The sequence below is a fragment of the Burkholderia sp. ABCPW 14 genome, assembly GCF_001523835.1.
GTDB classification, from domain to species: domain Bacteria; phylum Pseudomonadota; class Gammaproteobacteria; order Burkholderiales; family Burkholderiaceae; genus Burkholderia; species Burkholderia mayonis.
Window position 1 is genome coordinate 1 of sequence record NZ_LOVS01000053.1, and the last position, 56,515, is coordinate 56,515.

53 protein-coding genes and 1 other RNA gene (1 of these 54 cut by a window edge) are annotated in these 56,515 nt (G+C 67.0%); 17 read left to right on the forward strand and 37 right to left on the reverse strand.

Annotation, left to right across the window (positions count from 1 at the left end):
• Window positions 1–232 precede the first annotated feature (232 nt).
• From WS62_RS06970 to ndk, 16 genes are all read right to left on the reverse strand, one after another.
• Window positions 233–817, reverse strand: a complete 585-nt coding sequence (locus tag WS62_RS06970; RefSeq protein WP_066569422.1) for a phosphoribosyltransferase — start codon at window positions 815–817, stop codon at window positions 233–235.
• A 6-nt stretch (window positions 818–823) separates the two neighbouring features.
• Complete coding sequence (locus tag WS62_RS06975; RefSeq protein ID WP_066493773.1) at window positions 824–2,170, reverse strand: adenylosuccinate synthase; 1,347 nt, start codon at window positions 2,168–2,170, stop codon at window positions 824–826.
• 124 nt (window positions 2,171–2,294) lie between these two features.
• Window positions 2,295–3,443 (reverse strand): ATP phosphoribosyltransferase regulatory subunit, encoded by a 1,149-nt coding sequence (locus tag WS62_RS06980; protein WP_066569428.1) that lies wholly within the window; start codon window positions 3,441–3,443, stop codon window positions 2,295–2,297.
• Between the two features lie 120 nt (window positions 3,444–3,563).
• A complete protein-coding gene (locus WS62_RS06985) occupies window positions 3,564–3,755 on the reverse strand; it encodes a DUF2065 domain-containing protein (RefSeq protein WP_066569429.1) in 192 nt (63 codons plus the stop codon).
• Between the two features lie 24 nt (window positions 3,756–3,779).
• Entirely contained in the window at window positions 3,780–4,679 is a 900-nt protein-coding gene (gene hflC, locus WS62_RS06990; protein WP_066569431.1) for a protease modulator HflC, read from the reverse strand.
• Window positions 4,680–4,694: 15 nt separating this feature from the next.
• Window positions 4,695–6,020 (reverse strand): FtsH protease activity modulator HflK, encoded by a 1,326-nt coding sequence (gene hflK / locus WS62_RS06995; RefSeq protein WP_066569432.1) that lies wholly within the window; start codon window positions 6,018–6,020, stop codon window positions 4,695–4,697.
• An 81-nt stretch (window positions 6,021–6,101) separates the two neighbouring features.
• Window positions 6,102–7,265 (reverse strand): GTPase HflX, encoded by a 1,164-nt coding sequence (gene hflX / locus WS62_RS07000; protein ID WP_197422781.1) that lies wholly within the window; start codon window positions 7,263–7,265, stop codon window positions 6,102–6,104.
• A gap of 71 nt (window positions 7,266–7,336) precedes the next feature.
• Window positions 7,337–7,576 (reverse strand): RNA chaperone Hfq, encoded by a 240-nt coding sequence (gene hfq, locus WS62_RS07005; RefSeq protein ID WP_004192796.1) that lies wholly within the window; start codon window positions 7,574–7,576, stop codon window positions 7,337–7,339.
• A 133-nt stretch (window positions 7,577–7,709) separates the two neighbouring features.
• Window positions 7,710–9,047: a ribosome biogenesis GTPase Der gene (gene der / locus WS62_RS07010; protein ID WP_066569436.1), complete on the reverse strand. Its 1,338-nt coding sequence runs from the start codon at window positions 9,045–9,047 to the stop codon at window positions 7,710–7,712.
• 274 nt (window positions 9,048–9,321) lie between these two features.
• Entirely contained in the window at window positions 9,322–10,467 is a 1,146-nt protein-coding gene (gene bamB, locus WS62_RS07020; RefSeq protein ID WP_066569439.1) for an outer membrane protein assembly factor BamB, read from the reverse strand.
• A 43-nt stretch (window positions 10,468–10,510) separates the two neighbouring features.
• Complete coding sequence (locus tag WS62_RS07025; RefSeq protein WP_066493765.1) at window positions 10,511–11,140, reverse strand: tetratricopeptide repeat protein; 630 nt, start codon at window positions 11,138–11,140, stop codon at window positions 10,511–10,513.
• A 51-nt stretch (window positions 11,141–11,191) separates the two neighbouring features.
• Entirely contained in the window at window positions 11,192–12,532 is a 1,341-nt protein-coding gene (hisS, locus tag WS62_RS07030) for a histidine--tRNA ligase (RefSeq protein ID WP_059598647.1), read from the reverse strand.
• A 19-nt stretch (window positions 12,533–12,551) separates the two neighbouring features.
• Window positions 12,552–13,856: a flavodoxin-dependent (E)-4-hydroxy-3-methylbut-2-enyl-diphosphate synthase gene (gene ispG, locus WS62_RS07035; RefSeq protein WP_066493824.1), complete on the reverse strand. Its 1,305-nt coding sequence runs from the start codon at window positions 13,854–13,856 to the stop codon at window positions 12,552–12,554.
• A gap of 88 nt (window positions 13,857–13,944) precedes the next feature.
• A complete protein-coding gene (locus WS62_RS07040; protein ID WP_066569441.1) occupies window positions 13,945–15,018 on the reverse strand; it encodes a RodZ domain-containing protein in 1,074 nt (357 codons plus the stop codon).
• Between the two features lie 147 nt (window positions 15,019–15,165).
• Window positions 15,166–16,302: a 23S rRNA (adenine(2503)-C(2))-methyltransferase RlmN gene (gene rlmN / locus WS62_RS07045; protein WP_066569444.1), complete on the reverse strand. Its 1,137-nt coding sequence runs from the start codon at window positions 16,300–16,302 to the stop codon at window positions 15,166–15,168.
• A gap of 42 nt (window positions 16,303–16,344) precedes the next feature.
• Window positions 16,345–16,770, reverse strand: coding sequence for a nucleoside-diphosphate kinase (gene ndk, locus WS62_RS07050; RefSeq protein WP_066569446.1), 426 nt, complete (start codon window positions 16,768–16,770; stop codon window positions 16,345–16,347).
• A 247-nt stretch (window positions 16,771–17,017) separates the two neighbouring features.
• Between ndk and WS62_RS07055 the strand changes: the two genes are divergently transcribed.
• A complete protein-coding gene (locus WS62_RS07055; protein WP_066569448.1) occupies window positions 17,018–17,713 on the forward strand; it encodes a Bax inhibitor-1/YccA family protein in 696 nt (231 codons plus the stop codon).
• 85 nt (window positions 17,714–17,798) lie between these two features.
• Here WS62_RS07055 and rlmD read toward each other — a convergent pair whose 3' ends face one another.
• Window positions 17,799–19,196, reverse strand: coding sequence for a 23S rRNA (uracil(1939)-C(5))-methyltransferase RlmD (rlmD, locus tag WS62_RS07060; protein WP_066569461.1), 1,398 nt, complete (start codon window positions 19,194–19,196; stop codon window positions 17,799–17,801).
• Window positions 19,197–19,272: 76 nt separating this feature from the next.
• Between rlmD and WS62_RS07065 the strand changes: the two genes are divergently transcribed.
• Complete coding sequence (locus WS62_RS07065) at window positions 19,273–20,133, forward strand: endonuclease/exonuclease/phosphatase family protein (protein ID WP_066569462.1); 861 nt, start codon at window positions 19,273–19,275, stop codon at window positions 20,131–20,133.
• 78 nt (window positions 20,134–20,211) lie between these two features.
• On the opposite strand, the gene WS62_RS07070 is transcribed toward WS62_RS07065, so the two are convergent.
• The 10 genes from WS62_RS07070 to ffs form a co-directional block, all read right to left on the reverse strand.
• Entirely contained in the window at window positions 20,212–20,988 is a 777-nt protein-coding gene (locus WS62_RS07070) for a 3'-5' exonuclease (protein ID WP_066569464.1), read from the reverse strand.
• A gap of 7 nt (window positions 20,989–20,995) precedes the next feature.
• Complete coding sequence (gene rpoS / locus WS62_RS07075; protein ID WP_066493756.1) at window positions 20,996–22,084, reverse strand: RNA polymerase sigma factor RpoS; 1,089 nt, start codon at window positions 22,082–22,084, stop codon at window positions 20,996–20,998.
• Window positions 22,085–22,095: 11 nt separating this feature from the next.
• Window positions 22,096–22,965, reverse strand: a complete 870-nt coding sequence (locus tag WS62_RS07080) for a peptidoglycan DD-metalloendopeptidase family protein (RefSeq protein ID WP_059598645.1) — start codon at window positions 22,963–22,965, stop codon at window positions 22,096–22,098.
• 11 nt (window positions 22,966–22,976) lie between these two features.
• Entirely contained in the window at window positions 22,977–23,975 is a 999-nt protein-coding gene (locus WS62_RS07085) for a protein-L-isoaspartate(D-aspartate) O-methyltransferase (protein WP_066569583.1), read from the reverse strand.
• Complete coding sequence (gene surE, locus WS62_RS07090) at window positions 23,972–24,733, reverse strand: 5'/3'-nucleotidase SurE (RefSeq protein ID WP_066493754.1); 762 nt, start codon at window positions 24,731–24,733, stop codon at window positions 23,972–23,974. The genes WS62_RS07085 and surE overlap by 4 nt, the downstream gene beginning before the upstream one ends.
• Before the next feature lie 105 nt (window positions 24,734–24,838).
• A complete protein-coding gene (locus WS62_RS07095; protein WP_066569466.1) occupies window positions 24,839–26,044 on the reverse strand; it encodes a CaiB/BaiF CoA transferase family protein in 1,206 nt (401 codons plus the stop codon).
• A 63-nt stretch (window positions 26,045–26,107) separates the two neighbouring features.
• Complete coding sequence (gene recR / locus WS62_RS07100) at window positions 26,108–26,710, reverse strand: recombination mediator RecR (RefSeq protein ID WP_082720775.1); 603 nt, start codon at window positions 26,708–26,710, stop codon at window positions 26,108–26,110.
• A gap of 31 nt (window positions 26,711–26,741) precedes the next feature.
• The gene (locus tag WS62_RS07105; RefSeq protein ID WP_059469738.1) at window positions 26,742–27,068 is read right to left on the reverse strand and encodes a YbaB/EbfC family nucleoid-associated protein; all 327 of its coding nucleotides are present in this window, start codon (window positions 27,066–27,068) and stop codon (window positions 26,742–26,744) included.
• 94 nt (window positions 27,069–27,162) lie between these two features.
• Window positions 27,163–29,625, reverse strand: coding sequence for a DNA polymerase III subunit gamma/tau (locus WS62_RS07110; protein ID WP_066569468.1), 2,463 nt, complete (start codon window positions 29,623–29,625; stop codon window positions 27,163–27,165).
• A gap of 134 nt (window positions 29,626–29,759) precedes the next feature.
• Window positions 29,760–29,858, reverse strand: an RNA gene (gene ffs / locus WS62_RS07115) — signal recognition particle sRNA small type.
• Between the two features lie 392 nt (window positions 29,859–30,250).
• Here ffs and trxA point away from each other — a divergent pair.
• From trxA to WS62_RS07155, 8 genes are all read left to right on the forward strand, one after another.
• Complete coding sequence (gene trxA, locus WS62_RS07120) at window positions 30,251–30,577, forward strand: thioredoxin TrxA (protein ID WP_009890789.1); 327 nt, start codon at window positions 30,251–30,253, stop codon at window positions 30,575–30,577.
• A gap of 194 nt (window positions 30,578–30,771) precedes the next feature.
• Window positions 30,772–32,034 carry a transcription termination factor Rho gene (rho, locus tag WS62_RS07125; RefSeq protein ID WP_066493751.1) on the forward strand — a complete coding sequence of 421 codons (1,263 nt, stop codon included), beginning with the start codon at window positions 30,772–30,774 and terminating at the stop codon, window positions 32,032–32,034.
• Window positions 32,035–32,172: 138 nt separating this feature from the next.
• The gene (locus WS62_RS07130; RefSeq protein WP_066569470.1) at window positions 32,173–32,688 is read left to right on the forward strand and encodes a MerR family transcriptional regulator; all 516 of its coding nucleotides are present in this window, start codon (window positions 32,173–32,175) and stop codon (window positions 32,686–32,688) included.
• Window positions 32,685–34,241 (forward strand): MFS transporter, encoded by a 1,557-nt coding sequence (locus WS62_RS07135; RefSeq protein WP_066569472.1) that lies wholly within the window; start codon window positions 32,685–32,687, stop codon window positions 34,239–34,241. Before WS62_RS07130 ends, WS62_RS07135 begins: the two co-directional genes overlap by 4 nt.
• A 41-nt stretch (window positions 34,242–34,282) precedes the next feature.
• The gene (locus WS62_RS07140) at window positions 34,283–35,128 is read left to right on the forward strand and encodes a zinc-dependent peptidase (RefSeq protein ID WP_066569474.1); all 846 of its coding nucleotides are present in this window, start codon (window positions 34,283–34,285) and stop codon (window positions 35,126–35,128) included.
• A 211-nt stretch (window positions 35,129–35,339) separates the two neighbouring features.
• Window positions 35,340–35,603, forward strand: a complete 264-nt coding sequence (locus WS62_RS07145) for a type B 50S ribosomal protein L31 (RefSeq protein WP_066493822.1) — start codon at window positions 35,340–35,342, stop codon at window positions 35,601–35,603.
• 225 nt (window positions 35,604–35,828) lie between these two features.
• Complete coding sequence (locus WS62_RS07150; RefSeq protein ID WP_066569586.1) at window positions 35,829–37,577, forward strand: ArnT family glycosyltransferase; 1,749 nt, start codon at window positions 35,829–35,831, stop codon at window positions 37,575–37,577.
• 3 nt (window positions 37,578–37,580) lie between these two features.
• Window positions 37,581–38,936, forward strand: a complete 1,356-nt coding sequence (locus WS62_RS07155) for an MATE family efflux transporter (protein ID WP_066569477.1) — start codon at window positions 37,581–37,583, stop codon at window positions 38,934–38,936.
• A gap of 303 nt (window positions 38,937–39,239) precedes the next feature.
• Here WS62_RS07155 and WS62_RS07160 read toward each other — a convergent pair whose 3' ends face one another.
• Together WS62_RS07160 and WS62_RS07165 are read right to left on the reverse strand one after the other, a co-directional pair.
• Complete coding sequence (locus WS62_RS07160; RefSeq protein WP_066569480.1) at window positions 39,240–39,650, reverse strand: carboxymuconolactone decarboxylase family protein; 411 nt, start codon at window positions 39,648–39,650, stop codon at window positions 39,240–39,242.
• On the reverse strand, window positions 39,632–40,084 hold the full coding sequence (locus tag WS62_RS07165; protein WP_066569484.1) for a MerR family transcriptional regulator: 453 nt from the start codon (window positions 40,082–40,084) through the stop codon (window positions 39,632–39,634). Before WS62_RS07165 ends, WS62_RS07160 begins: the two co-directional genes overlap by 19 nt.
• Before the next feature lie 757 nt (window positions 40,085–40,841).
• On the opposite strand from WS62_RS07165, the gene WS62_RS07170 reads away from it, so the two are divergent.
• On the forward strand, window positions 40,842–41,450 hold the full coding sequence (locus WS62_RS07170) for a ComEA family DNA-binding protein (protein WP_066569486.1): 609 nt from the start codon (window positions 40,842–40,844) through the stop codon (window positions 41,448–41,450).
• A gap of 80 nt (window positions 41,451–41,530) precedes the next feature.
• Window positions 41,531–41,953, forward strand: a complete 423-nt coding sequence (locus WS62_RS07175) for a YidB family protein (protein WP_066493742.1) — start codon at window positions 41,531–41,533, stop codon at window positions 41,951–41,953.
• 165 nt (window positions 41,954–42,118) lie between these two features.
• Here the strand turns inward: WS62_RS07175 and clpB are convergent, their stop codons facing one another.
• Together clpB and WS62_RS07185 are read right to left on the reverse strand one after the other, a co-directional pair.
• Window positions 42,119–44,716 carry an ATP-dependent chaperone ClpB gene (clpB, locus tag WS62_RS07180; RefSeq protein ID WP_066569488.1) on the reverse strand — a complete coding sequence of 866 codons (2,598 nt, stop codon included), beginning with the start codon at window positions 44,714–44,716 and terminating at the stop codon, window positions 42,119–42,121.
• A gap of 182 nt (window positions 44,717–44,898) precedes the next feature.
• Window positions 44,899–45,396 carry an Rrf2 family transcriptional regulator gene (locus tag WS62_RS07185; RefSeq protein ID WP_066493741.1) on the reverse strand — a complete coding sequence of 166 codons (498 nt, stop codon included), beginning with the start codon at window positions 45,394–45,396 and terminating at the stop codon, window positions 44,899–44,901.
• A gap of 184 nt (window positions 45,397–45,580) precedes the next feature.
• Between WS62_RS07185 and WS62_RS07190 the strand changes: the two genes are divergently transcribed.
• Window positions 45,581–46,135 carry a group III truncated hemoglobin gene (locus tag WS62_RS07190; protein ID WP_066569490.1) on the forward strand — a complete coding sequence of 185 codons (555 nt, stop codon included), beginning with the start codon at window positions 45,581–45,583 and terminating at the stop codon, window positions 46,133–46,135.
• Between the two features lie 303 nt (window positions 46,136–46,438).
• Here the strand turns inward: WS62_RS07190 and moaE are convergent, their stop codons facing one another.
• From moaE to WS62_RS07220, 6 genes are all read right to left on the reverse strand, one after another.
• Entirely contained in the window at window positions 46,439–46,912 is a 474-nt protein-coding gene (gene moaE / locus WS62_RS07195) for a molybdopterin synthase catalytic subunit MoaE (RefSeq protein ID WP_066569493.1), read from the reverse strand.
• A gap of 59 nt (window positions 46,913–46,971) precedes the next feature.
• The gene (gene moaD / locus WS62_RS07200; RefSeq protein ID WP_059597067.1) at window positions 46,972–47,229 is read right to left on the reverse strand and encodes a molybdopterin converting factor subunit 1; all 258 of its coding nucleotides are present in this window, start codon (window positions 47,227–47,229) and stop codon (window positions 46,972–46,974) included.
• Between the two features lie 20 nt (window positions 47,230–47,249).
• On the reverse strand, window positions 47,250–48,524 hold the full coding sequence (locus WS62_RS07205) for a molybdopterin molybdotransferase MoeA (RefSeq protein ID WP_442855068.1): 1,275 nt from the start codon (window positions 48,522–48,524) through the stop codon (window positions 47,250–47,252).
• A gap of 565 nt (window positions 48,525–49,089) precedes the next feature.
• A complete protein-coding gene (gene thrC, locus WS62_RS07210; protein WP_066569495.1) occupies window positions 49,090–50,541 on the reverse strand; it encodes a threonine synthase in 1,452 nt (483 codons plus the stop codon).
• A 7-nt stretch (window positions 50,542–50,548) separates the two neighbouring features.
• Window positions 50,549–51,877: a homoserine dehydrogenase gene (locus WS62_RS07215; protein ID WP_066569496.1), complete on the reverse strand. Its 1,329-nt coding sequence runs from the start codon at window positions 51,875–51,877 to the stop codon at window positions 50,549–50,551.
• 43 nt (window positions 51,878–51,920) lie between these two features.
• Window positions 51,921–53,159, reverse strand: a complete 1,239-nt coding sequence (locus tag WS62_RS07220; RefSeq protein ID WP_066569589.1) for a pyridoxal phosphate-dependent aminotransferase — start codon at window positions 53,157–53,159, stop codon at window positions 51,921–51,923.
• Window positions 53,160–53,499: 340 nt separating this feature from the next.
• Between WS62_RS07220 and WS62_RS07225 the strand changes: the two genes are divergently transcribed.
• From WS62_RS07225 to WS62_RS07240, 4 genes are all read left to right on the forward strand, one after another.
• A complete protein-coding gene (locus tag WS62_RS07225; protein ID WP_066493736.1) occupies window positions 53,500–53,874 on the forward strand; it encodes an Mth938-like domain-containing protein in 375 nt (124 codons plus the stop codon).
• 129 nt (window positions 53,875–54,003) lie between these two features.
• On the forward strand, window positions 54,004–55,710 hold the full coding sequence (locus WS62_RS07230; protein ID WP_066569499.1) for a glycosyltransferase family 39 protein: 1,707 nt from the start codon (window positions 54,004–54,006) through the stop codon (window positions 55,708–55,710).
• Window positions 55,711–55,729: 19 nt separating this feature from the next.
• Entirely contained in the window at window positions 55,730–56,101 is a 372-nt protein-coding gene (locus WS62_RS07235) for an SMR family transporter (RefSeq protein WP_004192320.1), read from the forward strand.
• Between the two features lie 139 nt (window positions 56,102–56,240).
• Window positions 56,241–56,515, forward strand: partial view of a DegT/DnrJ/EryC1/StrS family aminotransferase gene (locus WS62_RS07240; protein ID WP_066569501.1) — the 5' portion only. It continues 877 nt past the right edge of the window; 275 of the gene's 1,152 nt are visible here — the first part of the coding sequence; it begins with the start codon at window positions 56,241–56,243; its stop codon lies beyond the right edge, outside the window.

Genomic DNA, 56,515 nt, shown 5'->3' on the forward strand with positions numbered 1-56,515 from the left:
CACCTTACCCAGTCGCCACGCCTCGTATCCGCTTCCTGTTCGTCAGGCCAGCGCTTTGCCATCCGGCTTCCTTCAGACTCCCAGTCACCCGGGAAACCCTTGCCTTCGGCTAACTCTTCCCCTTGCCCGGCGAGTAGAGGATTTTCACCTCCGAGTGAATGCGCCCTGCCGGGCGCACCCCCAAAAAAACGGCGCCGTCAGGGCGCCGTTTTCGATGCAGCATTGGCCGCGCTCACGCGCCGTCGCGCTGCGCGTTGCCGCGCTTGATCCATGCCGCGAGATTGTGCGGACGCACCGTATCCCATTCTTCGAACGGCTGATGAATCCACGGATTCGTCGGCAGGTACTGGACATGGTAGTCGGGCTTCACCTTCGAGCAGCCCTTGTACCAGAGCACCGCCGAACGCACGGCCGTCACGGCCGGATAACGCTCCTTCAGATGCTGCTGGACGCGTGCGAGCGTCACGCCCGAATCGACGAGATCATCGACGAGCAGCACGTTGCCCGACAGATCGCCGCGCGTCATCGTGATGTACTGCGCGATGTCGAGATCGCCCTGTTGCATGCCCGCCGCCTCGCGATACGAACTCGTCGCGAGAATCGCGAGCGGCAGGTCGTAGATGCGCGACAGCTGATCGCCGACGCGCAGACCGCCGCGCGCAAGACACAGGATCTTGTCGAACTTCCACCCCGAATCGTGCACCGCGAGCGCGAGCATCTCGATCAGCCGGTGGTATTCGTCCCAGCCGACCCAGAGATTCTTGTCGTCGTTGCGCGGGTCGGACATTGTGAACGTCGCCATGAGATTCTGCGTCATCGGCGCTTACACCTTGAACGGATGACGCAGCAGGATCGTCTCGTCGCGATCCGGTCCCGTGGACACCATGTCGATCGGCACGCCGGCCACTTCCTGCACGCGCGTCAGATACGCACGCGCGTTCGCGGGCAGCGCGTCCCACGACTTGATGCCGACCGTGCTTTCCTTCCAGCCGCCGAACGTCTCGTAGACGGGCTCGCAGCGCGCGACCTCGGCCGCGCCGCGCGGCAGCAGATCGACGTCCTCGCCGTCGATCTTGTAGCCGACGCACAGCCTCACTTCCTCGAGGCCGTCGAGCACGTCGAGCTTCGTCATGCAGAGGCCCGACACGCCGTTGATCTGGATCGAGCGGCGCAGCGCGGCCGCGTCGAGCCAGCCGGTGCGGCGCGGACGGCCCGTGACGGAGCCGAATTCCTTGCCGACGTTCGCGAGCGTGACGCCGATCTGGTCCTGGCGGCTCGGATTGTCCGCGTCGTACAGCTCGCTCGGGAACGGGCCCGAACCGACGCGCGTGCAATACGCCTTGGTGATGCCGAGGATGTAGTTGAGCTTCTGCGGACCGACGCCCGCGCCCGCCGCCGCCGCGCCCGCGACGCAGTTACTCGACGTGACGAACGGATAGGTGCCGTGATCGATGTCGAGCAGCGTGCCTTGCGCACCTTCGAACAGCAGGTTGCGGCCCGCGTGATTCTCTTCGTACAGACGGCGCGACACATCGGCGACCATCGGCTTCAGACGGTCCGCGTAGCCGAGCATCGTGTCGAGCGTCGCCTGGAAATCGACGGCCGCGCCACCGAGATACTGAGTCAGCACGAAGTTGTGGAAGTCGAGATTCTCGCGCAAGCGGTCGGCGAACGTTCTCGCGTCGAACAGATCCTGCACGCGCAGCGCACGGCGGCCGACCTTGTCTTCGTACGCGGGGCCGATGCCGCGGCCCGTCGTGCCGATCTTGCCCGCGCCGCGGCGCGCTTCGCGCGCCTGGTCGATCGCGATGTGGTACGGCAGGATCAGCGTCGCGGCTTCGGAGATGAACAGGCGCTCGCGAACGTTCAGCCCTGCCTCTTCCAGCTCGCCGATTTCCTTGAAGAGCGCCTCGGGCGACAGCACGACGCCGTTGCCGATGTAGCAGGCGACGCCTTCACGCATGATGCCCGACGGGATGAGGCGCAAGATGGTCTTCTTGCCGCCGATGATGAGGGTGTGGCCGGCGTTGTGGCCGCCCTGGAAACGCACGACGCCCTGAGCGTGGTCCGTCAGCCAGTCGACGATCTTGCCTTTGCCTTCATCACCCCATTGAGTCCCCACGACGACGACATTGCGCCCGGGAGTCGCGTTCACTGCGCTGGCAGACATGTTGATTCGTTAGCTGGTTAAAAACGTATTCTACCTAGGTTCGCCGCCGGTTCCGAATTTTTCCGTTTCGCTTCAACGACATTGCACGCTAGAAGCGCGTCGGAAGCCCGGCGGCGCGACACGTTCAGCGGGGCTCGACCACCCACGCGCCGCCCTGCTCGACGAGCGTGCGGTCGCACGCGAACTCGTCGAGCACGTGATCGTGCCCCGGCAGCGCCTGGATCACGACTTCGCCCGCGTCGCGCAGCGCGCCGACCGCCGCGCGCAGCGCGTCGTCCTGGTTCCACGGCGCCAGAATCGCAGCGCCGCGCGCCTCGATCGGCGAAATCCGCGCAATTTCGCGCAGGTCGAGCGAGAAGCCGGTCGCCGGGCGCGCGCGGCCGTACGCCTGGCCGACATGGTCGTAGCGGCCGCCGTGCGCGACCGCGTTCGGCACGCCGTCGACGTACGCGGCGAACATCGCGCCGCTGTGATACGCGTAGCCGCGCAAATCAGCGAGATCGATCGCGACCTCGGCGTCCTTCACCTGCGCGGCGAGATGCGCGAGGTCGTCGAGCGCTCGCGCGATTTCGGGCAGCGCCGGCAGCTGGCGGCGCGCCTCGTCGAGCACCGACGCGTCGCCGTACAGGCGCGGCAGCGCGCGAAGCGCGGCGCGCGTATCGGCGCCGAGATCGTCTGTCAATTCGTTCAGGCGCGGCACGTCCTTGCCGGCGAGCGCGTCGTAGAGCGCCTCGCCTCGCTCGGCCGCGACCGCGTCGCGCGCGAAGATCGCCGACAGCACGCCCGCGTGGCACAGGTCGAGCCGGATTTTCTTCAGACCAGTCAGGTGCAGCGCGTCGAGCATCAACTGCTGGATCTCCTGATCGGCCTCGAGGCCCGCATGTCCGTAGATTTCCGCGCCGACCTGGAGCTGCTCTCGGCTCGCGTGCAGCCCTCGCGGCCGCGTGTGCAGCACGGGGCCCGCGTAGCAGAGGCGCGTCACGCCCTGACGGTTCAGCAGGTGCGCGTCGATCCGCGCGACCTGCGGCGTCATGTCCGCGCGCAAGCCGAGCGTGCGGCCCGACACCTGATCGACGAGCTTGAACGTGCGCAGCCGCAACTCGTTGCCGCCGCTCGTCAGCAGCGACTCCAGATACTCGAGGAGCGGCGGCATGACCATCTCGTAGCCGTACGAACGAAATCGGTCGAGCAGCCTGCGACGCAGTTCCTCGATCTTGCGCGCCTCCGACGGCAGCACGTCGGCAATATTCTCGGGAAGTAACCAGGTCGACATCGTTGCGATCCTACGACAGGAAACACGGCGCGCGCGACGCGCGCCTCGGATTGAAATCGGGTCGGCGCCCGGCGTCCCGGCGGATGGCCGGGAAGCGCCGAGCGGACGCGCACGGCCGGGTCAGGTGACGAGCAGGAGCAGCGCAAGCCCGATCGCCATCACGATGAACCCGCCGATCCGGATATGGTGCGCAGGCCGCTCCGCTATTCTACGGAACGTGCCGCGCCACGCGCTCGGAAACACGAACGGAAAGGCGCCCTCAATGATGAGCATCAGCGCGAGAGCAAGCAGTAACGAACCAGCGAAATCCATGCGGACGACGACGCCCCTTGCACATCAACGGTTGCGGGGAGCGGCAGCCGGCGCGGCGGCGCCGCCCGTCGGGCCGCGCATGAAACGGAAGAACTCGCTGTCCGGATCGACGACGATGACGTCGTTCGGCTTGAAGCTGTTCCGATACGCCTGCAGGCTCGCGTAGAACTGGTAGAACTGCGGATCGCGGCCGAACGCGTCGGCAGCGATCGACGCGGCCTTCGCGTCGCCCTCGCCCTTGATCGACTGCGCGGCCTTGTAGCCTTCCGCGAGAATCGTCTGCTGCTGCCGGGCCGCGTCCGCCTTGATCTCTTCCGCCTGCGCCGCGCCTTCCGCGCGCTCGCGCTCGGCCTGACGCTGCAACTCGGCCGTCATCCGCTGGTACGCGCCGTCCGCCTGCGCGGCGGGCAGATCGACGCGCATGAGCTGCACGTCGACGATGTCGATGCCGAGCGGCGTCGCATCGGCCTGCAGCGCGCGCTTCGCCTCGTCGGCGATCGCACGCTGGCTGCCGAGCGCGTCGTCGAGCTCGCGCTTCGCGAACGCGCCGCCGAGTGCGCCCTTGACGGCCGCCGACAGGCGATCGACCTCGCCGCGCGGCGCGCCGCCCGTTTCCTTGTAGTACTTGAGCACGTCGGCGACCCGATACTTGACGACGGGGCTCACGAGCACGTCGCTCTTATCCTTCGTCGCCAGGTTTTGCGGATCGGCCGAGTCGAGCGTCTGGATGCGGACGTCGACGAGCGTCGCCGCCTGCAGCGGCTGCGGCAGCTTGAAATGAAGGCCGGGGCCGGCGAGCCTCGGCGCGTCGCCGTCGCGCGACGACAGCACGGCTGCATGGCGCGGATCGACGACGAGCACCGTCGACGAAGCTGCCAGCGCGACGATGACGATCGCTACGACGAGCGCGATGATTCGGTTCATGTAATGCGCTCCTCGTTACTGCAGATCGTCGGCGCGCGAGCGGCTGCGAAACGCCTCGCGCGAGCGCAGCGGATCGCTGCCGGACGCAGGACTCGCCGCGGCGGGCGCGGACGCGCGAGGCACGCTCGCGGCAGCCGCGCCCGACGCTGGCGCGGAGAGCGCAGGTGTCTGTGCTCCGCTCGCGGGCGCGGCAGCGGCGGCGCTCGCCGCATCGGCCGCGCGCTGGCGGCCCGCTTCGACGATTTTGTCGAGCGGCAGATACAGCACGCTGTTGCCCGCCTTGTTGCCGACGTACACCTTCGTTGTGTTCGAATAGATCTCCTGCATCGTCTCGAGGTACATCCGCTCGCGGATCACCGCGGGCGCCTTCGAGTACTGCGCATAGACCTGCTTGAAGCGCTCAGCGTCGCCTTCCGCCTGCGCGACGACGCGCTCCGCGTACGACTTCGCGTCGTCGACCATCTTCGCCGCGTCGCCCTGCGCACGCGGCAGCAATTCGCTCGCGTACGCCTGCGCGGCGTTCTTCGCGGCTTCGCCGTCCTGACGCGCCTTCGCGATGTCGTCGACGGCCGCCTGCACCTGCTCGGGCGGCGTGACGCTCTGCACGGTCACGCCGGTGACGACGAGCCCCGTCCGGTAACGGTCAAGGTCGTGCTGAATCGCCTTCGCGAGCACATCGCGCAGCGCGTCGCGATCTTGCGCGAGCACGTCGTCCGCGCTCTTCGCGCCGACGATCTCGCGCACCGCCGCCTGCGCCGCCTGCGACACGCTGCGCTCGGGATCGGCGGCACGGAACAGGTAGTCGGTCGCAGACCCGATCCGATATTGAACGGCAAAGCGCACGTCGACGATGTCGGCGTCGCGCGTCAGCATCGACGCGTCCTTCACGTTCGCGAGCCGCACGACGTTGTTGCGGCCGATCTCGATCGACCGTACTTGCGCGGTATCGACGATCTCGTGCGATTCGAACGGATACGGCAGGCGCCAGTGGACGCCGTCGCCGACCGAGCCCTTGTACTCGCCGAAGCGCAGCACAATGCCCGTCTGGCCGTCCTGAACGATGAAAATGCCGCTGCCGAGATAGATTGCGATCAGCACGCCCGCGACGATGCCGACGCCGACACGCGCTGCGCGCCCGTTGTCCGGACGAAAGCCGTTGTTGCCGCCGCCCTTGCCGCCGAACCAGCCGCTCAGGCGACGGTTGAAGCTCCGCCACATCTCATCGAGGTCCGGGGGGCCGTCGTCGCGTCCGTTCGGGCGCTTCGATTCGTTCGCTCGCGGCTTGTCGCCGTTGCCGCCGCGTCCCCAGCGGGGATCGTTGATCGACAGCAAGGCGCGCATCCGCCGCCAGGTACTCCGCTCGTTGTAATCGTTCACCAGTGTTTGTTCACCAGATTGGAGCAACTTGACCGGCCGCAGCCGTCAGCGCCCATGTTCGGAAACCGGGTGGTCTTCGTGTGGTTGCGCCGACGCGCCGTCGAGCGGCACGGTGCCGACAAGATGTTCCGCGGTAGCGATCTCGGCGATGGCGGCACGCAGCGAGTCCAGACCCTGGCCCGTGCGCGCGCTCAAAAAGACGCGCGAGATATTACCATACTCATCCCGCTCGACTGCATCCCCGCGGGCCTCGAGCTCGGGCACGGCATCGATCTTGTTGAACACGAGAATCTGGCGGATCGAGTCCGCCCCGATTTCGTGCAGCACCTCGTTGACCTGCTCGATCTGCTCGAGCCGCACCGCGCTCGACGCATCGACGACGTGCAGCAGCAGATCCGCGTGGATCGTCTCTTCGAGCGTCGCGCGGAACGCCGCGACCAATTGGTGCGGCAGCTCGCGGATGAAGCCGACGGTATCGGACACGACGATCTGTCCGACCTCGGCGCCGAGGTACACGCGCCGCGACGTCGTGTCGAGCGTCGCGAACAATTGATCCGCCGCGTATGCCTGTGCTTTCGTCAGTGCATTGAAGAGCGTCGATTTGCCCGCATTCGTATAGCCGACGAGCGACACCGACATCGTGCCGCTGCGCGCACGCTGCCGACGCTGCGTGTGATGCTGGCGGCGCAGCTTGTCGAGCCGGGTCTTCAGCATCTTGATGCGCTCGCCAATCAGGCGCCGGTCGGTTTCGAGCTGCGTTTCGCCAGGGCCGCGCAGGCCGATACCACCCTTTTGGCGCTCAAGGTGGGTCCAGGCTCGAATCAGCCGGGTCGCAACGTATTGGAGCTGCGCGAGCTCGACCTGCAACTTGCCTTCGTGACTGCGCGCGCGCTGCGCGAAGATGTCGAGGATGAGGCTCGTGCGGTCGACGACGCGCCGATTAAGCATGCGCTCCAGATTGCGTTGCTGGGCGGGGGCGAGCGCGTGATTGAAGATGACGATTTCGACGTCGTTCGCCTCGCAGGCAAGCCGCAGTTCCTCGGCTTTGCCGCTGCCGACGAACATGGCGGCGTCGGGACTTGAACGGCGGCCCGTCAGCGTGACGGCGGGATGGGCGCCCGCACTGGAGGCGAGCAGACTGAGTTCTTCGAGACTGGCTTCGAAATCGGTCTTGCCGAAATCGATGCCCACTAACGCTGCGTTGATCAAATTATCGGATGTCAAGATAAGGCGGCTGGCATCGGAAGCCGACGGCGACGCGAGCCAGCCGCGGCAATGGGTTAGGACGCTGCTTCCGCATCCGGGTGGAAGTTCACCGGACGCGCCGGCACGACCGTCGAAATGGCGTGCTTGTAGACCATCTGTGTAACCGTGTTCCTGAGCAACACGACGTACTGGTCGAACGATTCGATGTTCCCTTGAAGCTTGATGCCGTTGACGAGATAGATCGAAACCGGCACGTGCTCTTTACGCAGTGCGTTCAAAAACGGGTCTTGTAACAATTGCCCTTTGTTGCTCATGGCTTACTCCATCTTTTTTGCAGGTTGACTAGATTGGGGCGAAGAAAAAGAGATCCGCCGCCAATCGCTACACTATAGCCGATTTTGTCCGCCCCGCCCGGCTCTGCCGTCCGGCCGACGCGGCGCGCCTCGCTCACTCCTTATCGGCGTAAGGGTTCGTCGACGAGCGAAACTCTATGCGCAATGGAGTGCCCGTCAGCGAGAAAGTTTCTCGGAATCGATTCTCGAGATAGCGTTTGTACGTCTCGGTCACGGCGTCGAGCGCGTTGCCGTGAATGACGATGATGGGCGGGTTCTGTCCGCCTTGGTGCGCATAGCGCAGCTTCGGCCGCACCGGGCCGCGGCGGCGCGGCTGCTGGAACTCGACCGCGTCGATCAGCGCGCGCGTGAGCTTCGGCGTCGGCAGCTTCTTCATCGCGGCCACATACGCGTCGTCGACCGAGCGCATCAGCGGGCCGATGCCCGTCTTCTCCGCCGCCGAGATGAAGTGGGACTTCGCGAAATCGAGGAACTTGAGCTTGCGTGCGAGATCGGCCTTCGCGCGCTCGCGCACGTGCGGATCGAGGCCGTCCCACTTGTTCACGCCGACGACGAGCGCGCGCCCCTGCTCGACGACGAAGCCCGCGATATGCGCATCCTGATCGGAGATGTCCTGCCGCGCATCGAGCAGAAGAATGACGACGTTCGCGTCGGAGATCGACTGCAGCGTCTTCACGACCGAGAATTTCTCGATCGCCTCGAACACCTTGCCGCGGCGGCGCAGGCCCGCCGTGTCGATCAGCGTGTACTGCTTGCCGTTGCGTTCGAAGTCGACGTAGATCGAATCGCGCGTCGTGCCCGGCATGTCGAATGCGATCACGCGGTCTTCGCCGATCAGCGTGTTGACGAGCGTCGACTTGCCGACGTTCGGCCGGCCGACGATCGCGATCTTGATGCCGCGCGCGGCGGCGGCGTCTTCGCTCTCTTCCGGCTGGCCCGCGTACGCGACCTCGAGCGCCTCGTTGATCATGTCGGTCACGCCGTCGCCGTGCGCGGCCGAGATCGCGCGCGGATCTCCCAGGCCGAGCTCGTAGAAATCCGACGCGACCGCCGTGTATTTCATCCCCTCGGCCTTGTTGACGACGAGGAAGATCGGCCGTCCGGTCTTGCGCAGATAATCGGCGATCGACTTGTCCTGCGGCGCGAGGCCGTTGCGGCCGTCGACGATGAACACGACGACGTCCGCCTCCTCGACCGCCTGGCGCGTCTGTCGCGCCATCTCGTGCAGGATGCCGTCCTTCGCGACGGGCTCGAAGCCGCCCGTGTCGACGACGAGATACGGCCGCGCGCCGACTCGCCCCTCGCCGTAATGGCGATCGCGCGTCAGGCCGGGCAGATCGGCGACCAGCGCATCGCGCGAGCGCGTGAGCCGGTTGAACAGCGTGGATTTCCCCACATTGGGGCGCCCAACGAGGGCAATGACCGGTTTCATCTGATGATGTCGTCTACGTGAAACGCAGCGGCGGTGAGCCCGCATGCCGCAGGCGGCTGCGCTTGATGGAAATTAGCACGAATTCGCGCCGCGTCGGCGCGCAGGCGGCGGCATACGTGTCGCGCCGCTCATTTTTTTCGATTCGCTCCCAGCACCCGCGGATCGCGTCATGCCGCGCCGCCGGGCCGCGCCCGCCCGGCAACGGCCGGACGCACGCGCAAAAAATACGACGCGCGGCCGGCGAAGCGCGCGGCCGCGCGGTTGCGTCGCGCGCTTAGCGCGGACGGAAACCGTACACGCCGCCATCCTGCGTCTGGATGACGAGCGTGTTGCCGGCGAGCACGGGCGCCGCGTTGATCGCGCTGCCGTCCGTCTTCATCCGCGCGACGAACGTGCCGTCGTCGCGCGACAGAAAGTGCACGAAGCCCTTGTAGTCGCCGAACACGACCGCGCGGCCGAGCAGGTACGGCACACCGACGTCGCGACTCTTCAGCTTGTCGTTGCGCCAGAGCTCCTTGCCCGTCGCGACGTCGTACGCCGACACGACCGACCAGTCGTCGCCGCCTGCGACCACCGTATCGTCCTGCGCGACGCCGCTGCGGCTCGAGAACGTCTTCTCCCACAGCGGGCGGCCCGAGTTCGCGTCAAAGCAGCCGAGCTGGCCCTGGAACGTCACCGCGCACGTCTCGGCGCCGACGAGCGTCGGCGCGCCCGTCACGTCGTTGATCCGCTCGACTTCGGTCACGCCCTTCGGGAACGACACGGGCGTCTGCCAGAACGGCTCGCCCGTCTGCAGGTTCAGCGCCACGAGACCGCCGCCCGGGAAGCCCGCGAGCACCGCCGCATCGCCGGCGAACGTCATGCCGGCCGACACGCGCAGATTGAGCGGCACTGCGCGATTGCGGTAGCTCCACTTCTGCTCGCCCGTCTGCGCGTTGAACGCGATCACCTGGCCGTCGATCGTGCGCACGATCACAAGGCCGTTGCCGACGAGCGGCGGAGAAAAGACCTCGCCCTGCACGGTCGTCTTCCACAGCAGCTTGCCGTCCGGGCCGAGCACGAACACGCCGCCCTTCAGCGCGCCGACCGCGGTCAGGTTGCCGTCGCTGCCGACGCCCGCCGACAGATCGGAGCCCACCTTCGCGCGCCAGATTTCCTGGCCCGTCTTCGCGTCGATCTTCTCGACCGAACCGTTCGCGCCAGCGACGTACACCGCGTCACCCACCGCGACGGGCGAGAACGCGTAGCGGCCGCCCTTGCCGACGCTCGCCTTCCACACCTGCTGCACGTCGAGCACGGGTTTGAACTCGGTGAGCGGCGTCGGCACGCGGCGCGCGTCCTTCGTTGACGAACAGGCCGCGAGAACCAGGACGGCCGCCGCGCAGGCAACGGGTGCAGCGTAACGTTTCAGCAGATTCATCGATAGCGAAGCAAAGTTAAGTTGTAAAACGGAGCGTGGGCGCTCAACCGCCGAGCGCGTCCAGCTTGAACTGCACGAGTTGGCGCGCAGACGTGTCGTCCTTCGACAGCGAATCGAGCGCGAGCTTGTACGCGGCGCGCGCGTCGTCGCTCTTGCCCTGCGCGGCGAGCAGATCGCCGCGGCGATCGGCGACGATGCCCTTGAACGCGTCCGACGGCGTGCCCGACAGCAGCGCGAGGCCGGCGTCGTACGCCTTCTCGTCGAGCAGCAGCGATGCGAGGCGCAGCTTCGCGATCTGCTTGTACTCGTCGTCCTTCGCGTGATCGGCGGCCCACTGCAACTGCGCCTTCGCACCCGCCGCGTCGCCCGCGCCGTACAGCGCCTTCGCCGCTTCGAGCGCCGTCATCTGCGCATATGCGGTGCCGCCGAACTTGTCTTCCATGTCCGACGCGACGCGCGCGACCTTCGCCTTGTCGTTCGACTGGACCGCCTGCTGCACCTGCTCGTACAGCACGGCCGCCTGCGCGGCCTGGCGCCGTTGCCAGTAATTCCAGCCGTTCCAGGCGGCAGCGGCGGCGAGGACGGCAATCGCGATCCAGGTCGTCAGATTGCCCCATCGAGCCCACCACGCCTTCAGGCTTTCAATCGATTCTTGTTCGTCGTGATAACTCATCGCCTAGCGATTCCTTCCTGTACACGCTTTTGTCGAGCGGATGCGCCGCGATCAGTCGTCGCCGTCTTCGGCGGTTGCAACCATCGCATTGATTAGAAAATCGGTCAAGCTTTCGACCGGCACGGACTGCTGAACGTTCTTGTCGCCTTCGGCGCCCGTGCCGCGCAGCGGCTTCACGCTCGCCGTGCCGTTCGCGATCTCGTCTTCGCCGAAAATCACCGCGAATGCCGCGCCGCTCGCGTCCGCGCGCTTCATCTGCGACTTGAAGCTCGCGCCCGCGCCGTCCGCGCTGCAGTGGAGAACCACGTCGAGGCCCGTGTCGCGCAGACGCTCCGCGACAACGAACGCCTGCTCGCGCGCCGCATCGCCCTGGTGGACGACGTACACGTCGACGCCCTCCTGCTCGGGCACGAGGTTCTCTTCCTTCAGAAGCTCGAGAATGCGCTCGACGCCCATCGCCCACCCGCACGCGGCGGTCGGCTTGCCGCCCAGTTGCTCGATCAGCGGATCGTAGCGGCCTCCCGCGGCGACCGTGCCTTGCGCGCCGAGCTTGTCGGTCACCCACTCGAACACGGTCAGATTGTAGTAGTCGAGCCCGCGCACGAGACGCGGGTTGATCGTAAACGGCAGGTTGTTCGCCTTCAGCAGCTTCTGCAGGCCTTCGAAGTGCGCGCGCGACGCGTCGCCGAGGAAGTCGATCAGCTTCGGCGCATTCTGCACGATCTCCTGCAGCGCGGGATTCTTCGTGTCGAGCACGCGCAGCGGATTCGTGTAAAGGCGGCGCTGCGCGTCGTCGTCGAGTTGCTCGGCGTGCTGCTCAAGATACTGAATGAGCTCGACGCGGTGCGCGGCGCGCTCTTCGGCAAGGCCGAGCGAGTTGATCTCGAGCTTGATGCCCGTCAGGCCGAGATCGTCCCACAGGCGCTGGCACATCATGATGATTTCCGCATCCGCGTCCGGGCCCGCGAAGCCGAGCGCCTCGACGCCGACCTGGTGGAACTGGCGATAGCGGCCGCGCTGCGGACGCTCGTGACGGAACATCGGGCCGACGTACCACAGGCGCTTCGGTCCGTCGTACAGCATGTTGTGCTCGATCGCCGCGCGCACGACGGCGGCGGTGTTCTCGGGACGCAACGTGAGGTTCTCGCCGTTCAGCGCGTCGACGAAGCTGTACATCTCCTTCTCGACGATGTCGGTCACTTCGCCGATACCGCGCGTGAAGAGCTGCGTGTGCTCGACGATCGGCGTACGGATGTTCTGATAGCCGTACGCGCGCAGCAGCGACTTCACGGTCGCCTCGAAGAATTCCCACAAGCCGGCATCCTGCGGGAGGATGTCGTTCATGCCCTTCACGCCCGTCAGCTTCTCGAGCTTTCGCTTTTGTTCTGTCATCTGAAATACAGTGGACGAATTAATTCTGGACCGCAGCGCGGCCGTAGGTGTGCGCGACGTAGTCGCTCACGATCTGCTGGAATTCTTCCGCGATGCGCTCGCCGCGCAGCGTCTTCACTTTCTGGCCGTCGACGAACACGGGCGCGGCCGGATTCTCGCCCGAGCCCGGCAGACTGATGCCGATGTTCGCGTGCTTCGACTCGCCCGGGCCGTTGACGATGCAGCCCATCACCGCGACGTTCATCTTCTCGACGCCCGGATACGCCTTGCGCCACTCGGGCATCTGCTCGCGCAGATACGTCTGGATCTGCAGCGCGAGCTCCTGGAACAGCGTGCTCGTAGTGCGGCCGCACCCCGGGCACGCGACCACCATCGGCGCGAACGAGCGCAGCCCCATCGTCTGCAGGATCTCCTGGCCGACGATCACTTCGCCCGTGCGCGGCGCGCCGGGTTCCGGCGTGAGCGAGATGCGGATCGTGTCGCCGATCCCTTCCTGCAGCAACGCGCCGATCGCGGCCGTCGACGCGACGATGCCCTTCGAGCCCATGCCCGCCTCGGTGAGGCCGAGGTGCAGCGCGAAGCCGCAGCGGCGAGCGAGCTCGCGGTAGACGGCAATCAGATCCTGCACGCCGCTCACCTTGCACGACAGCACGATCTTGTCGCGGCCGAGGCCGAGTTCGACCGCACGCTCGGCGGAGCCGATCGCCGACTGGATCAGCGCCTCGTACATCACGCTCTGCGCTTCCCACGGCTCGGCGCGCGCGCCGTTCTCGTCCATCATCCGCGCGAGCAGATCCTGATCGAGGCTGCCCCAGTTCACGCCGATCCGCACCGGCTTGTCGTACTTGATCGCGGCTTCGATCATCTGCGCGAACTGCGAATCGCGCTTCGCGCCCTGGCCGACGTTGCCCGGATTGATTCGGTACTTCGACAGCGCTTCCGCACAGCCGGGATAGTCGCGCAGCAGCAGGTGGCCGTTGTAGTGGAAATCGCCGACGAGCGGCACGGACACGCCCATCCGGTCGAGCTGCTCGCGGATCGCCGGCACGGCGGCGGCGGCCTCCGGCGTATTCACGGTAATGCGCACGAGTTCGGAGCCCGCGTTCGCGAGGTCCTTCACCTGGATCGCGGTGCCGATCGCGTCGGCCGTGTCGGTATTGGTCATCGACTGCACGCGCACGGGCGCAGCGCCGCCGATCGTCACGAGCGTTCCACCCCAGCGGACGTCGACCGCATGCGACACGCGCCGCGGCGCATGCCCGCCGAACACCGGCTCGGTTGAACAAATCTGACTGCTACGTGGGGATTGAGCTTCGGATTGCATCGATAGATCCAATTTACGCCAAACGCGCCGCCGTCGGCCGCGCGCGAAAGAGAAAAGCGCCGTGCCCCGTCGGCCACGGCGCTTGCCGTCAGGGCAATGCGAAACGCGCGACGTTGCCCCGAGCCGTCGAGTATTTTGCCGGATCGACGGGTTTGCCGTCGAAAGCGATCGATTCGAGCCCGGCCTTGTTGCCGATCGTGACCTTGAGCGGCGCGTCACCCGCGACCTGCTTGGTCTCGCCGGCGCGCACGAGCGACGAGAACAGCTCCTTGCCGTTCTTGTCCCGCACGCTGAACCAGCAGTCCTGCACAACCTTCAGTGCGACGACCGACTGGCCGGGCGCGACCGTCACGGCTGCGTTCGCGCCGTCGGCCGCCGACAGGGCCGGCTGAACCGCCGCCGCAGGCGCAACCGCAGTCGACGCGGGCGGCGCGGTCACGGCACTCGCGACCGCCGGCGCGGAACCCGCGGCCGGCGCGCTCGCCGTAGCCGCGTCGCCGACCGATGCGCCGCCGACGGGCTGCGCCGTTGGCGCCGCGACGGCTCCCGTCTGCGTCACCGTGCCCGACACGGCCGTGCTCGCGGGCAGATCGGACGCGGCACCTTCCGGCTGCTGCGCATGCGCGGCCGATGCGGCTTCGTCCGCGCCGCTCGACTTGAAGCGCGCAAGCCAGTTCGACGATTCGCCGCCCGTGTGCCACATCACCGCGGCGACAAGCGCGACGACGACCGCCGCGACCGCCCACAGCCATGGCCGGCCGCGCGACGAGCCGCCGAGCGGAATCGATACCCGGCCGCGCGGCAGATCGGTGCCGGCCGACGCGGGCATCGACAGATCGACCTCGGGCACGCCCTTCTCATGGCGCAGCGCCTGCGCGAACGGCTCCGGATCGACGCCGAGCATCTTCGCGTAGCTGCGCACGAGGCCAAGCGCGAAGGTCGTGCCCGGCAGCTGGCTCGTATCGCCCGCCTCGAGCGCCCGCAGCTTCGGCGCCGCGACCTTCAGCCGCGCGGACACGTCTTCGACCGACCATCCCCTCGCCTCGCGCAACTCCGCGAGCCGCGCGCCCACTGCCGCGACCGACGCAATGCCGGCACCGGCCGCAGCCGGTTTCTCGCCTGCGTTCGTCTCTGGGCTCTTTGACGGCTGCGGTTCGCTCATCCTCTTCCTCGCGTCGATTCTTCTTGCCTGCACGCCCGTGCCGGCTCCGGCCGGGCTCGCAACATCACCGTTGTCACACACTGCGCGGCGCCGCGCGCCGCCCCCGATCGCTTTACGCGTAATTCACTGCCGGCCCGGGCATTCCCGTCAAACCGCCCGGACCTCGATTATCTTTGCGGCGCCCGTCCGCTCCGCGAGACGCGTGCGGTCCTTGACCGCGCCCGCCAACTGACCGCAGGCGGCGTCGATGTCGTCGCCGCGCGTCTTGCGGATCGTCGTCACGACGCCCGCGTCGATCAGGATCTGCGCGAATCGCTTGATCTGCTCCGGCTTCGAGCGCACGAGCCCCGACTCCGGGAACGGATTGAACGGGATCAGATTGAATTTGCACGGGACGTCGCGCGTCAGCGCGAGCAGCTCGCGCGCATGCGCTTCGGTATCGTTGACGCCGTCGAGCATGCAGTATTCGAACGTGATGAAATCGCGCGGCGCAACCTTCAGATAGCGCTGGCACGCGGCCATCAGATCGCGCAGCGGATGCTTCTTGTTGAGCGGCACGAGCTCGTCGCGCAGCGCGTCGTTCGGCGCGTGCAGCGACACCGCGAGTGCCACGGGCAGCTCGGCGCCGAGCTTGTCCATCATCGGCACGACGCCCGACGTCGACAGCGTCACGCGCCGGCGCGACAGGCCGTATGCGTTGTCGTCGAGCATCAGCCGCATCGCGGGCACGACCGCCGAATAATTGAGGAGCGGTTCGCCCATGCCCATCATCACGACGTTCGTGATGACGCGTTCGGCCTTGCCGTTCGGGCCGGGCTCGCGTCCGAGCGACGCGCGAAGCGCGAATTCCGCCATCCGCAGTTGTCCGACGATCTCGCCCGTCGACAGATTGCGGGAAAAACCTTGCTTGCCGGTCGAACAGAAGCGGCAATTGACCGCGCACCCCGCCTGCGACGACACGCACAGCGTGCCGCGCGTCTCTTCGGGGATGAACACCGTCTCGACCGCGTTGCCGCTGCCGACGTTGATGAGCCACTTGCGCGTGCCGTCGGCCGACACGTGATCGCTCAGGATGTCGGGCGTGCCGATGACGGCGCGCCCCTTCAGCTTCTCGCGCAGCGATTTCGCGAGATCGGTCATCCCGTCGAAATCGGCTGCATTGTATTGATGGATCCAGCGCTGCAGTTGCTTAGCGCGAAACGCCTTCTCGCCGAGGCTGCCGCAGTACGCGACGAGACCCTCGGCGTCGAGGTCGAGTAGATTGACGATGGTTTCGCTCGCCATGATGCCCTGCCTTGCCGCCAAACGCGCCGGACCCCGACCCGCTTAACGCGAGTAAACGTTCATTTCCGGGAAAAAGAACGCGATTTCGACGCACGCCGTTTCCTGCGCGTCCGAGCCGTGCACCGCGTTCGCGTCGATGCTGTCCGCGAAGTCGGCGCGGATCGTGCCCTTTTCCGCCTTCTTCGGATCCGTCGCGCCCATCAGGTCGCGGTTCGTGAGGATCGCGTTCTCGCCTTCCAGAACCTGGATTACCACCGGGCCCGAGATCATGAATTCGACGAGGTCCTTGAAGAACGGACGCTCGGCGTGCACGGCGTAGAATTTCTCCGCTTCGGCGCGCGACAGGTGCGCCATGCGCGCCGCCACGATCTTCAGGCCGGCGTTTTCGAAACGGCTGTAGATCTGGCCGATCACGTTCTTCGCCACCGCATCCGGCTTGATGATCGACAGGGTGCGCTCGATTGCCATAAAAACTCCAAGAAATTAAGAGGTTACAGTTTCAAATGAATCCGTTATTGTAACACGTTCCCGTGTATCATTGCGATTGAACCCTTACACGGACGAAAGGTTCTAATACATCGTGTTTCACGGCGCCGAGGCGTTGAAACCTCCGCCCTCGAAACCAATCTTAGGGGTAGCGGCCTCACGGTTTTTTGCGGCGCAACAAGCGCGCCGCCCGCCGGCGGCGCCGCCACGTTCCATGTTAGGAGAAACCATGAACGACTCGTACAACTTCGGCCGCAGCGGCGCGATCAGCACGGCCGAGACTCGCAACCGCGTGCTGCGCAACACCTACTGGCTCCTCGCGCTGTCGATGGTGCCGACCGTGCTCGGCGCGTGGATCGGCGTCGCAACGGGTTTCTCGCTGTTCGCCGCGACGAGCCCGATGATGAGCCTCCTCGCGTTCTTCGCGATCGCGTTCGGCTTCATGTTCGCGATCGAGCGCACGAAGAACAGCCCGGCCGGCGTGTTCGTGCTGTTCGGCTTCACGTTCTTCATGGGCCTGATGCTGTCGCGCCTGCTGAGCTTCATTCTCGGCTTCTCGAACGGCCCGTCGCTCATCATGCTCGCGTTCGGCGGCACCGGCGTGATCTTCGCCGCGATGGCGACGGTCGCGACCGTCAGCAAGCGCGATTTCTCGGGCCTCGGCAAGTGGCTCTTCGTCGGCGTGATCGTGCTCCTGCTCGCGATGGTCGCGAACATGTTCCTGCAGTTGCCGGCGCTGATGCTAACCGTGTCGGTACTCGCGATCGTGATTTTCTCGGCGTACATGCTGTTCGACGTCCAGCGCGTCGTGAACGGCGGCGAAACCAACTACATCAGCGCGACGCTCGCGATCTATCTCGATCTGTACAACGTGTTCACGAACCTGCTCGCGCTGCTCGGCATCTTCGGCGGCAATCGCAACTAAGCCTGAGCGACACCTCGTCGCGCGTCACGATAAACCGGCCCTCGGGCCGGTTTTTTCTTGCGTGTGCACCGCGCGGGCGCCAGCGTCACGCGCGCTCGAAGAGCGCGATCGACTCGACGTGCGACGTGTGCGGGAACATGTTGACGACGCCCGCGCCCTTCAGGCGATAGCCGGCCTCGTGCACGAGGAGACCCGCGTCCCGCGCGAGCGTCGACGGATTGCACGACACGTAGACGATCCGCGCAGGCAGCGGCCCGACGCCGCTCTGCACGATATCCGCGAGCGCCTTCGACACCGCGAGCGCGCCTTCACGCGGCGGATCGATCAGGAACTTGTCGAACGCGCCGAGTGCGCGCAGATCGTCGGCCGTGACCTCGAACAGGTTGCGGCATGCAAACGACGTATGGCTGTCGACGCCGTTTTCCTTCGCATTCTCGAGCGCGCGCGACGTCAGCGTTTCGCTGCCCTCGATCCCGACCACCTCGCGCGCGAGCCGCGCGAGCGGCAGCGTGAAGTTGCCGATCCCGCAGAACAGATCGAGCACGCGATCGTCGCGCGAGGGCGCGAGAAGGCGCAGCGCGCGGCCGACGAGCACGCGGTTGATCTGATGATTGACCTGCGTGAAGTCGGTCGGCTTGAACGGCATCCGGATTCCGTATTCGGGCAGCGTGTAGTCGAGCTGCACGTCGAGCGGATAGAACGGCGCGACCGTATCCGGCCCCTTCGGCTGCAGCCAGAACTGTACGCGGTGCGCGTCGGCGAATTCGCGCAACAGCGCCTCGTCGGCCGCATTGATCGGCTCGAGCACGCGCAGCACGAGCGCCGTCACCTGCGAGCCGACCGCGAGCTCGATCTGCGGCATGCGGTCGCGGATCGACAGTTGCTCGACGAGCCGACGCAGCGGCACGAGCATCGCCGACACATGCGGCGGCAGCACTTCGCAGCTCGTCATGTCGGCGACGTAGCTGCTCTTCTTCTCGTGGAAGCCGACGAGCACGCCGCCCTTCTTCGCGACGTGGCGCACGGTGAGGCGCGCCCGATACCGGTAGCCCCACGACGGACCGTGAATCGGCGCGAACATCGCCTCCGCGCGCAGCTTCGCGAGATGCCACAGATTGTCCTCGAGCACGCGCTGCTTGATCGCGACCTGCGCGCGCATGTCGAGATGCTGCATCGAGCAGCCGCCGCAGGTGCCGAAAAACGCGCATTTCGGCTGCGTGCGCATCACGCTCGGGCGCAGAATATCGACGACCTGCGCCTGCTCGTAGGTCGGCTTCCTGCGGAAGCTCGAATACGTGACGCGCTCGCCGGGCAACGCGCCCTCGACGAAGATCACCTTGCCGGGCTCGCCGTTTTCGTCGACGACGCGGCCGACGCCGCGCGCTTCCATGTCGAGCGAATCGATATCGAGAACCGGGGCGCGATCGGGGGCGGCGGGCGCATTCGACGCGCGGCGCGAGGAGAGAGGGACGGCTTCTGACACCAGCTTTTCCTGACGAACGATTGTGGGGAAAGGCGAGATTGTAGACGAACGGCCGTCACACAATGGAGATTCGACGATGCGACTCATCAGTTGGAACATCCAATGGGGACGGCACGCCGACGGCACGGTCGACCTCGCTCGCACTGTCGACGCCGCCCGGCGGCTCGGCGACTTCGACGTGCTGTGCATGCAGGAAGTCACGCGCGGCTTTCGCGCGCTGCCGGGCGGCCCGTCCGACGATCAGTATGCCGAACTGGCCGCGCTATTGCCAGGCTACGTCGTGTTCGACGCGATCGGCGTCGATCTGCCGCCGCTCGAGCCGGGCGCGTCGCGCCGGCAATTCGGCAACGCGCTCGCGACACGGCTGCCCGTCGAGCGCGTGATGCGCCACGCGCTGCCGTGGCCCGCGAGCGCGGCCGCGCCATCGATGCCGCGCTGCGCGCTCGAAGTCACGCTGCGCGCGCCGCTCGGTGCGCTGCGCGTCGTCGTCACGCATCTCGAGTACTACTCGGCCGAGCAGCGGCTCGCACAGATCGACGCGCTGCGACGCCTGCATCGCGAGGCAGCCGCGCATACGCGTGCGAGCGCGCCGCCGGAGACGCCGACCGGCCCGTTCGCACCGTCGGCGCGCGCGGCCGACGCGATCGTCTGCGGCGACTTCAACAGCGCGTACCGCAGTGACGCATACCGGCGCTTTCTCGCGCCGTTTCCGGACGCGCCGCGCTTCGTCGACGCTTGGCTCGCGCGCCATCCGGGCGAGACGCCGCCGATGACGGCGGGCGTCTATGACACCGAGCAATGGAAGGAAGGGCCGCTCACGTGCGATTTCGTGTTCGTCACCGATACGCTCGTCGGCCGTCTGTCGCGCTGCGAGATCGACGGCGCAGTGCGCGCGTCCGATCATCAGCCGATCGCGCTCGAATTGAGCGACACGTAAGCACCGAAGCGCCGGTCGGCCGGCAGGCGGATGGAGGCGAACGGGAAGTGCGACGTCCGCCGCGCGGCGGACGTCCGGTCACGCGTCGAACGCGGCGAGGTATTCGGCCCAGTGCGGCGCGGGCTCCTGCACGAGCGAGTTCTTCACGAGCGCGATTTCTTCGGTGTATTCGGCGGGCGACAGGCCGCCGCGCATCTGCTGGAACCGGCAATACAGCAAGTACGTGTTCACGACGTCGGTTTCGCAGTAGTTGCGGATCTCTTCGATCCGCCCTTCCTGGAACGCCGTCCATACCTGGCTGCCATCCATCCCGAGCTTGCCCGGAAAGCCGCACAGCTTCGCGAGCGCGTCGAGCGGCGCGCTCGCGCGCGGCTGATAGAGCGCGAGCAGATCCATCAGGTCGAGGTGTCGCGTGTGATAGCGCGACAGGTAGTTGTTCCACTTGAACTCGCGATCATCCTCGCCCATGTCCCAGTAGCGCGGCGCCGCGACGCCGTGCACGAGTCCGCGGTAATGCAGCACCGGCAGATCGAAGCCGCCGCCGTTCCACGACACGAGCTGCGGCGTGTATTTCTCGATCACGCGGTAGAACGACTGGATCAGCGTCGCCTCCGGGTCGCCGGGCGTGCCGAGCGAACGCACGCGAAAGCCGGTATTGTCGCGAAACACGCACGAGATCGCCGCGATCCGTTGCAGATGATGCGGCAGGAAATCGCCGCCCGTCTTCTCGCGGCGCGCGGCGAACGCGTGCTCGGCCACGTCGGCGTCGGCGAGGTCGGCGGGCAGATCTTCAAGACGGCGAATGCCGTCGACATCGGGAATCGTCTCGATGTCAAAAACCAGAATCGGTGTCATTGATCAGTTACAGAACGGCGTCCTTGCGTACGCCGTTGGATGCGAAAAACCGCTTGAGCCGCACGAGCGCTTCCTGCTGGATCTGGCGGACCCGCTCGCGGGTCAGCCCCATCTCGTCGGCAAGCTCCTCGAGCGTCGCGGGTTCGATGTGATTGAGGCCGAAGCGCCGCTCGATCACGTGGCGGTGCTTGTCGGACAGGCGCGACAGCCACGCGCGCGTCAGCGTCTCCAGCTCGCGGTGCTGAACCTCCGCATCGGGCGACTGGCTCTGGTCGTCGGGCAGCAGATCGAGCAGGCTGCTCGCCGGATCGAGATCGAGCGGCGCGTCGAGCGACGCGGTGTGCTCGTTCAGCGCGAGGATGTCCGTGACCTCCTCGGCCGTCTTGCCGGTCAGATACGCGATGTCGTCGATGCTCGCCTCGCGGCGTTCGGCCGCCTCGCCCGTCGACATCGAGTTCTTCTCCAGGTGGCGCTTCGCGCGCAGCACCTGGTTCAGCTCGCGGATCACGTGCACCGGCAGCCGCACCGTGCGCGCCTGATTCATGATCGCGCGCTCGATGCTCTGGCGGATCCACCAGGTCGCGTACGTCGAGAAGCGGAAGCCGCGCGTGGGATCGAATTTCTCGATCGCATGCATGAGCCCGAGGTTGCCCTCTTCGATCAGATCGAGCAGCGGCACGCCGCGATTCAGATAGCCTTTCGCGATGCTGACGACGAGCCGCAGGTTCCGCTCGATCATCACTTGCCGCGCGTCGAATTCGCCCGCCTTCGCGAGCCGCGAATAGCGTTGCTCTTCCTCGACCGTCAGAAGCGGCTTCACGCTGATGCGGTTCAGGTAGTGCTGAATCGTGTCGGCGGTGAGCTCCGCCTGCAGAAGCGCCCGGAAGTCGTCGATATCGGGCGCCGCGTCGGCTGTGCCGCCGCGCTCTTCGCCCGAGTCGTCCGAATCCGCTTCTCGCGACTCGTAGTCGCGTTCGTTGTCGGCGACGTCTTCTTCCTCGTCCGTCGAAGCACCAGCACGCTCCACCGATGCTTGCGTGGCTCGACTGATTTTCTCAGACTCGGCTTGCGGCTCGTGGCGCTTCGATTTCGGCATGGTCGTCTCGTTTATTGAGGCGGCAAATACTTCAGCGGATCGACAGGTTTACCCTGCCGGCGAACCTCGAAATGCAGCATCACGCGGTCGGAATCGTTGCTACCCATCTCGGCGATCTTCTGGCCTTTCGTCACCGCGTCCCCCTCTTTTACCATCAAAGCGCGATTGTGTGCATATGCCGTGAGATAAGTTGCGTCGTGCTTGATGATAATGAGGTTGCCGTAGCCGCGCAGCCCGTTCCCCGCATAGACCACACGGCCGTCCGCGGCGGCCTTCACGGCCTCGCCGGCCGAACCGCCGATGTCGATTCCCTTGTTCTTCGAATCGTCGAACGTGTTCAACAGCGCGCCGCGCACCGGCCACGCGAACGACACGTTGCTGCTCGCGGCAGGTGCGCTCGTGTCGCTCGGCGCAGGCGCAGCAGGCGCGGAGCTCGCGCTGGAACCGGAGCCATAGATCGGAGGCACCGCGGCCGGGCCGCTGGAGAGCGGCGGCGTCGCCGCGCCGCCCGCGATCGGTGCGGCCGTCGTCGCGCCGCCTGCCGGCGGCGCGACGCGCAGCAACTGATCGACTTCGATCTGGTTCGGGTTCGTGAGGTTGTTCCACGCGGCGATGTCGCGATAATTCTGACCGTTCTCGAGCGCGATCCGATAAAGCGTGTCGCCTGGTTTCACCCGGTAAAAGCCCGGTGGCGGCGGCGGCAGCGGCGCGGCCGGCTGCGCCGCTGCCGTCGTGCCGAGCGAACCGGAACGGTCGACGACGGGCGCCTGGTCGAGCCGCGTCGCGCACGCGCCGAGCAGCGTGAAAGCCGCCACGCAAATCGCGCGCTGAGCGAGCGAGAGCGGAACCTTCGAACGATTGTTTTGCATCGCGCGCAGCATACTCATCGGTATCAAATCACTCCGGATTTTAAAGGGACAAAGAAAACGCGATCAAGCCGCGACTCGCGCCACTGCGCGGGTGCGACGCGCTCCACGAGCGTCAGCACCTGCTCGCCCGCCTGCTCGCCGACAGGCGCGACGAGCCTACCGCCGATCGCCAATTGTTCCAGCAGCGCCCGCGGTACGTCGAGCCCCGCCGCCGCGATCACGATCGCGTCGAACGGCGCCGCAGCGGGCAGGCCCACGCGTCCGTCGCCATAATGCAGGCGGATGTTCGGCACGCGCAGCGGCCGCAAATTCAGTTTCGCGCGCTCGTAGAGCGGCTTCACGCGTTCGATCGAATACACGTCGCGCGCGACGCGGCTCAGCACCGCGGCCTGATAGCCGCAGCCCGTGCCGATTTCGAGCACGCGCTCGAGCGTGCGGCCCGCCGCGGCAAGCTCGATCATTCGCGCGACGACCGACGGCTTCGAGATCGTCTGCTGATGGCCGATCGGCAGCGCCGCATCTTCATACGCCTGGGCCGCGAGCCCCGGATCGACGAACATGTGGCGCGGCACGGCCGCCATCGCGGCGAGCACACGCGGATCGGTCACGCCGTTCGCCTGCAGCCGTTCGACCATGCGCTCGCGCACCCGTTCCGAAGTGAGCGCGAGCGCGCCCGTCAGCGCGACGTTCGGCGCGGCGCTCTTGTCGCCGCTCTTCGCAGATGCGGGCGGCGCGCCCTTCGCGCCGCCGGGCGCACCCGACGCATGCTTCTTCGCGTGCGTAGCCTTCGCCTTCGGAACGGACGCGCCAGCGGCCCCCGTCGCACCGGCCGCGCGATACGTGCGCCGATCGGGCGTGAGCGCGGATGCCGCGGCGGGCGCCGCAGCCGCCGCGGCGGTGAGGCGCTGGCGGGCGGCGTCGCCCGTCGCCTGGCGCTCGGCCGCGCGCCCTTCGGGCTTGCGCGGCTCGCGCTTCAGGTCCTCGAGCGCGAGCGGAAACCGCTTCGCGCGCTCGCCGCTCATGAAGCGCCGCTCCCAGCCCGCGCCCAATCGCGCGTGGCTGCCAGCATCTGCGTGTGCGTGAGATCGAGCTGCAGCGGCGTGATCGACACGTAGCCCGCCTCGGTCGCGTGGAAATCGGTGCCTTCGCTCGCGTCGAGCGCCTCGCCCGACGCCCCGATCCAGTAGATCGGCTCGCCGCGCGGATTGGTTTGGCGAATCACCGGCTGCGATGGATGGCGCTTACCGAGCCGGGTCACGCGCCAGCCCTTCAGCTCGTCGTAAGGCAGGTTCGGAATGTTGACGTTCAGGAGCGGCTGGCCCGGCAGCGGATTGTCGAGATAGTGGCGAACGACCTCGGCCGCGACGCGCGCCGCATCCGCGAGATGCGCCCAGTCCTTGTGAACGAGCGAGAACGCGATCGCCGGCATGCCGAACATGATGCCTTCGGTGGCGGCGGCGACCGTGCCGGAATACAGCGTATCGTCGCCCATGTTCTGGCCGTTGTTGATCCCGGACACGACGAGGTCCGGCTTCGCGTCGAGCATGCCCGTCAGCGCGATGTGCACCGAATCGGTCGGCGTGCCGTTCACGTAGTAGAAACCCGTGGTCGCCGAGCGCGACACCGAGAGCGGACGCGACAGTGTCAGGGAATTCGACGCGCCGCTGCAATTCTGCTCGGGCGCCATCACCATGACCTCGGCGATCGGGCGCAGCGCTTCGTACAGCGCGGCGATGCCGGGCGCGAGGTATCCGTCGTCGTTGCTGAGTAGTATTCGCATCCGGCGATTGTAACCGAGGAAAGATTGCGCGAGAGCGACAGCCCGGCCGCCTCGCACGCAGCGGGCAACGGTGCGCGCGAGGCGCGCCGCGCGCGGCCTCGACGCTCAGATCGCGCGCTTCTCGCGCAGCGCGGCGATCGCCTGCGCGTCGTAGCCGAGCGCGCCGAGCACCTCGTCCGTGTGCTCGCCGAGCTCGGGGCCGAGCCAGCGCGTTTCGCCCGGCGTATCGGACAGCTTCGGCGTCACGTTCGGCAGCGGGATCTCCGCGCCGCCCGCGAGTTTGAAACGCTGGATCATCTGGCGCGCGACGAATTGCGGATCGGTGAACATGTCGGCGACGCTGTAGATCCGCGACGCCGGCACGTCGGCCGCGTTCAGCACCGCGAGCGCATCGTCGATCGTGCGCTCGGCGAGCCATGCGCCGATCGCCGCGTCGATCTCCCGCGTGCGCGGCACGCGGCCGTCGTTGCGCGCGAGCGCCGGGTCGGCCGCGAGATCGTCGCGGCCGATCGCCGTCATCAGGCGCTTGAAGATCGGATCGCTGTTGCCGCCGATCACGATGCTGCCGTCGCGGCACGGATACGTGTTCGACGGCACGATGCCCGGCAGCGACGCGCCCGTGCGCTCGCGCACGAGCCCGTAGACGCCGTATTCGGGCACGACGCTCTCCATCATGTTGAAGACGGCCTCGTACAGCGCGACGTCGACGACCTGCCCCGCGCCGCCGTTCGCGTTGCGATGATGCAGCGCCATCAGCGCGCCGATCACGCCGTGCAGCGCCGCGATCGAATCGCCGATCGAGATGCCGATGCGCGGCGGCGGCAGTTCCGGGTAGCCCGTGATGTGTCGCAGCCCGCCCATCGATTCGGCGATCGCGCCGAATCCGGGACGATCGCGGTACGGGCCGGTCTGCCCGTAGCCGGAAAGGCGCACCATCACGAGGCCCGGATTTTCCGCGGAGAGCACGTCGTAGCCGAGCCCGAGCTTTTCGAGCAGACCCGGGCGGAAGTTCTCGACGACGATGTCGGCTTCGCGCGCGAGGCGGCGCACGATCTCCTTGCCCTCGTCGGACTTCAGGTTGATCGTCACCGATTTCTTGTTGCGCGCCTGCACCGACCACCACAGCGACGTGCCGCCCGCCTCCGGATACAGCTTGCGCCACTTGCGCAGCGGGTCGCCGCCATCCGGATCTTCGATCTTGATGACTTCCGCGCCGAACTCGGCGAAGAGGCGCGCGGCGAACGGGCCCGCGATCAGCGTGCCGAGTTCGAGCACCTTGACGCCCGCGAGCGGGCCGTGGGTTGCGCTCATGTCGCTTCCTTGGATCGTTGAACGAAGCGCGGCGTTCGGCCGCGCGGTGCCGGCGTGCGCCGCCTAGATGGTGCGCCTGTCGAGCATCGCACGGGCGATCGTGCCGGCGTCGACATATTCGAGCTCGCCGCCCACCGGCACGCCGCGCGCGAGCCGCGTGACGGCTAGGCCGCGCGCCTTCAACGTCTGGCCGAGGTAGTGCGCGGTCGCCTCGCCTTCGTTCGTGAAGTTCGTCGCGAGCACGACTTCCTTCACGACGCCGTCCGATGCGCGGCGCACGAGCCGGTCGAAATGGATCTCCTTCGGACCGATGCCGTCGAGCGGACTCAGGCGGCCCATCAGCACGAAGTACAGCCCGCGGTAAGTCATCGTCTGCTCGAGCATGATCTGATCGGCCGGCGTCTCGACGACGCACAGCAGCGTCGGATCGCGCTCCGGATCGCTGCAGACCTCGCAGATCTGCGCCTCCGTGAACGTGTTGCACTTCTCGCAGTGCCTCAGATGCTCGGTCGCGAACAGGAGCGACCGTCCGAGCCGCTGCGCGCCCTCCCGATCGTGCTGCATCAGGTGGTACGCGATGCGCTGCGCGGACTTCGGTCCGACGCCCGGCAGCGCGCGCAGCGCTTCGACGAGCCCGGACAGCGCGGAAGGCGGCTTGATGCTCATGCGCAAACGGCGTCGACCAAACGGTTCATCGTCAGAACGGCAGCTTGAAGCCGGGCGGCAGCGGCAAGCCCGCCGTCATGCCGCTCATCTTCTCCTGCGACGTCGCCTCGGCCTTGCGCACCGCATCGTTGAACGCGGCGGCGACGAGGTCCTCGAGCATGTCCTTGTCGTCGGCGAGCAAGCTCGGATCGATCGACACGCGGCGCACTTCGTTGCGGCAGGTCATCGTCACCTTGACGAGCCCCGCGCCCGACTGGCCCTCCACTTCGACAAGGGCCAGTTGCTCCTGCATCTTCTTCATGTTTTCCTGCATCTGCTGGGCCTGCTTCATCAGCCCGGCGAGTTGGCCTTTCATCATGGACTTGCTCCTTCGTAATCGATTGCGAACGGGCGCGATCTTAGCGCCGGTTCATGAATATGGGAATCGGACGCGGGGAAGCGTCCGATTCGCGTCAATGCAGCGTCGGCGCGGCGCCGTCCGCAGCGCCCGCTTCCGGGCCGACGGGTCGGATCGAACCCTCGACGATGCTCGCGCCGAATTCGCGCAGCAACTGCTGGACGAACGGATCGCCGCTCATTTCCTGCTCGGCCTCGCGCTGCCGCTTCGCGCGCCCGGCGGCGGCGATCGCGGCCGCGGTGCGGCGCGCCGGCCCGACTTCGACCGAGACGTCGACCGGCTTGCCGAGCGCATCCGCGAGCGCCGCCTTCAGCTTCGAGACTTGCGCGGCATCCGCGTATTGCGGCACCGGCACGGCGAGCTTGAGCACGCCGCCGTCGACCGACGTCAGTTCGCTGTTGAACGCAAGCTGATAAGCGACGCCCTTGAGCGGCAGGCTGGCAGCGAGCGTCGGCCATTCGCCGTCGTAGCCGATCGCGTCGAGCGGAATTGCCTCCGGCAGCGGACGCGCGTCGACGGGCGGTGCGGGCGCCGGCTTCGGCGCGACCCGGACGTCGTCGGGACCGCTGTCGAATACCGGAACGAATCCGTCGTCGGGCGGGATGAAGCCGTCGTCCATCGAAAACGGCGCGTAGTCGTCAGGTGGGATGTCCTCCCACGGCGGCGGCGCGTTGCGCGACTCGGATCGCGCGTCCGCGCGCGCAGCGCCGTTCGGCGCCGCATCGCCTTGCGCCGAACGGGCGCGCGGCGTCGGCACCGGCACGCGCGGCGCGGACTTCGCCGCGGGTGCGGCAGCCGGCTCGGCCGAGCGGGCGGCGCCGGCGCCACGGCCGCGATCGGACGACACGCGCATGCCCGCGTTGCGCAGCACGTCGAGCGCCGCGGCCGCACCGGTCGCACGCGACGCGGATGCGGAAGCCGGCGCAGCGGGTGCGGCCGGTGCCGGCGCTTGCTCGGCTGCGGCAAGTGCCGGCTCCGCAGCGGTTTCAGCCGTCGATGCGGCGGCGGCAGGCGTGGCCGCGGCGATCGTCGCGACGGATGTCTGTTCGGGCGAAGCGGTCACGCGTGCGGCGGATTCGGATGCAACGCTCGGCTGCGAGTTCTCCGGCGCGCTCGACTCGGCGCGCGGCGCAGCGGAACGCGGCTGCGCGTCATCCGATCGAGCGCCGGCCGGGACATCCGCGTTCGCGGACGCGTCGTTCGTGGGCGCGTCGCCACTTCGCTCTGCGGCTGCCGGCTCAGCTTGCGCAGGCGGCAAGTCGGAGCGAGCCGCCGCCGCGCGAGCGCCAGCCGCCTTCGGCGCCTGCGCCGCAGCGGCGGTCGCGGCCAGCGCCGGCGATGCGCTGAGCGCCGCAGCCGCGCGCGCGTTCGACTTCGTCGCCGCGCCGCTCGCCTGAGCCGGCAAGCCGCCGCCTGGCGCGCCGCCGCCCGTCGTCGCGGGTTCGAACGCGAGCATCCGCAGCAGCGTCATCGTGAAGCCCGCGTATTCATCGGGCGCGAGACCGAGCTCGCCGCGCCCGATCGTCGCGATCTGATAATAGAGTTGCACCTGCTCAGGACTCATCAGTTCGGCGAAGCGGCGCAGATCGGCCGCTTCCGGCCATTCGTCGAGCACCGACGCCGGCGCGAACTGCGCCCATGCGATCCGGTGCAGCAGGCTCGCGAGATCCTGCAGCGCGGCCGAGAACGACAGGCTGCGCAGCGCCATCTCGTCGGCGACGGCAAGGATCTGCGGACCGTCGGCCGCGGCGAGCGCATCGAGGAGGCGCACCATGTAAGTCTGGTCGAGCGTGCCGAGCATGCCGGACACGGCGGTTTCCGTCACTTCGTTCGCCGAATACGCGATCGCCTGGTCGGTCAGCGACAGCGCGTCGCGCATGCTGCCTTGCGCGGCGCGCGCGAGAAGACGCAGCGCCTGCGGCTCGAACGCGATTGCTTCTTCGCCGAGAATCCGTTCGAGATGCGACACGATGTGCCCGGCCGGCATCTGCTTCAGATTGAACTGCAGGCAGCGCGACAGCACGGTGACGGGGATCTTTTGCGGATCGGTGGTCGCGAGGATGAACTTGACGTGCGGCGGCGGCTCCTCGAGCGTCTTCAGCATCGCGTTGAACGCGTGGTTCGTCAGCATGTGCACTTCGTCGATCATGTAGACCTTGAAGCGCGCATCGACGGGCGCGTACACCGCGCGCTCGAGCAGCGCGGCCATTTCGTCGACGCCGCGATTGCTCGCCGCGTCCATTTCGACATAGTCGACGAAGCGCCCTTCATCGATTTCGCGGCACGCGCGGCACACGCCGCACGGCTGCGACGTGACGCCCGTCTCGCAATTGAGCGCCTTCGCGAAGATGCGCGACAGCGTGGTCTTGCCGACGCCGCGCGTGCCTGTAAATAGATAGGCGTGATGCAAACGCCCGCCGTCGAGCGCGTGCGTGAGCGCCCTGACGACGTGCTCCTGGCCGACGAGCGAAGCGAAATCCTTCGGACGCCACTTGCGTGCGAGAACTTGATAGGTCATCGGGAAATTGTATCAGCAACGCTGCGCCGCGCCGACAGGTTGAACGCCGCAAAGCACGCGCACATCGGGGCCGGTTGGGAAGCGAAAGGAAAGGGAGGAAAACGGAAGAACGCAAGCGGGAAATACAAGCGAAAGGTGACGAGCCCGACCCTCGGCACTGGCGGAAAACGGCTGTGGCTGCTTCGTTCCCGACCTGACCAGGTTGACCGCCCCACCATGCGAGGAGGCCCGTCACGGCGCATTCTAGCATCGCTTCGCGCGCGGCGCGACCGTTATTCGCATACGAGACGGCAAACCGCGCCATTGCCGACGTCGATCCGCGCTTTCCCGAACGCGCCGCCGCCCGATCCTTGCCCGCCTCTTGCAATTCGCCGCGCCGCGCCCATTTGATGCACACGCGGGCGGCGAGCCGGATGCGCATCCCCCCTATTCGCGCAGCGGCTACTATCGCCGTCAACAGCGGATAGCAATTTAGGCTAATATGACGCCCGAATGACCCGCGAGCCGCGGCATGCAGCGCTCACGCTCTTCTTTTCGCAAGAGCGTAGCTTCCTGCCCCGGCGACCGGCAAAGCCCGAGGGCAGCCGGCGCAGGCAGTCCCCGAACCGAAAGAGGTATTGACCCAATGAGCGAACAGATCAAACACATCAGCGACGCATCGTTCGAGCAGGACGTCGTCAAGTCCGACAAGCCGGTCCTGCTGGACTTCTGGGCCGAGTGGTGCGGTCCGTGCAAGATGATCGCCCCGATCCTCGACGAAGTCGCGAAGGACTACGGCGACAAGCTGCAGATCGCGAAGATCAACGTCGACGACAACCAGGCGACGCCCGCGAAGTTCGGCGTGCGCGGCATCCCGACGCTGATCCTCTTCAAGAACGGCGCGGTCGCCGCGCAGAAGGTCGGCGCGCTGTCGAAGTCGCAACTTACCGCGTTCCTGGACAGCCATCTCTAAACGGATACACTGCGGCGCATGTGTTGTCAGCCGACAACACATGCGCCGCGAAATCCGCCGATCGGTCGCTCAAGCCCGAATCGGCCTATGCTAGAATTAAAAACGTCGACAAGACGCACATAAGTCTCTGAGCGCTTCCGCTCGCCCTCCTCCCTATATCTTTCGTCGCATCTCCTCCCTGGCGGGATCTCCGTATGCATTTATCCGAGCTCAAGTCTCTGCACGTCTCCGAATTGATCGAAATGGCCAATGGCCTGGAGATCGAAAACGCGAACCGCCTGCGCAAGCAGGAGTTGATGTTCGCCATTCTCAAAAAGCGCGCCAAGACGGGAGAAACGATCTTCGGCGACGGCACGCTCGAAGTGCTGCCGGACGGTTTCGGCTTCCTGCGCTCGCCGGAAATGTCGTACCTCGCGAGCACCGACGACATCTACATCAGCCCGTCGCAGATCCGCCGCTTCAACCTGCACACCGGCGACACGATCGAAGGCGAAGTCCGCACGCCGAAGGACGGCGAGCGCTACTTCGCGCTGGTGAAGGTCGACAAAGTCAACGGGCAGCCGCCCGAGGCCTCGAAACACAAGATCATGTTCGAGAACCTCACGCCGCTGCATCCGAACAAGCCGCTGTGGCTCGAACGCGAAATGCGCGGCGAGGAAAACGTCACGGGCCGCATCATCGACATGATCGCGCCGATCGGCAAGGGCCAGCGCGGCCTGCTCGTCGCGTCGCCGAAGTCGGGCAAGACCGTGATGCTCCAGCACATCGCGCACGCGATCAAGCAGAACCACCCGGACGTGATCCTGTTCGTGCTGCTGATCGACGAGCGTCCTGAAGAAGTGACCGAAATGCAGCGCTCGGTCGCGGGCGAAGTGATCGCGTCGACGTTCGACGAACCGGCCACGCGTCACGTGCAGGTCGCCGAAATGGTGATCGAGAAGGCCAAGCGCCTCGTCGAAATGAAGCACGACGTCGTGATCCTGCTCGACTCGATCACGCGTCTCGCCCGCGCGTACAACACCGTGATCCCGGCATCGGGCAAGGTGCTGACGGGCGGTGTCGACGCGAACGCGCTGCAGCGTCCGAAGCGCTTCTTCGGCGCGGCGCGCAACATCGAGGAAGGCGGCTCGCTGACCATCATCGGCACCGCGCTGATCGAAACCGGCAGCCGCATGGACGACGTGATCTACGAAGAGTTCAAGGGCACCGGCAACATGGAAGTGCACCTCGAGCGCCGCCTCGCGGAAAAGCGCGTGTATCCGTCGATCAACCTGAACAAGTCCGGCACGCGTCGCGAGGAAATGCTGATCAAGCCCGAGATCCTGCAAAAGGTCTGGGTGCTGCGCAAGTTCATCCACGACATGGACGAAGTCGAAGCGATGGAATTCCTGCTCGACAAGATCCGCCAGACGAAGGGCAACGCAGAATTCTTCGATCTGATGCGCCGCGGGGGCTGACGCCCGCTCGCTCGCATGCCGCAGCGAAGAACCGCCCGTTCGCCGGGCGGTTTTTTTATAGATCAACATGTACGTGAACGTACACGTTGATCTATAATCGCGGACATCGATCCTTCGTCGTCCGGAGATTTCCTCGCCATGAGCGACACCCCGTCCACCCTGCTCCTGACCGTACGCGACGCCGCCGCGCGGCTCGGCGTGACGCCGCGCACGCTCAAGTACTACGAGGAGCGCGGGCTCGTCACGCCGTCGCGCAGCGAAGGCCGCTACCGGCTGTACGACGCCGCGGATCTCGAGCGCTTCGAGCGCATCCTGCGGCTGCGCGCGCTCGGCTTCTCGCTGCACGGCATCACCGAGATGCTGAAGCGCCCCCTCGAAGCGACGGGCGACGGACGACGGCGCTACTCGGACGCGTCGCTGCGCGACATTCACGCGGACCTGTCGCAGCAGATCGCGACGCTCGATGCGCGCATCGCCGCCGCGCAGCGTGAATTGAAGGAGGTGCGCGCGCTGAAGAAGGAATTGCTGCACGACATCGATTATGTCGAGCGCCGGCTCGCCGGCGAAAACCCCGACGAGCTGATCGCCCAGCGCCGGGCCGCGGTGCACGGCCGCCAATCGAGCAGCCGCAAGACGGGCGGGACCGACGCATGAGCGCGACGCCGGATCGGCCGCCGCTCTGGAGCGTCGCGAACCTGCGCGGCGATTTCTTTCCATGGGTGCTCGCGATCGTCACCGGCCTCGACTACTTCGACAACGCGGCGTTCTCGTTTTTCGCGAGCTACATCGCGGGCGGAATCAATGCGTCGCCGGACGAGCTCGTGTGGGCATCGAGCACGTATGCGGTGACCGCGGTGCTCGGCATCCTGCAGCAGCAATGGTGGGTCGACCGGCTCGGGCATCGCCGCTACGTCGCCGGCTGCATGCTGATGTTCTCGCTCGGCGCAGCCGCCGCGGCGCTCGCGGACACGTCGCTGCAGCTCGCATTCGCACGCGGCTTCCAGGGCTATTTCATCGGCCCGATGATGGGCGCGTGCCGGATCCTGATCCAGACCAGCTTCGCGCCGAAAGACCGCCCGCCCGCGACGCGCGCGTTCCTCATCATGCTGCTGCTCGGCAGCTCGCTCGCGCCGATCGCGGGCGGCCTGCTCGTCGCGCATTTCACATGGCGCGCCCTGTTCGCGTGCACGGTGCCGACGGGCATCCTGTTCGCCGCGCTCGCGTTCGTCGCGCTGCCGGATTCCGGCCATACGCCGCCCGACGAGCGCGGCAGCGCGCACTTCTGGCCGTACGTGATCTTCGCGCTCGCGCAGGCCGCGCTGCAGATCGTGATGCAGCAGGTGCGCTTCCAGCTCTTCGCCGGCTCGCCGCAGCTCGTGCTGCTGACAGCGGGCGGCCTCGCCGCGCTCGCGTGGTTCGGCCATCACCAGTGGCACCATCCGGCGCCGCTCGTGCGGCTGTACGCGTTTCGCGAGCGCACGTTCCAGGTCGGCCTGCTGCTCTACATGTTCTATTACTACGAGACGACGGGCTACAGCTACCTGATCTCCCGCTTTCTCGAAACCGGGCTCGGCTATCCGGTCGAGAACGCCGGGCGGCTCGTCGGCACGATGTCGCTGATCTCCGCGAGCGCGCTCTTCGTCTATCTGCGCTATGCGAAGCGCCTCACGCACAAGAAATGGATCATCGTGCCGGGCTTCGCGATGGCCGCGTTCGCCGCACTGTGGATGACGCGGATGGCGCCCGACGTCGGCCAGGCCGCGCTCGTCGTGCCGCTCCTGATGCGCGGGCTGCTGCTCCTCTTCATCGTGCTGCCCGTCGCGAATCTGACGTTCCGCGTGTTCGCGATCGAAGAGTATTCGCACGGCTACCGGCTGAAGAACATCGTTCGACAACTGACGATCTCGTTCTCGACTGCGTCCGTCATCATCGTCGAGCAGCACCGGCTCGCCGTGCATCAGACGCGGCTCGTCGAGCAGGCGAACGTCTACAACCCGCTGTTCCAGCAGACCATCGATACGCTGACGCGCAGCTTCGCCGAGGCGGGCCACGCGCTGAACGAGGCGCACGCGCTCGCGCTCGTCACCGTGAGCCGGACGATCGCGCAGCAGGCGTCGTTCCTGTCGTCGCTCGACGGCTTCTATTTCCTCGCGGGCGTCGCGGTCTGCGGCGGCATCTTCGCCGCCTGGCAAAAAGAGATCGATTGAGGTACGTTTAGCGCCTGTCGTTTCACGCCCTCTCCATCCCGATGTTTTCCAAACTCACCCAGTGGTTCGACGCGCGCCGCCGCGACCGCGCGCTGCGCGCGCATCCGATTCCGGATGCGCTGTGGCGCGACACGCTCGAGCGCCTGCCGTTTCTGTCGTATCTGTCGAACGAAGACCGGGAGCGGCTGCGCGAGACGACGAGCCTCTTTCTCGCGCAGAAGTCGTTCTCGACCGCGCACGGGCTGGAGATCACCGATGCGATCGTCGTCGGCATCGCCGTGCAAGCGTGCGTGCCCGTGCTGAACCTCGGCCTCGACCTGTATCGCGGCTGGGTCGGCATCGTCGTCTATCCGGGCGAGTTCGTGATCCGCAAGACGGTCGAGGACGAGGACGGCGTCGTTCACGAGGTCGAGCACGACGCGAGCGGCGAAGCGTGGGAAGGCGGCCCGGTGATCCTGTCGTGGGAGGACGTGCAGATGTCGGACGGCTCGGACGCGTACAACGTCGTGATCCACGAATTCGCGCACAAGATCGACATGATGAGCGGCCCGGCCGACGGTCATCCGCCCCTTTTTCGCCGCTGGCACGCGCCGGATCTCGACGCCGAACGCTGGGCCGACGTGTTCGACCATGCGTACGACCAATTCTGCGACCGCGTCGACGCGGTGCCGGACCGCGCGTGGGCGCGCTTCGAGCGCGATTCGCTGATCGATCCGTATGCGGCCGACCACCCGTCGGAATTCTTCGCGGTCTGCAGCGAGGCGCTCTTCGTGAAGCCCCGGGCCTTCGAGGCCGAATTTCCGGAGCTTTACCGGCTGCTCGCCCGCTATTACCGGCAGGATCCCGCGCAAACGGGTGTCCTCGCGCGGCCCGCCGCGCGCGCTTGACGAAAAATTCGCCAAGCGTCTGATTTTCAGGCATAATCGCGAGCTTTCGACCTTAGGCAAGTGGCTCGCGCCGGGCTTTCGCACCGCGCAGCGCCGACCGGCGTCGATTCACGGTGCGCCCAGCACGCATGTCCGGCTGTCCGGACATGCTGCAAACCGCACCGCGATGCGCAAGCGGCGGGCTGGCTACCGCTCTTACACTGGAAAAACCATGAAACAAGGCATTCACCCGAATTACCGCGAAGTCGTCTTCCAAGACATGTCGAACGGCTTCAAGTTCATCACGCGCTCGACGATCCAGACGCGCGAAACCGTCGAGCTCGACGGCAAGACCTACCCGCTCGCGAAGATCGAAGTGTCGTCGGAGTCGCACTCGTTCTACACCGGCCAGCAAAAGATCATGGATACGGCGGGCCGCGTCGAGAAGTTCAAGAACAAGTTCGGCGCACGCGCCAGCGGCAAGGCGGCGAAGTAAGCTTCGCGCCCACGTCGGCACCGGCCTCGCGCCGAACCGGCTCCGCAAAGAAGGCAGCCCAGGCTGCCTTTTTTTGTCCCCGCTCATCCCGCACGGCCGCCGAGCGCCGCGCGGGCCATCCGGTTCGCTGACGCGCGTCGTCCAGCGCGTCTACAATGCCGGATGCTCGAAATGGCCCGCCGCGCCCGCGTCGGGCATGTCGCCCATCCTCTGCCGCCCATCTGCATGAAGCCTGTCGTTCGCCTTACCGCTTCCGCCACCCGCGCACTGCCGCGCTGGCTGCTGCTCACGCTCTGCATCGTCTATGCGGCGTTCGGGCTGTTCGGCCGCGATCCGTGGAAAAACGAGGACGCGGCGGGCTTCGGCGTGATGTGGACGATGGCGCAAGGCGGGCTGCACGACTGGCTGCTGCCGAATCTCGTCGGCAAGTTCATCACGTCCGACGGGCCGCTCGGCTACTGGCTCGGCAGCCTCGCGATCCGCGCGCTGCCGTGGATCGACGCGAGCAACGCGTCGCGCGTCTATTCGGGTGTGTTGTTCTGCGTCGCGTCCGCGTTCGTCTGGTACGCCGCGTACCTGCTCGGCCGGCGCGCCGAAATCCAGCCGTTCAAGTATGCGTTCGGCGGCGAGCCCGAGCCGCGCGACTATGGCCGCACGCTCGCCGACGGCGCGCTCCTCGTCCTGCTCGCCTGTTTCGGCCTCGCCGAGCGCGGCCACGAAACCACGCCGCAACTCGCGCAGTTCGCATGGATCGCGATGTTGGTCTACGGGCTCGTGCGCGCGATCGACAAGCCCGCGCAAGGCGCGCTCTGGTGGGGCATCGCGCTCGGCCTCGTCGCGCTGTCGGGCAATCCGGTACTCGTCGCCGCGCTCGCGGTCGGCACGCTCGCGCTCTATCTCGTCACGCCCGAGATCCGCTGCGTGCAGTTGCCCGCGATCGGGCTGCCGCTCGCCGTCGCGGTGTTCGCGATCTGGCCGTTCGCCGCGCTCGCCGCTTTCCCGGATGACGCGAGCTGGTTCTTCAATCAATGGCTGCACGGCAGCCTGATGCGCTTCTCCGGCCCGCCGACGACGGTGCTCGCGTACGCGGCGAAGAACCTGCCGCTCTTCACGTGGCCCGCGTGGCCGCTCGCGATCTGGGCATGGACGAGCTGGTCGGGCCTGCGCCGCCGGCCGCATATCGCAATTCCGCTGTCGGTCGTCATGCCGCTCGTCGCGCTCGTGATCCTGCAAAGCCAGCAGACGAACCGGATGTACATGCTGCTGCTGCCGCCCCTCGCCGTCGTCGCGACGTTCGCGCTGCCGACGCTCAAGCGCGGCGCGATCAATGCGATCGACTGGTTCGCGGTGCTGAGCTTCACCATCCTCGGCACGTTCGTGTGGCTCGTGTGGCTCGCGTCGCTGACAGGCTTCCCGCATCCGCTCGCGCGCAATCTCGGCCGCCTCGTGCCGGGCTACGAGCCGCACTTCAAGGTGCTGTCGTTCGTCTGCGCGGTCGCGGCGACCGCGTGCTGGCTGATGCTCGTGCGCTGGCGCATCTCGCGGCAGCCGAAGGTGCTGTGGCGCAGCGTCGTGCTGTCGAGCGCGGGCACGACGCTGATGTGGGTGCTGCTGATGACGCTGTGGCTGCCGATCGTCAACTACAGCCGGACCTATCGCGACGTCGCGCAGCAGATCGCCGCGCACCTGCCGTCCGACTACGAGTGCATCTCGCCCGTGCGTCTCGGCGACGCGCAGATCGCGACGTTCGCGTATTTCGGCGACATGCACTTCTCGTTCACCGAGGACTGCGACGTGATCCTGCGCCAGGACCGCGCGGACTTCGGCGAGCCGAGCTCGATGTCGCAGTATGTGTGGCGCCTCGTGTGGGAAGGCCGCCGCGCCGCCGACCGCGACGAGCGCTTCCGCCTGTACGAACGGATCGAACGCCCGAAAACGCCCGTCAAGCGCCGCCCGCCGCACAAGGCCCGCTGACCGATGCTCGGCGACATCCGCAAGATTGCCGGTCTCGCATGGCCGGTGCTCGTCGGCCAGCTCGCGATCATCGCGTTCGGCGTGATCGACACCGCAATGGTCGGCCGCTTCTCCGCGCTCGATCTCGCGGCGCTCGGGCTCGGCACGTCGATCTACATCTCCGTGTTCATCGGGCTGACCGGAATCCTGTCCGCGCTGCAGCCGATCACGGGACAACTGTACGGCGCACGACGCTACGCCGAGATCGGCGAGGAAGCGCGCCAGGCGATGTGGCTCGCCGTGCTGCTCGCGATCCCCGGCTTCCTGCTGCTGCATTTTCCGCAACCGCTGCTGCGGATCGCGCACGCGCCCGCCGAATTGCATGAGCGCACGGTCGCCTATCTGCGCATCCTGTCGTTCGGGCTGCCCGCGAGCCTCCTCTTTCGGATCTACAACGCGCTGACGAACGCGGCAGGCAGGCCGCGGCTCGCGATGATCCTGCAGCTCGGCGCGCTCGTCGTCAAAGTGCCACTCAACATCTGGTTCATTTTCGGCGGCCTCGGCGTGCCCGCGCTCGGCGGCCCCGGCTGCGGGCTCGCGAGCACGCTGATCAACTGGGCGCTCGCGATCGTCGGCTTCACGCTGCTCGCGAAGCTCGACGTGTTCGAGCCGCTCGCGATCTTCTCGCGCTTCACGCGGCCCGTCTGGCAGCGACAGAAGGCGCTCCTCATGCTCGGCGTGCCGATGGGGCTCTCGTATCTGATCGAGGTCACGTCGTACACGTTCATGGCGCTCTTCATCGCGCAGTTCGGCACGACGACGCTCGCCGGCCATCAGATCGCGAGCAACGTCGGCGCGGTGCTGTACATGACACCGCTTTCCATCGGCGTCGCGTCGTCGACGCTCGTCGCGCGCGCGCTCGGCGCGAAGCGGCTCGACGAAGCGCGCGCGCTCGGCCGGCACGGGATCGCGCTTGCATGCGCGGCCGCGTGCGTGTACGGGATCGTTGTGTTCGCGCTGCGGCCGCTGATCGTGTCGGGCTACACGCCGAATCCGGCCGTCGCCGCGGCTGCGATGCCGCTCATCGCGATCGTGACGTTCTATCACTTCTTCGACGCGCTGCAGATCACGACCGCGTTCGTGCTGCGCGCGCACAAGGTCGCCGTCGTGCCGACTGCGATCTATGCGATCGCGCTGTGGGGCGTCGGGCTCGGCGGCGGCTATCTGCTCGGCTTCGACGTCGGCGGCGTCGTGCCGGCGTCGCTCACTGGCGCGCGCGGCTTCTGGACCGCCAACACGGCGAGCCTGATCCTCGCGGGCGGCGGGCTCGCGCTCTATCTGCGACGCATCGGACGGCGAAAGCTGAGCGCCGGGAGCTGAGCGCCGGGCGGTGACGGGCGGTGACGGGCGGCAGGTGCGGCCCGCTTCCCGCCCTTGCGCTTTTCGATGCGCGCCTTCCGCCTTCCGCCTTCCGCCTTCCGCCTTCCGCCTTCCGCCTTCCGCCTTCTGTCTTCTGTCTTCTGTCTTCTGTCTTCTGCCTTCCGGCGCTCGGCTTCTCGCTCCTATGTCGTGCCTGCACGTCAGCGCCCACGCGCCAGTTCCCCCGAGTGGCGTATCGCCAAGTACGGCATCGTCGCGCCGCACCGCGCGTGAGTGCGGCGGCGTCGGCCGCCGCCGCGGTCGTCACGCATGCGCGCGCGCGTCGGCGGCATCACGTTGTTCGAACACGTCGCGCGCGGCGAACAGCGCGTTGAGCGCGGCCGGGAAGCCCGCGTACACGGCCATCTGCATGAACACCTCGACGATCTCGTCGCGCGTGCAGCCGACGTTCAGCGCCGCCTCGATGTGCACCTTCAGTTGCGGCTGCGCGTGACCCAGCGTCGCGAGCGACGCGATCGTCGCGATCTCGCGCCACCTCAGATCGAGCTGCGGCCGGCTATAGATGTCGCCGAAGCCGAACTCGACGAGCAACCGCCCGAAGTCGGGCGCGATCGGCGCGAGCGCCTCGACCACGCGCTCGCCGACGTCGCCGTCGATTTCCTTCAGCTTGTTCCAGCCTCGCGTATAGCGGTCTTCTACGGTGTGTTGCTCCATCGTTCGTCCTTGTCCGGTTGAGGTTGATTCGCCTGTCGAATCGCGTCGCGCTCGGCCCGCTCGTAGTACGCGATCTTGTCGACGATCGCGTCGAGGTTCGTCTGCAGCGTGTCGATCTGCGCGCGCACCCTGTCGCGATGCGCGGCGAGAAGCGCACGCCGCTCGCCGAGCGTCGCGTCGCCCAGCGCGCGAAGCTCGGCGAACGCGTGCATCCCGGCGATCGGCATCCCGGTCGCCTTCAGGCGCATGACGAAGCGCAGCCAATCGAGATCGGCGGGCGCGTACAGCCGGTGCCCCGACTGCGTGCGCGAGATCGACCGCAGCAGGCCGGCCTGCTCGTAGTAGCGCAGCGTGTGCGTCGACACGCCGACGAGCGCGGCGACCTGGCCGATCGTCAACGCGCGCGGGGACGTTTGCTTCGATGCGTTCGACATGACGTTCTCAAGGTTAGGACTTAGAGTGCACTCTAAGTCAAGCGGCGCGTGATGGCCAGTGGTGGCATGGTTAGAATCGCCTCGCGGCGACGGAAATCGGGCTGCCGGCGAGAACGGGCGTCGACGAATAAGCCGGCGGAGGCCCGGGCGACCCGGCGAGCTGCAGCCGATATCCGGGGCCCGGGATCTGCGGATCTCGGTCGGCAGGGTTCGTGATTGCGGATTGCCCCCGGATACGTCGCGTTCGGTTTCCTGTGAGCGGCTGCGCCACGGCTTTGGATGCGTCGCTTCCGTTTTTGGGCTTGCGGTCTTCGGCTTGCCGTTTTCCGTTTTCGGCGATCGGCTTGCGACTTGCGACTTGCGACTTGCGACTTGCGGCTTGCGGCTTGCGGCTTGCGACTTGCGGCTTGCGGCTTGCGGCTTGCACACGATGCCCGACAAACGGACGACCGCCAACGATACGCGCCCGTTCGTGATGCCAAGCAACGACCACCGCTGCCAGCCCATCAACGCTTCGATACGCGCCACACCGCCCGCTCGCCTCCGTCCGGCCCGATTTCCGTCAAAGATGGTAAAAACCCGCCCACATGCCCCGCCGCAGCCTTTACAGTGTCGCCATCGATGCGCAACATTGCCCCCGCTGTCTTAAAAAGGGCACGCATTTGTCCTATGCTTGAACGCAACGCCCGGCCCGCGCCACGCGCCCGCGTCCGTTCCGACACCCATTCATCCGTTTCGTCACAAGGGAGTCCCCGCCATGCTGAAAAAGCTGCTGATGCTGATCGTCGCACTGTCGCTTTCGCTGACCGCAGCGTTCGCCGCCGCGGTCGAAGTCAATACCGCCGATCAGGCGGCGCTCGAATCGGTGAAGGGCCTCGGACCGGTGAAGTCGAAGGCGATCATCGACGAGCGCGCGAACCACGGCCCGTTCAAGGACGCCGACGATCTCGCGAGCCGCGTGAAGGGTCTCGGCACGAAGTCCGTCGCCAATCTCGAGGCGGCAGGCTTGACGATCGGCGGCTCGTCCACGCCGCCGGCGGGCGCGAAGGCGAAGACCAGCACGGCGAAGCCGGCCGCGACCACGACGACCGCCGCACCCGCGCAGACGCCGGCCACGACGACCGCAACGCCCGCACCGTCCGCGACGACTCCGTCGCCTGCCGCGAGCACGCCGGCGACGGCGGCGAGCACGCCGGCCGCGAAGAAGACGCGCGCGTCGAAGAAGAAGGAAAAAGCCGCAGCCGCGGCGAGCGCCTCGACCGACGCGAGCGCGCCGGCCGCCGCGTCGTCGACGAAAGCGAAGGGCTCGAAGAAAAGCAAGAAGAACAAGGCGGCGACGCCCGCGTCCGCTGCATCGGGCGCATAAGTCGGGCGCCGCGCGTCGCGCGCGGCGTCTTCGTTCCACCGGCGCCGTTCGCGGCGCCGCCTCAACCTAGCAGGTGAATCATGGGTCTACTCGACATCGTTGGCGGTCTGATCGGCGGCCAAGGCGGCAATCAGAACGCGCTCGTCAGCGCCGCGCTGGAGTTCATCAACAACCAGCCGGGCGGCCTGAACGGCCTCATCGAGAAATTCAACGCGGGCGGCGCGGGCGGAATCATCGGCTCGTGGATCGGCACCGGCGAAAACCAGCCGATCTCGCCGGAGACGCTGCAGAATGTGCTCGGCTCGGACACGGTCGGCGCGCTCGCGCAGAAGATCGGCGTCGATCCGCAGCAGGCATCCGGCATCCTCGCGCAGGTGCTGCCGCACGTCGTCAACGGCGCGACGCCGAACGGCGAAGTGCCGGCGAACGGCCAGCTCGACACGTCGAACGTGCTCGGCACGCTGTCGCAGCTGGCGGGCCTGTTCGGCAACAAGCAGGCCTGAGCGGCAGCGCACGGCATCGCGTGCGGCGCTGTCGGCGCCCCGCGCGATGCCCCCGCCACGGCGGCCGCAGAAACGCGCCGCCGGTAAAAAAACACCCCGCTTGCGCGGGGTGTTTGCTTTTGCGAGCCGGATGAAACGCCGGCTCGCTCGGCCTGAACGCGGCGATCAATGCACGACGCGCTCGAACACGAACTTGCCGTCCTGCACGTCGACCGGAATCACGTCCTTCGGACCGAAGCGGCCCGCGAGAATGAGCTTCGCGACCGGATTCTCGATCTCCTGCTGGATCGCGCGCTTGAGCGGCCGCGCGCCGAAGAGGGGATCGTAGCCGACCTTGCCGATCTGCTCGAGCGCCGACTCGGATACGTCGAGCTCCATGTCGAGCTTCGCGAGCCGTTCGTGCAGACGCGCGAGCTGGATCTTCGCGATCGACTGGATATTGCTGCGATCGAGCGCGTGGAACACGACGACGTCGTCGATCCGGTTCAGGAATTCAGGGCGGAAATGCTGCTTGACCTCGCCCCACACCGCGTCCTTGATCTCTTCCTGCGACGAGCCCGACATCGCCTGGATCAGCTGCGAGCCAAGGTTCGACGTCATCACGATCACCGTGTTCTTGAAATCGACGGTGCGCCCCTGCCCGTCCGTCATCCGGCCATCGTCGAGCACCTGCAGGAGCACGTTGAACACGTCCGGGTGCGCCTTCTCGATCTCGTCGAGCAGGATGACGCTATACGGCTTGCGGCGCACAACTTCGGTCAGATAACCGCCCTCCTCGTAGCCGACGTAGCCGGGCGGCGCGCCGATCAGCCGCGCGACGCTGTGCTTCTCCATGAACTCGCTCATGTCGATTCGGATCAGATGCTCTTCGGTATCGAACAGGAAGCCGGCGAGCGCCTTGCACAGCTCGGTCTTGCCGACGCCCGTCGGGCCGAGGAACAGGAACGAGCCATACGGACGGTTCGGATCGGACAGGCCCGCGCGCGAACGGCGGATCGCGTCGGCGACCGCGTTGATCGCCTCGTTCTGGCCGACGACGCGCTCATGCAGTTTCTCTTCGATGTGCAGGAGCTTTTCGCGCTCGCCCTGCATCATCCGCGACACGGGAATGCCCGTCGCGCGCGACACGACCTCGGCGATCTCCTCCGCACCGACCTGCGTGCGCAGCAGGCGCGGCCGCGTCGGGTTGTGCTGCTCGCTTTCCTCCGCCTGCGTGACCTGCTTGAGGCGCGCCTCGAGCTGCGGCAGCTTGCCGTACTGGAGCTCCGCGACCTTCTCGAGCTTGCCTTCGCGCTGCAGCCGCGTGATGTCGGCGCGCACTTTGTCGATCTCTTCCTTCAGTTGCGCGCTGCCCTGCACGGCCGCCTTCTCGGCCGTCCAGATCTCTTCGAGATCCGCGTACTCGCGCTCGAGCCGCTGAATTTCCTCTTCGATCAATTGCAGGCGCTTTTGCGACGCTTCGTCCTGCTCCTTCTTCACCGCTTCGCGCTCGATCTTCAACTGGATCAGACGGCGATCGAGCCTGTCCATTTCTTCGGGCTTCGAATCGATTTCCATCTTGATCTTCGACGCCGCTTCGTCGATCAGGTCGATCGCCTTGTCGGGCAGGAAGCGGTCGGTGATGTAGCGATGCGACAGCTCCGCAGCGGCGACGATCGCCGGGTCGGTGATCTCGACGCCGTGGTGCAGTTCGTACTTCTCCTGCAGGCCGCGCAGGATCGCGATCGTCGCCTCGACGCTCGGCTCGTCGACGAGCACCTTCTGGAAGCGGCGCTCGAGCGCGGCATCCTTTTCGATGTACTTGCGGTATTCGTCGAGCGTCGTCGCGCCGATGCAGTGCAGCTCGCCGCGCGACAGCGCCGGCTTCAGCATGTTGCCCGCGTCCATCGCGCCTTCGGCCTTGCCCGCGCCGACCATCGTGTGGATCTCGTCGATGAAGACGATCGTGCGGCCTTCGTCCTTCGCGATGTCGTTGAGCACCGCCTTCAGGCGCTCCTCGAACTCGCCGCGATACTTCGCGCCGGCGAGCAGCGCCGCCATGTCGAGCGACAGCACGCGCTTGCCCTTCAGCGTCTCAGGCACCTCGCCGTTGACTATCCGCTGCGCGAGCCCTTCGACGATCGCCGTCTTGCCGACGCCCGGCTCGCCGATCAGCACCGGGTTGTTCTTCGTGCGGCGCTGCAGGATCTGGATCGAGCGGCGGATCTCGTCGTCGCGGCCGATGACGGGATCGAGCTTGCCCGCGCGCGCGCGCTCTGTCAGGTCGACCGTGTATTTCTTCAGCGCCTCGCGCTGGCTTTCCGCGTCCTCGCTGTGCACCTGCGAGCCGCCGCGCACCGCGGCGACCGCGGATTCGAGCGCCTTGCGCGTGAGCCCGTGCTGGCGCGCGAGACGGCCCGCCTCGCCCCTGTCGTCGGCGACGGCGAGCAGGAACATCTCGCTCGCGATGAACGTGTCGTTGAGCTTCTGCGCCTCCTTGTCGGCCTGGTTCAGGAGGCTCGCGAGTTCGCGGCCGACCTGAATGTCGCCACCCGTGCCCGTCACTTGCGGCAGGCGCGAGATCGCTTCGTTGAGCGCGCCTTGCAACGCCTGGATGTGCACGCCCGCGCGCGACAGCAGCGCGCGCGCGGAGCCGTCCTGCTGCGCGATCAGCGCGGCGAGCACGTGAACGGGTTCGATGTACTGGTTATCGCGCCCGGCGGCGAGACTTTGCGCGTCCGCGAGCGCCTCTTGGAATTTGGTGGTGAGCTTGTCGATTCTCATGAATGAGACCTCCATTGCGAATAGCAACCAAATGAGGATGGTTATCCGCCTTTCAAGCCGGTTTTTTATTGAGGCACAGCAAGGGACGCGTCACACGGGCGCGTGACGGCAACGAGAACGCGCACGGCGGCGACGCGGCCGCGCGCGCGAAACCAAAAGCGCCGGGAAAGCGCCGCGCGGCGTCAGCCGGCGACGGTCACCGGCACGCGGAGTTCGGCCACGGGCACGATCCGCACGGGGGTGAGGCCGAGCAGCGCGGCAAGCTGCGACGCCGGCTGCGAAAGCTCGCCGATCGTGTGCTTGTCGAGCTCCGCGAAGAACGCGTCGCGAGCGGCCGCGAACACGCCCTTGAGCCTGCACGCCGACTGGATCACGCAGCTGCGATGCGACTCGGACTCGTCCGCGAAGCAGCCGACGAGCGCGAAATCGTTTTCGGTCTTGCGCACGACTTCGCCGACCGTCAGCGTGGCGGACTGCGCATTCAGGCGCAAGCCGCCGTTGCGGCCGCGCACCGTCTCGATCCAACCGAGCTCGCCGAGCTGCTGCACCACTTTCATCAAATGGTTCTTGGAAATGCCGTAGGCATCCGAGATCTCCTGGATCGTCGACAAGCCCTCGCCCCGGACCGCGAGGAACAACATGACGCGCAAAGAGTAGTCGGTGTAGTCGGTTAGTCTCATTACGAAATGGATGTTGTGTCAGTGCGATCGGCGCCCGCGCAAAAAACGCGCGTCTGCCATTGCCGATCCGACGACCGCATCATAAGATGCAAGCCATCAGCACTTTTATTGAGAGGGTGGCCGTTTATTATTGTGCGACAAAATCGCATGCCCGTGCTGCCGTATTACCCGGCCCTTTTTTTAAATGACCCACGCTTCTTCCGAAATCTCCGCGGTCGCCGCTGCGGCGACGCGCGCCGCCGAACCAACCCCGGAGAACATTCGTGCGCTCGTCGACGCGTTCTATGAACGCGTGCGCGACGATGCCCTCCTCGGCCCCGTATTCGAGCGCAAGCTCGCCGGGCGCTGGGACGAACATCTGCCGAAAATGGGCGAATTCTGGTCGAGCCTCGTGCTCGGCACGAAGCGCTACCGCGGTAACGTGCAGGCCGCGCACCAGCCGCTCGACGGCCTCGAGCCCGTGCATTTCAGCCGCTGGCTCGCGCTGTTCCTGAAGACCGTCGAGGCGCGCTACGAGCCCGCGGCGGCCGTGCGCTTCATGGAGCCCGCGCTGCGGATCGCGCAGAGCCTGCAATTGAGCCGCTTCGGCTGGGATTACCGGATTCCGGCCGAGCAGCAGGCCATCCTCGACCTGATCGCGCCGAAGCGGCCCGCGGACGACGACGCAGACGCGCGCCGGCCGCGCGGCGAGCCGTTTCCGGCGAAAATCATCGGCCGCGCGGCGCACGACGACGCGTGAGCGAACGGGCCGGCCGCCGGTTCCGGGTTCGCTCGAAACGGCCGCGCAGCGCGCCGAAGAAGGGAAAGGAAGAAGCGAAAAATCCTGCCGGATCCTGACGTTTAAACCTCAATATCGACGCAATCACGAGCACCCGAGCTCGGATGCCGCCGCCGCGTAGTGTCGTGACGCCCGAAAATTGGCGATCGATCGTCCGCGGAACCGCTCCGGACGCTCGAAATCAAGCTTGCCCGCCCCTTCGCGACGGACGAAGCGATGCTGCCCCCGCCGAAGCCCGATCGGGCGGCACCGCGCCTACGACGATTATTTCGCGTTCCCCGATTCGACGCCCCAGCGGGCGAGCGCCGCATCGTCGACGCTGCGCGCGTCGACCCAGCGCTCGCCCGCGGGCGTCTTCTCCTTCTTCCAGAATGGCGCCTGCGTCTTCAGGTAGTCCATCACGAACTCGCACGACGCGAACGCGTCGCCGCGATGCGTGGATACGGTCGCGACGAACACGATCTGGTCGAGCGGATAGAGCTTGCCGACGCGGTGGACGATCGCCACGTCAATGCCCGGCCAGCGCGCGATCGCGTCGTCCGCGATCGCGGCGAGCGCTTTCTCGGTCATCCCCGGATAGTGCTCGAGCTCGAGCGTGTCGACCTGCTCGCCGTCGTTCAGGTCGCGCACCGTGCCGACGAAGCACGCGACCGCGCCCACCTTCGGATTGCGCGCGCGCAGCGCCGCGATCTCCGTGCTGACGTCGAAGTCGTCCGTCTGCACCCGTACCGTCACCATTGCCGCCTCCTGTCGAGCAGTGTTAGCGCTTGAGCGCTTACTCTGGTCGCATGCAAAGCTCAGCCGCCCGTCACGGGCGGGAAGAACGCGACTTCGCAGCCGTCGGAGATCCGCGTGCCGGCGTCCGTCATCGTGTGGTTGCACGCCATCCGCAGCGCGCGGCCCTCGGCGAGCGCCTCCGCCCACGCACCGCCGCGCGTGCGCAGCCACGCGCGCACGTCGCCCACCGTCGCGACGCCGTCCGGCACCGTCACCGTCTCGCTCGCGACGCCGAGCGCTTCGCGCACGCTCGCAAAAAACTTCAGTTCGATCTTCATCGTCACAACACCGCCCGGCGTCAGCCGAGCAATTCGGAAAAAGGAATGAAACGCACCGTCTCGCCCGCGCTGATCGCGTGGTTCGGCGGATTGTCGATCAGGCCGTCGCCCCACACCGTCGACGTCAGCACGGCCGAACTCTGGTTCGGGAACAGGTCGAGCCCGCCCGCCGCGTTCACGCGCGCGCGCAGGAATTCATTGCGACGGTCGGCCTTGCTCTGCGTGAAATCGGCGCGCAGCGACACCACGCGCGGCGCGACCTGCGTCGCGCCCGCGACGCGCAGCAGGAACGGCCGCACGAATAGCAGGAACGTGACGAAGCTCGACACCGGGTTGCCCGGCAGACCGATGAAATAGGCTTCGCCGCCGTTCGTGCCGTTCGTGCCGTTCTTCGTGCCGTTCGCCGCGGCCGTAGCGTCACCCGCGCCGGCCGCCCCGCCGCGCCTGATCACGCCGAACGCGAGCGGCTTGCCCGGCTTCATCGCGATCTGCCACAGCGCGAGCCGCCCTTCCGCCTCGACCGCGGGCTTCACGTGATCCTCGTCGCCCACCGACACGCCGCCGCTCGTCACGATCACGTCGTGCTCGCGCGCCGCCTCGCGCAGCGCCGCGCGCGTCGCATCGAGCCGGTCGGGAACGATCCCGTAGTCGGTCACGTCGCAGCCGAGCCGCTCGAGGAGCCCGCGCAGCGTGAAGCGGTTCGAATTGTAGATCGCGCCCGGCTTGAGCGGCTCGCCCGGCATCGTCAGTTCGTCGCCCGTGAAGAACACGGCGACCTTCGCGCGGCGCGCGACCGCGAGCGACGCGCAGCCGACCGACGCGGCGAGCCCCATCGCCTGCGGCGTCATCCGCGTGCCAGCCGGCAGGATCACCGAACCGCGGCGGATGTCCGCGCCCTGCGTGGTGATCCATTCGCCCGCCGCCGGCGTGTGCAGGATGTCCACCTGGTCGCCCGCGGTCTCCGTCTGCTCCTGCATCACGACCGCGTCCGCGCCGGCCGGCACGGACGCGCCCGTGAAGATGCGCGCGGCCGTGCCCGGCTCGAGCGGCTTGGCCGGATGGCCCGCCGGGATCCGCTGCGACACCGTGAGGCGCCGCTCGCCGCGTGTCAGGTCGGCGGTGCGCACCGCGTAGCCGTCCATCGCGCTCGTGTTCATCGGAGGGACGTCGAGTGGCGACACGACGTCGGCCGCGAGCACGCGGTTCAGCGCATCGAGCGTCGCGACGGGCTCGGTTTCGGCGAGCGGATGTGCGGCCGCGAGAAGCGCCGCGAGCGCGTCGGCCGTCGACAGCATCGGCGCGCGCGGCGTCTGGGTGTTAGGGTGGGACATCGTCGATTGAAATTTTGACCGGATGCCGACATTGTAGCGACGGCTCCGCGCGGGTGTGGGCGATCGAATCGGCTCGATTCGATCGAGCGCGGCGGCCGTGCGTCCCGAGCGTGATGGCCTGCCGCGTTCGGCCATCGAAAAACGGACGCGTGCGGGCATCGCGGGAACGCGATTGCGGGCGCGATCAGCCGCACTCGTTGCGCAGCCGGAATCCACCCAAACGGCACGCCAAACGACACGCCGAGCAGCGAATACGAACGAAAAAGCCGCGACGCGAGTTCATCCGAAAATGATCCGATGAATTCGCGTCGCGGCTTTTCTCAGTGCCTTTCGGCACCCGACCGGCATCGAGCGAAGGCACGCCGCGAAGCGCCTCGCGTCACAGCGTCGCACCCGCGGGCTTTCTCCCTCGCACCCGCGCTGCCTGCGCGCCGCGCGCATCGCGACCGACGCGGCGCCGCCCGGCAGGCGAAGCCGGCGGCACGGCTGCCGCTCACCGCCGCCGCGCCCGCCCCGCCCCGCCCGAGCGTCACGCGCCCGTATGCGCGGCGATGACGTCCTTCACTTGTTGCGCGCTCGCGTCGACCACTTCGAAACGCTGCGGCAACGCCTCGAGCCCGTCGAACGTGGCCGGCCGCGAAGGCTCCTGCCCGAGCGCCTCGCGAATCGTCTCGCCGAACTTGATCGGCTGCGCGGTCTCGAGCACGATCATCGGCACGCCCGGCTGCAGATGCTCGCGCGCGACCTTCAGGCCGTCGGCCGTGTGCGTGTCGATCGTCGTCCGATAGCGCTCGAACACGTCGCGGATCGTCGCGATCCGGTCCTCGTGCGTGCTGCGGCCCGACACGAAGCCGAACTCGGCGACGCGCGCGAAATCGCCGCTCGCGGCAAGATTGAAGCCGCCCTTTTCCTCGACGTCGCGAAACAGCTGGACGACGCGCGCCGGATCGCGGCCGAGCAGATCGAACACGAAGCGCTCGAAGTTCGACGCCTTCGAGATGTCCATGCTCGGGCTGCTCGTGTGATACGTGTTCTCCGCGCTGCGCACGCGGTACGCGCCCGAGCGGAAAAACTCGTCGAGCACGTCGTTCTCGTTCGTCGCGACGACGAGCTTCTCGACGGGCAAGCCCATCATCCGCGCGATATGGCCCGCGCAGACGTTGCCGAAGTTGCCCGACGGCACGGTGAACGACACGCGCTCGTCGTTGCGCTTCGTCGCCGCGAAGTAGCCCTTGAAGTAGTAGACGACCTGCGCGACGACGCGCGCCCAGTTGATCGAATTGACGGTGCCGATCTTGTATTGCGCCTTGAACGCGTGATCGTTCGATACGGCTTTCACGATGTCCTGGCAATCGTCGAACACGCCCTTCACCGCGAGGTTGAAGATGTTCGGGTCCTGCAGGCTATACATCTGCGCGGTCTGGAACGCGCTCATCTTCTGGTGCGGCGACAGCATGAACACGCGCACGCCCTGCTTGCCGCGCATCGCGTACTCGGCCGCGCTGCCTGTGTCGCCCGACGTCGCGCCGAGGATGTTGAGCGTCTCGCCGTGCTTGGCCAGCGTGTACTCGAACAGATTGCCGAGCAACTGCATCGCCATGTCCTTGAACGCGAGCGTCGGACCGTTGGACAGCTCGAGCAGCGCGAGCGGCGCACCGTTCTCGACGCCAAGCGTCGTGAGCGGCGTGATGTCGGCCGCGCTCCCGCCGTGGCGCGTGTTGCAGTAGACGTCGGCCGTGTACGTGCGGCGCGCGAGCGCGCGCAGGTCGTCGGCGGGGACGTCGTCGCAGAATTTCGACAGGATCTCGAACGCGAGATCCGCGTACGGCAGCGCGCGCCAGCGCGCGAGCTCGTCCGCCGACACGCGCGGATACTCGGCGGGCAGATAGAGCCCGCCGTCGGCGGCGAGGCCGCCGAGCAGGATGTCGGAGAACGTGTGGCGCTCGCCGATGCCGGCGCCGCGCGTGGAGATGTAATTCATGTCGTCCTCAGTTGAGCGCTTCCATGCGCAGCTTCGTCACCTTCGACACAACCGTCTCGAGCGATTCGATGCGCGCGATCGCCGCGTTGACGTTCTTCTCGATCGTCTCGTGCGTGATCAGGATGATGTCGGTCTCGCCGTTCGCGTCGTCTACCTGCTCCGATTCCTTCTGCAGGAGCGCGTCGATCGAGATGCCCGAATCGGCGAGGATGCGCGTGATGTCGGCGAGCACGCCCGTCTCGTCGGCGACGCGCAGGCGCAGGTAGTAGCCGCTCGTCACCTCTTCGATCGGCAGGATCGGCGTGTTCGACAGGCTGTCCGGCTGGAACGCGAGATGCGGGACGCGGTGCTCGGGATCGGCCGTGTGCAGGCGCGTCACGTCGACGAGATCGGCGACGACGGCCGACGCCGTCGGCTCGGCGCCCGCGCCCTTGCCGTAATAGAGCGTCGTGCCGACCGCGTCGCCGTGCACGACGACCGCGTTCATCGCGCCCTCGACGTTCGCGAGCAGGCGCTTCGCCGGAATCAGCGTCGGATGCACCCGCAGCTCGATCCCGCGCTCGGTGCGGCGCGTGATGCCGAGCAGCTTGATCCGGTAGCCGAGCTCTTCCGCGTAACGGATGTCGGTCGCGGCGAGCTTGCTGATCCCCTCGACGTACGCGCGGTCGAACTGCACCGGCACGCCGAACGCGATCGCGCTCATGATCGTCGCCTTGTGCGCGGCGTCGACCCCCTCGATGTCGAAGGTCGGATCGGCTTCCGCGTAGCCGAGTTCCTGCGCGGCCGCGAGCGCGGTCGCGAAATCGAGGCCGCGCTCGCGCATTTCCGACAGGATGTAGTTCGTCGTGCCGTTGATGATGCCGGCGATGTACTGAATGCGGTTCGCAGTCAGGCCTTCGCGCAGCGCCTTGATGATCGGGATGCCGCCCGCGACGGCCGCCTCGAACGCGACCATCACGCCCTTCTCGCGCGCGGCCTCGAAGATCTCGGTGCCGTGCACCGCGAGGAGCGCCTTGTTGGCCGTCACGACGTGCTTGCCGTTCGCGATCGCGCGCAGCACCAGCTCGCGCGCGAGGCCCGTGCCGCCGATCATCTCGGCGACGATCGCGATCGACGGATCGTCGACGACCGCGTTGAAATCGTCGCCGATCGACACGCCGTTCGCGTCGCCGTCGAGGGCGGCGAGCGCCTTCGCGGGATTGCGCACCGCGACGCGCGCGATCTCGATGCCGCGTCCGGCGCGACGCTTGATTTCCTCCTGGTTGCGGCGCAGCACCTTGAAGGTGCCGCCGCCTACCGTGCCGAAGCCCAACAGGCCTACTTTGATCGGTTCCATGCTGCGTGTGATCTATTGAGTAAAAAAAGTGGAACGCGCCCGGTCATGCCGAGTGGCGCATCCGGTAGCCATCGAGGAAGCGCGCGATCCGCTCGATCGAATCGGTCAGGTCGTCGACGTTCGGCAGGAACACGACGCGGAAATGGTCCGGCGTCGGCCAGTTGAAGCCCGTCCCCTGCACGAGCAGCACACGCTCCTTCAGCAGCAGCTCGAGGATGAACTGCTGGTCGTTCTCGATCGGATAAAGCTTCGGATCGAGACGCGGGAACATGTAGAGCGCCGCTTCCGGCTTCACGCACGACACGCCCGGGATCGACGTGAGCATGTCGTACGCGAGCTCGCGCTGCTTGTAGAGACGCCCGCTCGGCACGATCAGCTCGTTGATGCTCTGATAGCCGCCGAGCGCGGTCTGGATCGCGTACTGGCCGGGCACGTTCGCGCAGAGACGCATCGACGACAGGATGCCGAGGCCCTCGAGGTAGTCGTTCGCGCGGCGGCGGTTCGCGTCCGTGAGACCCGCGACCGACATCCAGCCCGCGCGATAGCCGCACGACCGGTAGCTCTTCGACAGGCTGTTGAACGTGACCGTGATCACGTCCTCGGCAAGCGACGCGAGCGCCGTGTGCGACTGGCCGTCGTAGACGATCTTGTCGTAGACCTCGTCGGCGAAGATCACGAGGCCGTGCTCGCGGGCGATCGCGATCAGCTCGAGCAGCAATTCGTCCGAATAGAGCGCGCCCGTCGGATTGTTCGGGTTGATGACGACGAGCGCCTTCGTGTTCGGCGTGATCTTGCGGCGAACGTCGTCGGGATCGGGCATCCAGCGGTTCGATTCGTCGCAGATGTAATGCACGGGCGTGCCGCCGGACAGGCTCACGGCCGCCGTCCACAGCGGATAGTCGGGCGCGGGCAGCAGCACCTCGTCGCCGTCGTTCAGGAGCGCCTGCGTCGCCATCACGATCAGCTCGGACGCGCCGTTGCCGATGTAGATGTCGTCGAGCCCGACGCCCTTCACGCCCTTTTGCTGCGTGTAATGCATGATCGCCTTGCGCGCGGCGAACACGCCCTTCGAGTCCGAATAGCCGGACGACGTCGGCAGATTGCGGATCATGTCCTGGATGATCTCGTCCGGCGCATCGAAGCCGAACGGCGCCAGATTGCCGATATTCAGCTTGATGATTCGGTGCCCCTCTTCCTCGAGACGCTTCGCGTGCTCGAGGACCGGGCCACGGATGTCATAGCAGACGTTGAGCAGCTTGTTCGACTTCTGAATCGGTTTCACGGCGGACACGTTCCTGGGTAATGCCTGGCGGGCCTGGGGAGCGGGGATCAAAACTGGAGAGCGGCCGGTAGCGCGCTGTCTAGGAATGGCTTCTTGCGGCTGCCGGGCGCGGCTTGTGGCGGCGCGCGACAGAAACGCCGCCCGGGAGCGGCTAAAAAGTTATAATTTAGCGGATTTTGGCCGACTTTCGCAATGCACCAATCCGGCCGCGGCCTCCGCGCGGCAGCGTCCGCCACGACGGCCGCGCGCATCGCGGCTGGCGGCCCGCCCCGTTCGGGGCCGGATCGCCGCGCCGACGCGGCCTTCGCTCCGGCCCTTTTCGACACCGCGGAAAACCGATTTGAAATTACACCAGGACCCGAGCAACACGCTCAACACCGTCACCGGCTACGGCCCCGATTACGTCGACATCAACCTGCAGCGCCACGAAAGCAGCGTGATCGTGCTGCCGGGCGCGCCCGTCGTCGAATGGCCCGTCGCGTCATTCGACGCGCTCACGCCCGAGCTGTTCGCGATGCTGCTCGAGCCTCAGCCCGAGGTGGTGATCTTCGGCAGCGGCGCGCGGCTGCGCTTTCCGCACCCGCGCCTGACGGCACAGCTCACCGCGCAGCGGATCGGCGTCGAAACGATGGATTTCCAGGCCGCCTGCCGCACGTACAACATCCTGATGGCCGAAGGCCGGAAGGTCGCTGCGGCGCTGCTGATCGAGCGTTAAGCGAACGTTAAGCCGCCCTGCGCTAAAACACCCTGCGGCGCTTTGCGTCTCGTTTCGCGCCGCGCCCCGCTCGCCGCGGACGACAGCCGCAATCCGCCCGATCCAATCTTACAAGCTCAATACGAATCTATGAACGATACGCCGTCGAGGCTACCGCTCAATCGCGCAGCGTCCTTCTCGCTCAGTCGCGCCGCGCTCCTCCTTCTCGTCGCGGCGCTCGCCGTCATCTGGTTCGCGCCGCTCGGCCTGCGCCACCTGATCCCGAGCGACGAAGGCCGCTACGCCGAAATGGCCCGCGAGATGTTCGCGACGGGCGACTGGATCACGCCCCGCTACAACGGCTACAAGTATTTCGAAAAGCCGCCGCTGCAGACGTGGCTCAACGCGCTCACGTTCGCGTGGTTCGGCATCGGCGAATGGCAGGCGCGCCTCTACACCGCGCTCGCGAGCTTCGCCGGCGTGCTGGTCGCGGGCTTCACCGGCGCGCGCGTGTTCAACCCGCGCGCGGGCTTGTTCGCCGCGCTCGTACTCGCGACGTCGCCGTACTGGAACCTGATGGGCCACTTCAACGCGCTCGACATGGGGCTGTCGCTGTGGATGACGGTCACGCTGTGCTCGCTCCTCCTTGCGCAGCGGCCCGGCATCGGAAAGCGCGCCGAGCGCGGCTGGATGTGGCTCTGCTGGGCGTCGATGGCGCTCGCGGTGCTGTCGAAGGGCCTGATCGGCCTGATCCTGCCCGGCGCCGTGCTCGTCCTCTACACACTCATTTCGCGCGACTGGGCGCTGTGGAAGCGCCTCTACCTCGTGAGCGGCCTCGTCATCTTCTTCGCGATCGCGACACCTTGGTTCGTGCTCGTGCAGTCGCGCAACCCCGAGTTCCTCAACTTCTTCTTCATCGTCCAGCAGTTCCGGCGCTACCTGACGCCCGAGCAGAACCGCCCCGGCGCGATCTACTACTTCGTGCCGGTGCTCCTCGTCGGCTTCCTGCCATGGCTGTCCGTCAGCGTGCAGAGCGTCCGCCACGCGCTGCGCATCCCGCGCCAGCCGAACGGCTTCTCGCCGATGCTCGTGCTGACCGTCTGGAGCGCGTTCATCTTCCTGTTCTTCAGCGCGTCGCATTCGAAGCTGGTCTCGTACGTGCTGCCCGTGGCGCCCGCGCTCGCGCTGATGATCGGCGCGTATCTGCCGCTCGTGTCGCGCGAGCAGTTCCGCCGTCATCTGTTCGGCTATCTGGTGTTCCTCGTCGCCGCCGCGTTCGGCACGCTGTTCCTCGCACGCCTCGGCGACGCGCGCACGCCGAACGCGCAGTACCTGGCGTTCCAGAAGTGGGTGTACGCGGCGCTCGCCGTCGCGTTCGCGCTCACGCTCGTCGCCGTGTGGCTCAATCGCCGCGGCCGCGCGGGCATCGCCGCGGCGGCGCTCGCGTTCGGCGCCGGCTGGCTGCTGCTCGGCACGATCGGCGGCACCGGTCACGACACGTTCGGCCGCTACAGCTCGGGCGCGCTCCTCGCGCCCGCGATCCGCGCGGAGCTCGCGAAGCTGCCGCCCGGCACGCCGTTCTATTCGGTCGAGACGCTCGACCACACGCTGCCCTTCTACGTCCGCCACACGACGATCATGGTCGCGCGCCAGGACGAGCTCTCATTCGGCATCTCGGTCGAGCCGGACAAGTGGATTCCGACCGTCGCCGAATGGGAAGCGCGCTGGCGCGCCGATCGGTACGCGCTCGCGCTGATGTCGCCCGACCGCTACAGGCAGTTGTCGGAGGCGGGCCTGCCGATGCGCGTGGTCGCACAAGACAACCGGCGTGTCGTCGTCGAAAAGCCGCAACCCTGATACCGAAGGACGCGAATCAATGAATCCCGTCTCCCTCTTTTGCATCGTCACGGGCGTGATGCTGAACGCGTGCGCGCAACTGCTGCTGAAGGCCGGCGTGCGCGCCGTTGGACACTTCGAATTCACCCGTGCGAACATTGTGCCCATCGGCTTCAAGATCGCGACCCAATTGCCGATCATCGGCGGCCTCGGCTGCTACGTGCTCTCCGTCGTCGTGTGGATCGTCGGGCTGTCCAGGGTCGACGTGTCGGTCGCGTATCCGATGCTGTCGCTCGGCTACGTCGTCAACGCGTTCGCCGCGTGGTACCTGTTCGGCGAGGTGCTGTCGGTGCAGCGGCTCGTCGGCATCGGCATCATCCTGATCGGCGTGTTCGTGCTCGCGCGCAGCTGATGCGCCCGTACGCAGCCGAAGCGCATGACGCACGTCGGGCGCACCGACAAAAAGTAACGCACCCGTTTCGGCAGCCGGTGTTAAATGCGCGTGTCGGGCAGCGCCCGACTCCTTTCACACGACAACGAGCGAAGCTTACATGAGCCAGACTTCCGTTCCTTTCCTGCCGTTCGTCAAACCCGAGATCGACGAGGAAACCATTCAGGGCGTGGCCGACGTGCTGCGCTCCGGCTGGATCACGACCGGCCCGCAGTGCCAGCGCTTCGAAGCCGCGCTGTCCGAATTCTGCGGCGGGCGCCCCGTGCGCGTGTTCAACTCGGGCACGGCGACGCTCGAAATCGGCCTGCGGATCGCGGGCGTCGGCTGCGGCGACGAAGTGATCACGACGCCCGCGTCGTGGGTCGCGACGAGCAA

Excerpts from the sequence above, each read along its gene's own strand:
- surE (WP_066493754.1), bottom strand. The coding sequence starts at position 24,733 with ATGCGAATACTACTCAGCAACGACGACGGATACCTCGCGCCCGGCATC.
- WS62_RS07230 (WP_066569499.1), top strand. The coding sequence starts at position 54,004 with ATGAACGATACGCCGTCGAGGCTACCGCTCAATCGCGCAGCGTCCTTC.
- WS62_RS06980 (WP_066569428.1), bottom strand. The coding sequence starts at position 3,443 with ATGTCGACCTGGTTACTTCCCGAGAATATTGCCGACGTGCTGCCGTCG.
- rlmN (WP_066569444.1), bottom strand. The coding sequence starts at position 16,302 with ATGGCGAGCGAAACCATCGTCAATCTACTCGACCTCGACGCCGAGGGT.
- rho (WP_066493751.1), top strand. The coding sequence starts at position 30,772 with ATGCATTTATCCGAGCTCAAGTCTCTGCACGTCTCCGAATTGATCGAA.
- moaD (WP_059597067.1), bottom strand. The coding sequence starts at position 47,229 with ATGAAGATCGAACTGAAGTTTTTTGCGAGCGTGCGCGAAGCGCTCGGC.
- WS62_RS07110 (WP_066569468.1), bottom strand. The coding sequence starts at position 29,625 with ATGACCTATCAAGTTCTCGCACGCAAGTGGCGTCCGAAGGATTTCGCT.
- bamB (WP_066569439.1), bottom strand. The coding sequence starts at position 10,467 with ATGAATCTGCTGAAACGTTACGCTGCACCCGTTGCCTGCGCGGCGGCC.
- WS62_RS07135 (WP_066569472.1), top strand. The coding sequence starts at position 32,685 with ATGAGCGCGACGCCGGATCGGCCGCCGCTCTGGAGCGTCGCGAACCTG.
- WS62_RS07160 (WP_066569480.1), bottom strand. The coding sequence starts at position 39,650 with ATGGAGCAACACACCGTAGAAGACCGCTATACGCGAGGCTGGAACAAG.
- hfq (WP_004192796.1), bottom strand. The coding sequence starts at position 7,576 with ATGAGCAACAAAGGGCAATTGTTACAAGACCCGTTTTTGAACGCACTG.
- trxA (WP_009890789.1), top strand. The coding sequence starts at position 30,251 with ATGAGCGAACAGATCAAACACATCAGCGACGCATCGTTCGAGCAGGAC.
- WS62_RS07170 (WP_066569486.1), top strand. The coding sequence starts at position 40,842 with ATGCTGAAAAAGCTGCTGATGCTGATCGTCGCACTGTCGCTTTCGCTG.
- WS62_RS07150 (WP_066569586.1), top strand. The coding sequence starts at position 35,829 with ATGAAGCCTGTCGTTCGCCTTACCGCTTCCGCCACCCGCGCACTGCCG.
- hflK (WP_066569432.1), bottom strand. The coding sequence starts at position 6,020 with ATGCGCGCCTTGCTGTCGATCAACGATCCCCGCTGGGGACGCGGCGGC.
- der (WP_066569436.1), bottom strand. The coding sequence starts at position 9,047 with ATGAAACCGGTCATTGCCCTCGTTGGGCGCCCCAATGTGGGGAAATCC.
- WS62_RS07145 (WP_066493822.1), top strand. The coding sequence starts at position 35,340 with ATGAAACAAGGCATTCACCCGAATTACCGCGAAGTCGTCTTCCAAGAC.
- WS62_RS07235 (WP_004192320.1), top strand. The coding sequence starts at position 55,730 with ATGAATCCCGTCTCCCTCTTTTGCATCGTCACGGGCGTGATGCTGAAC.
- WS62_RS07080 (WP_059598645.1), bottom strand. The coding sequence starts at position 22,965 with ATGCTGCGCGCGATGCAAAACAATCGTTCGAAGGTTCCGCTCTCGCTC.
- WS62_RS07130 (WP_066569470.1), top strand. The coding sequence starts at position 32,173 with ATGAGCGACACCCCGTCCACCCTGCTCCTGACCGTACGCGACGCCGCC.
- WS62_RS07140 (WP_066569474.1), top strand. The coding sequence starts at position 34,283 with ATGTTTTCCAAACTCACCCAGTGGTTCGACGCGCGCCGCCGCGACCGC.
- WS62_RS07040 (WP_066569441.1), bottom strand. The coding sequence starts at position 15,018 with ATGAGCGAACCGCAGCCGTCAAAGAGCCCAGAGACGAACGCAGGCGAG.
- ndk (WP_066569446.1), bottom strand. The coding sequence starts at position 16,770 with ATGGCAATCGAGCGCACCCTGTCGATCATCAAGCCGGATGCGGTGGCG.
- WS62_RS07165 (WP_066569484.1), bottom strand. The coding sequence starts at position 40,084 with ATGTCGAACGCATCGAAGCAAACGTCCCCGCGCGCGTTGACGATCGGC.
- ispG (WP_066493824.1), bottom strand. The coding sequence starts at position 13,856 with ATGCAATCCGAAGCTCAATCCCCACGTAGCAGTCAGATTTGTTCAACC.
- WS62_RS07105 (WP_059469738.1), bottom strand. The coding sequence starts at position 27,068 with ATGATGAAAGGCCAACTCGCCGGGCTGATGAAGCAGGCCCAGCAGATG.
- hflC (WP_066569431.1), bottom strand. The coding sequence starts at position 4,679 with ATGAACCGAATCATCGCGCTCGTCGTAGCGATCGTCATCGTCGCGCTG.
- WS62_RS07205 (WP_442855068.1), bottom strand. The coding sequence starts at position 48,524 with ATGCTGTCGACGGCCGACGCGCTCGCGGCGCTTCTCGCGGCCGCACAT.
- WS62_RS06970 (WP_066569422.1), bottom strand. The coding sequence starts at position 817 with ATGACGCAGAATCTCATGGCGACGTTCACAATGTCCGACCCGCGCAAC.
- WS62_RS07070 (WP_066569464.1), bottom strand. The coding sequence starts at position 20,988 with ATGACACCGATTCTGGTTTTTGACATCGAGACGATTCCCGATGTCGAC.
- WS62_RS06975 (WP_066493773.1), bottom strand. The coding sequence starts at position 2,170 with ATGTCTGCCAGCGCAGTGAACGCGACTCCCGGGCGCAATGTCGTCGTC.
- WS62_RS07065 (WP_066569462.1), top strand. The coding sequence starts at position 19,273 with ATGCGACTCATCAGTTGGAACATCCAATGGGGACGGCACGCCGACGGC.
- WS62_RS07190 (WP_066569490.1), top strand. The coding sequence starts at position 45,581 with ATGACCCACGCTTCTTCCGAAATCTCCGCGGTCGCCGCTGCGGCGACG.
- rpoS (WP_066493756.1), bottom strand. The coding sequence starts at position 22,084 with ATGCCGAAATCGAAGCGCCACGAGCCGCAAGCCGAGTCTGAGAAAATC.
- recR (WP_082720775.1), bottom strand. The coding sequence starts at position 26,710 with ATGAGCATCAAGCCGCCTTCCGCGCTGTCCGGGCTCGTCGAAGCGCTG.
- WS62_RS06985 (WP_066569429.1), bottom strand. The coding sequence starts at position 3,755 with ATGGATTTCGCTGGTTCGTTACTGCTTGCTCTCGCGCTGATGCTCATC.
- WS62_RS07175 (WP_066493742.1), top strand. The coding sequence starts at position 41,531 with ATGGGTCTACTCGACATCGTTGGCGGTCTGATCGGCGGCCAAGGCGGC.
- moaE (WP_066569493.1), bottom strand. The coding sequence starts at position 46,912 with ATGGTGACGGTACGGGTGCAGACGGACGACTTCGACGTCAGCACGGAG.
- WS62_RS07095 (WP_066569466.1), bottom strand. The coding sequence starts at position 26,044 with ATGAGCGCAACCCACGGCCCGCTCGCGGGCGTCAAGGTGCTCGAACTC.
- WS62_RS07215 (WP_066569496.1), bottom strand. The coding sequence starts at position 51,877 with ATGGAACCGATCAAAGTAGGCCTGTTGGGCTTCGGCACGGTAGGCGGC.
- clpB (WP_066569488.1), bottom strand. The coding sequence starts at position 44,716 with ATGAGAATCGACAAGCTCACCACCAAATTCCAAGAGGCGCTCGCGGAC.
- WS62_RS07085 (WP_066569583.1), bottom strand. The coding sequence starts at position 23,975 with ATGAGCGGCGAGCGCGCGAAGCGGTTTCCGCTCGCGCTCGAGGACCTG.
- thrC (WP_066569495.1), bottom strand. The coding sequence starts at position 50,541 with ATGAATTACATCTCCACGCGCGGCGCCGGCATCGGCGAGCGCCACACG.
- WS62_RS07185 (WP_066493741.1), bottom strand. The coding sequence starts at position 45,396 with ATGAGACTAACCGACTACACCGACTACTCTTTGCGCGTCATGTTGTTC.
- hisS (WP_059598647.1), bottom strand. The coding sequence starts at position 12,532 with ATGACAGAACAAAAGCGAAAGCTCGAGAAGCTGACGGGCGTGAAGGGC.
- WS62_RS07025 (WP_066493765.1), bottom strand. The coding sequence starts at position 11,140 with ATGAGTTATCACGACGAACAAGAATCGATTGAAAGCCTGAAGGCGTGG.
- WS62_RS07155 (WP_066569477.1), top strand. The coding sequence starts at position 37,581 with ATGCTCGGCGACATCCGCAAGATTGCCGGTCTCGCATGGCCGGTGCTC.
- WS62_RS07055 (WP_066569448.1), top strand. The coding sequence starts at position 17,018 with ATGAACGACTCGTACAACTTCGGCCGCAGCGGCGCGATCAGCACGGCC.